The 40,523-nt window shown below is 48.2% G+C and carries 44 protein-coding genes and 1 pseudogene; 31 read left to right on the forward strand and 14 right to left on the reverse strand.

Going from position 1 to position 40,523, the window contains the following annotated elements; genetic code table 11:
• The first annotated feature begins 165 nt into the window (after positions 1-165).
• Complete coding sequence (locus RIF25_RS15890) at positions 166-390, forward strand: hypothetical protein (protein WP_322879500.1); 225 nt, start codon at positions 166-168, stop codon at positions 388-390.
• 361 nt (positions 391-751) lie between these two features.
• Here the strand turns inward: RIF25_RS15890 and radA are convergent, their stop codons facing one another.
• A complete protein-coding gene (radA, locus tag RIF25_RS15895; RefSeq protein WP_322879501.1) occupies positions 752-2,128 on the reverse strand; it encodes a DNA repair protein RadA in 1,377 nt (458 codons plus the stop codon).
• 152 nt (positions 2,129-2,280) lie between these two features.
• Here radA and rpaB point away from each other — a divergent pair, with 152 nt between their 5' ends.
• The 14 genes from rpaB to RIF25_RS15965 all read left to right on the forward strand — a co-directional run bounded on the left by rpaB (position 2,281) and on the right by RIF25_RS15965 (position 12,254).
• On the forward strand, positions 2,281-3,024 hold the full coding sequence (gene rpaB / locus RIF25_RS15900) for a response regulator transcription factor RpaB (RefSeq protein ID WP_322879502.1): 744 nt from the start codon (positions 2,281-2,283) through the stop codon (positions 3,022-3,024).
• 100 nt (positions 3,025-3,124) lie between these two features.
• A complete protein-coding gene (locus tag RIF25_RS15905) occupies positions 3,125-3,361 on the forward strand; it encodes a DUF4160 domain-containing protein (RefSeq protein WP_322879503.1) in 237 nt (78 codons plus the stop codon).
• Complete coding sequence (locus RIF25_RS15910; protein WP_407682459.1) at positions 3,342-3,650, forward strand: DUF2442 domain-containing protein; 309 nt, start codon at positions 3,342-3,344, stop codon at positions 3,648-3,650. Before RIF25_RS15905 ends, RIF25_RS15910 begins: the two co-directional genes overlap by 20 nt.
• 80 nt (positions 3,651-3,730) lie before the next feature.
• Complete coding sequence (gene cutA / locus RIF25_RS15915; protein ID WP_322879505.1) at positions 3,731-4,057, forward strand: divalent-cation tolerance protein CutA; 327 nt, start codon at positions 3,731-3,733, stop codon at positions 4,055-4,057.
• A 15-nt stretch (positions 4,058-4,072) separates the two neighbouring features.
• Entirely contained in the window at positions 4,073-4,405 is a 333-nt protein-coding gene (locus tag RIF25_RS15920) for a DUF565 domain-containing protein (RefSeq protein WP_322879506.1), read from the forward strand.
• Positions 4,406-4,517: 112 nt separating this feature from the next.
• Positions 4,518-4,973, forward strand: a complete 456-nt coding sequence (locus tag RIF25_RS15925) for an ATP synthase subunit I (protein WP_322879507.1) — start codon at positions 4,518-4,520, stop codon at positions 4,971-4,973.
• Between the two features lie 41 nt (positions 4,974-5,014).
• On the forward strand, positions 5,015-5,776 hold the full coding sequence (gene atpB, locus RIF25_RS15930; protein ID WP_322879508.1) for a F0F1 ATP synthase subunit A: 762 nt from the start codon (positions 5,015-5,017) through the stop codon (positions 5,774-5,776).
• A 120-nt stretch (positions 5,777-5,896) separates the two neighbouring features.
• Complete coding sequence (atpE, locus tag RIF25_RS15935; RefSeq protein ID WP_015124952.1) at positions 5,897-6,145, forward strand: ATP synthase F0 subunit C; 249 nt, start codon at positions 5,897-5,899, stop codon at positions 6,143-6,145.
• Between the two features lie 92 nt (positions 6,146-6,237).
• Positions 6,238-6,669, forward strand: a complete 432-nt coding sequence (locus tag RIF25_RS15940) for a F0F1 ATP synthase subunit B' (RefSeq protein ID WP_322879509.1) — start codon at positions 6,238-6,240, stop codon at positions 6,667-6,669.
• A gap of 13 nt (positions 6,670-6,682) precedes the next feature.
• The gene (locus RIF25_RS15945; RefSeq protein ID WP_322879510.1) at positions 6,683-7,213 is read left to right on the forward strand and encodes a F0F1 ATP synthase subunit B; all 531 of its coding nucleotides are present in this window, start codon (positions 6,683-6,685) and stop codon (positions 7,211-7,213) included.
• Positions 7,214-7,768 (forward strand): ATP synthase F1 subunit delta, encoded by a 555-nt coding sequence (atpH, locus tag RIF25_RS15950; RefSeq protein ID WP_322879511.1) that lies wholly within the window; start codon positions 7,214-7,216, stop codon positions 7,766-7,768.
• A 60-nt stretch (positions 7,769-7,828) separates the two neighbouring features.
• Positions 7,829-9,346, forward strand: a complete 1,518-nt coding sequence (gene atpA / locus RIF25_RS15955; protein WP_322879512.1) for a F0F1 ATP synthase subunit alpha — start codon at positions 7,829-7,831, stop codon at positions 9,344-9,346.
• A gap of 162 nt (positions 9,347-9,508) precedes the next feature.
• Positions 9,509-10,783 carry a D-alanyl-D-alanine carboxypeptidase/D-alanyl-D-alanine-endopeptidase gene (locus tag RIF25_RS15960; protein WP_322879513.1) on the forward strand — a complete coding sequence of 425 codons (1,275 nt, stop codon included), beginning with the start codon at positions 9,509-9,511 and terminating at the stop codon, positions 10,781-10,783.
• Between the two features lie 16 nt (positions 10,784-10,799).
• Positions 10,800-12,254, forward strand: coding sequence for a cobyric acid synthase (locus RIF25_RS15965; RefSeq protein ID WP_407682460.1), 1,455 nt, complete (start codon positions 10,800-10,802; stop codon positions 12,252-12,254).
• A 209-nt stretch (positions 12,255-12,463) separates the two neighbouring features.
• Here RIF25_RS15965 and RIF25_RS15970 read toward each other — a convergent pair whose 3' ends face one another.
• Positions 12,464-13,873 carry a phospholipid carrier-dependent glycosyltransferase gene (locus RIF25_RS15970; RefSeq protein ID WP_322879515.1) on the reverse strand — a complete coding sequence of 470 codons (1,410 nt, stop codon included), beginning with the start codon at positions 13,871-13,873 and terminating at the stop codon, positions 12,464-12,466.
• A 337-nt stretch (positions 13,874-14,210) separates the two neighbouring features.
• On the opposite strand from RIF25_RS15970, the gene RIF25_RS15975 reads away from it, so the two are divergent.
• Positions 14,211-15,008: a class I SAM-dependent methyltransferase gene (locus tag RIF25_RS15975; protein WP_322879516.1), complete on the forward strand. Its 798-nt coding sequence runs from the start codon at positions 14,211-14,213 to the stop codon at positions 15,006-15,008.
• A gap of 316 nt (positions 15,009-15,324) precedes the next feature.
• Here the strand turns inward: RIF25_RS15975 and RIF25_RS15980 are convergent.
• From RIF25_RS15980 to RIF25_RS15990, 3 genes and pseudogenes are all read right to left on the reverse strand, one after another.
• Positions 15,325-15,570 (reverse strand): annotated as a pseudogene (locus RIF25_RS15980) (type II toxin-antitoxin system RelN family antitoxin); the annotation flags it as partial.
• 22 nt (positions 15,571-15,592) lie between these two features.
• A complete protein-coding gene (lpdA, locus tag RIF25_RS15985; RefSeq protein WP_322879518.1) occupies positions 15,593-17,020 on the reverse strand; it encodes a dihydrolipoyl dehydrogenase in 1,428 nt (475 codons plus the stop codon).
• 208 nt (positions 17,021-17,228) lie between these two features.
• Entirely contained in the window at positions 17,229-17,984 is a 756-nt protein-coding gene (locus RIF25_RS15990) for an SDR family oxidoreductase (RefSeq protein WP_322879519.1), read from the reverse strand.
• A gap of 84 nt (positions 17,985-18,068) precedes the next feature.
• Between RIF25_RS15990 and RIF25_RS15995 the strand changes: the two genes are divergently transcribed.
• The 4 genes from RIF25_RS15995 to RIF25_RS16010 all read left to right on the forward strand — a co-directional run bounded on the left by RIF25_RS15995 (position 18,069) and on the right by RIF25_RS16010 (position 21,412).
• A complete protein-coding gene (locus RIF25_RS15995) occupies positions 18,069-18,995 on the forward strand; it encodes a LysR family transcriptional regulator (RefSeq protein ID WP_322879520.1) in 927 nt (308 codons plus the stop codon).
• 443 nt (positions 18,996-19,438) lie between these two features.
• Entirely contained in the window at positions 19,439-20,131 is a 693-nt protein-coding gene (locus tag RIF25_RS16000; RefSeq protein ID WP_322879521.1) for an aldehyde oxygenase (deformylating), read from the forward strand.
• A gap of 129 nt (positions 20,132-20,260) precedes the next feature.
• Positions 20,261-20,815 (forward strand): Uma2 family endonuclease, encoded by a 555-nt coding sequence (locus tag RIF25_RS16005; RefSeq protein ID WP_322879522.1) that lies wholly within the window; start codon positions 20,261-20,263, stop codon positions 20,813-20,815.
• 30 nt (positions 20,816-20,845) lie between these two features.
• Positions 20,846-21,412, forward strand: a complete 567-nt coding sequence (locus tag RIF25_RS16010; protein ID WP_322879523.1) for a Uma2 family endonuclease — start codon at positions 20,846-20,848, stop codon at positions 21,410-21,412.
• Positions 21,413-21,441: 29 nt separating this feature from the next.
• Here RIF25_RS16010 and RIF25_RS16015 read toward each other — a convergent pair whose 3' ends face one another.
• The 6 genes from RIF25_RS16015 to RIF25_RS16040 all read right to left on the reverse strand — a co-directional run bounded on the left by RIF25_RS16015 (position 21,442) and on the right by RIF25_RS16040 (position 26,015).
• Positions 21,442-22,110: a ParB N-terminal domain-containing protein gene (locus RIF25_RS16015; protein WP_322879524.1), complete on the reverse strand. Its 669-nt coding sequence runs from the start codon at positions 22,108-22,110 to the stop codon at positions 21,442-21,444.
• A complete protein-coding gene (locus RIF25_RS16020; protein ID WP_322879525.1) occupies positions 22,103-23,524 on the reverse strand; it encodes an AAA family ATPase in 1,422 nt (473 codons plus the stop codon). Before RIF25_RS16020 ends, RIF25_RS16015 begins: the two co-directional genes overlap by 8 nt.
• 3 nt (positions 23,525-23,527) lie before the next feature.
• A complete protein-coding gene (gene aguB, locus RIF25_RS16025; RefSeq protein WP_322879526.1) occupies positions 23,528-24,391 on the reverse strand; it encodes an N-carbamoylputrescine amidase in 864 nt (287 codons plus the stop codon).
• A gap of 27 nt (positions 24,392-24,418) precedes the next feature.
• Positions 24,419-25,459: an agmatine deiminase family protein gene (locus RIF25_RS16030; RefSeq protein WP_407682462.1), complete on the reverse strand. Its 1,041-nt coding sequence runs from the start codon at positions 25,457-25,459 to the stop codon at positions 24,419-24,421.
• Positions 25,459-25,668: a hypothetical protein gene (locus RIF25_RS16035; RefSeq protein WP_322879528.1), complete on the reverse strand. Its 210-nt coding sequence runs from the start codon at positions 25,666-25,668 to the stop codon at positions 25,459-25,461. The genes RIF25_RS16030 and RIF25_RS16035 overlap by 1 nt, the downstream gene beginning before the upstream one ends.
• Positions 25,669-25,841: 173 nt before the next feature.
• Positions 25,842-26,015, reverse strand: coding sequence for a hypothetical protein (locus tag RIF25_RS16040; protein ID WP_322879529.1), 174 nt, complete (start codon positions 26,013-26,015; stop codon positions 25,842-25,844).
• Positions 26,016-26,091: 76 nt separating this feature from the next.
• Here RIF25_RS16040 and RIF25_RS16045 point away from each other — a divergent pair, with 76 nt between their 5' ends.
• The 3 genes from RIF25_RS16045 to RIF25_RS16055 are packed head-to-tail and all read left to right on the forward strand — an operon-like array spanning position 26,092 to position 28,357.
• Positions 26,092-27,093 carry a succinate dehydrogenase/fumarate reductase iron-sulfur subunit gene (locus RIF25_RS16045; protein WP_322879543.1) on the forward strand — a complete coding sequence of 334 codons (1,002 nt, stop codon included), beginning with the start codon at positions 26,092-26,094 and terminating at the stop codon, positions 27,091-27,093.
• Positions 27,086-27,250: a chlorophyll a/b-binding protein gene (locus RIF25_RS16050; protein WP_322879530.1), complete on the forward strand. Its 165-nt coding sequence runs from the start codon at positions 27,086-27,088 to the stop codon at positions 27,248-27,250. Before RIF25_RS16045 ends, RIF25_RS16050 begins: the two co-directional genes overlap by 8 nt.
• A gap of 6 nt (positions 27,251-27,256) precedes the next feature.
• Positions 27,257-28,357, forward strand: a complete 1,101-nt coding sequence (locus RIF25_RS16055; RefSeq protein WP_322879531.1) for an ABC transporter ATP-binding protein — start codon at positions 27,257-27,259, stop codon at positions 28,355-28,357.
• Here RIF25_RS16055 and leuD read toward each other — a convergent pair.
• Entirely contained in the window at positions 28,352-28,987 is a 636-nt protein-coding gene (leuD, locus tag RIF25_RS16060; RefSeq protein WP_322879532.1) for a 3-isopropylmalate dehydratase small subunit, read from the reverse strand. The genes RIF25_RS16055 and leuD overlap by 6 nt on opposite strands.
• 228 nt (positions 28,988-29,215) lie before the next feature.
• Between leuD and RIF25_RS16065 the strand changes: the two genes are divergently transcribed.
• The 5 genes from RIF25_RS16065 to xseA all read left to right on the forward strand — a co-directional run bounded on the left by RIF25_RS16065 (position 29,216) and on the right by xseA (position 33,387).
• Positions 29,216-29,788, forward strand: a complete 573-nt coding sequence (locus tag RIF25_RS16065; RefSeq protein ID WP_322879533.1) for a DUF2808 domain-containing protein — start codon at positions 29,216-29,218, stop codon at positions 29,786-29,788.
• Positions 29,789-29,978: 190 nt separating this feature from the next.
• Entirely contained in the window at positions 29,979-30,659 is a 681-nt protein-coding gene (locus tag RIF25_RS16070; protein WP_322879534.1) for a lysophospholipid acyltransferase family protein, read from the forward strand.
• 84 nt (positions 30,660-30,743) lie between these two features.
• Complete coding sequence (locus tag RIF25_RS16075) at positions 30,744-31,616, forward strand: 6-pyruvoyl trahydropterin synthase family protein (protein ID WP_322879535.1); 873 nt, start codon at positions 30,744-30,746, stop codon at positions 31,614-31,616.
• Positions 31,617-31,664: 48 nt separating this feature from the next.
• Entirely contained in the window at positions 31,665-32,081 is a 417-nt protein-coding gene (locus tag RIF25_RS16080; protein WP_322879536.1) for an MAPEG family protein, read from the forward strand.
• 61 nt (positions 32,082-32,142) lie between these two features.
• Positions 32,143-33,387, forward strand: coding sequence for an exodeoxyribonuclease VII large subunit (xseA, locus tag RIF25_RS16085; RefSeq protein ID WP_322879537.1), 1,245 nt, complete (start codon positions 32,143-32,145; stop codon positions 33,385-33,387).
• Here the strand turns inward: xseA and RIF25_RS16090 are convergent.
• Positions 33,377-34,351: a cysteine synthase A gene (locus RIF25_RS16090; RefSeq protein WP_322879538.1), complete on the reverse strand. Its 975-nt coding sequence runs from the start codon at positions 34,349-34,351 to the stop codon at positions 33,377-33,379. The genes xseA and RIF25_RS16090 overlap by 11 nt on opposite strands.
• A gap of 127 nt (positions 34,352-34,478) precedes the next feature.
• Between RIF25_RS16090 and RIF25_RS16095 the strand changes: the two genes are divergently transcribed.
• On the forward strand, positions 34,479-37,574 hold the full coding sequence (locus RIF25_RS16095) for an FHA domain-containing protein (RefSeq protein WP_322879539.1): 3,096 nt from the start codon (positions 34,479-34,481) through the stop codon (positions 37,572-37,574).
• A gap of 56 nt (positions 37,575-37,630) precedes the next feature.
• Here RIF25_RS16095 and thiD read toward each other — a convergent pair whose 3' ends face one another.
• Entirely contained in the window at positions 37,631-38,464 is an 834-nt protein-coding gene (gene thiD / locus RIF25_RS16100; RefSeq protein WP_322879540.1) for a bifunctional hydroxymethylpyrimidine kinase/phosphomethylpyrimidine kinase, read from the reverse strand.
• Positions 38,465-38,539: 75 nt separating this feature from the next.
• On the opposite strand from thiD, the gene RIF25_RS16105 reads away from it, so the two are divergent.
• Both RIF25_RS16105 and RIF25_RS16110 read left to right on the forward strand, forming a co-directional pair.
• Positions 38,540-39,907 carry a hypothetical protein gene (locus RIF25_RS16105; protein ID WP_322879541.1) on the forward strand — a complete coding sequence of 456 codons (1,368 nt, stop codon included), beginning with the start codon at positions 38,540-38,542 and terminating at the stop codon, positions 39,905-39,907.
• 287 nt (positions 39,908-40,194) lie between these two features.
• A complete protein-coding gene (locus RIF25_RS16110; RefSeq protein WP_322879542.1) occupies positions 40,195-40,494 on the forward strand; it encodes a hypothetical protein in 300 nt (99 codons plus the stop codon).
• Positions 40,495-40,523: the final 29 nt, after the last annotated feature.

The raw sequence follows: 40,523 nt of genomic DNA on the forward strand, positions 1-40,523 counted from the left end.
AAGGAATCCCCGTCCTGCTTTACACGCAAGCTACAGGACGGTCGGAGGATGTCAATCTGATACTACTGAACAACAAGCAACAGGTGTATTCCTCTTACAGGTGCTAGATCAAGATCGTCCCATTGAGAGTAAGCTTTTCCCGAAGAAAATTAAGGGAATTACTTGGTGAGTCAGGCTATTATTTTAGATACTGGAGTTATTGGTCTTATTACTAACCCAAAACAATCAACTCAAAGTGAATCTTGTGCTACGTGGCTTCAATATCATTTGATTTCTGGTACTACTGTAATAATTCCTGAAATTGCAGACTATGAACTTCGGCGTGAATTATTGCGGGCAAATAAAGGAGAAGGTTTAAAGCGGCTAGACGAGTTAATTAAACTTGTTTAATATTTACCTATTTGTACCCTTGCCATGCGTCAAGCGGCTCAACTTTGGGCCCAGGCTCGGCAACAAGGATAACCGACTACAAACGATAAAAATATTGATGCCGATATGATTTTGATTGCTCAAGCTAAAACACTCTCAGCTAGAAATGTAGTGATTGCAACAACCAACGTGAGACATCTATCTCGGTTTGTTAATGCTGAAATTTGGCCAAATATACTCCTGCCTGGATGAAATAAACTCCATAGAATATCTCAATTTTTGCTACACTGAATGTGTCTACTGGCAGTTGTAATATGGTGGTCAGTCAATTTGTAATCTAAAGGATTGAGTGAAAACAGCGAAATTGCGACAGTATTACTATCTATTGATCTTCTTGGCTGCTCAGGCCAGCGACTAAGGCATCTGCAACTCTGGCAACAGGAATCACCTCCAGGCCAGGGAACTCTAAGGCTTGAGATTTCGGAATAATTGCCCGTTTGAATCCCAATTTGAGTGCTTCTTTCAACCGAATTTCTAACTGGGAAACAGAGCGTACTTGCCCGCCTAAACCCACTTCCCCAATCAAAACAGTCTGAGCCGTGACTAAGCGATCCCGAAAACTGGCCACCACGGCCACCGCAATGCCTAAATCTGCCGCTGGTTCGGCCACCACCAAGCCCCCCGAAGAGGAGACATAGGCATCTAGCTTAGAAAGAGGAATCCCCAAGCGTTTTTCCAGTACAGCTAAAATTTGTAAAAACCGATTGTATTCGATGCCCGTGGTTGAGCGTCTGGGGGAAGGGTAACTGGTGGGGCTAACCAGGCTTTGTAATTCCACGACTAAGGGACGAGTTCCTTCGCAGGCGACGATGGTTGCAGTTCCCGGTGTGGCATCGGCTTCCCCTAAAAATAAGGCCGAGGGATTACTGACTTCTTCTAAACCCTGCTCCACCATCCGAAACACGCCAATTTCCTGACTGGCCCCAAAGCGATTTTTGACTGCCCGCAAGAGCCGATGACTGGCAAACCGTTCCCCTTCAAAATATAAAACCGTATCTACTAAATGCTCCAAGACTTTCGGCCCAGCAATCGCCCCTTCTTTGGTGACATGACCCACAATAAACAAGCTGATATTTTGCTTTTTGGCCAATCGCATCAATGCCGCCGTACATTCACGCACCTGAGAAATCGAGCCGGGAGCCGCCGTTAAGGATGGCAAATAAATGGCCTGGATACTGTCAATCACCGCCACCGTAGGCTGAATCTGCTCCAACTCGGTCAAAATTACTTCGGCATCATTTTCCGGTAATAGTAAAAGTTGCTGACTAGGGGTTGTTCCCAGGCGTTTGGCCCGTAACTTGACCTGTTGCCCCGACTCTTCCGCACAAACGTATAACACCGGATATTGCTGCTGCCAATGAAACGCGGCCTGGAGGAGAAGAGTGGATTTCCCAATGCCCGGATCACCCCCAACCAGGACTAAGGAACCCGGCACAACCCCACCCCCCAAGACCCGATCCAATTCCGCAAAACCAGAACTAAAGCGAAATTCGGGGGTATCGGTGATTTGGTCTAAGCTCAGGGCCTGGGATGGACTGGCTTTGCGGGACTTACTGCTGGTTCCGGGAGTGCGGGTCACGCTCGGGAGTATTTGCTCGTCTAGGGTATTCCACTGCTCACAACTGCTACAGCGGCCAAAATATTGGGCATACTCGGCTCCACATTCACGGCAAATAAATTGGGTGCGGGGCCTGGGCATTATTAAGAAAAAATGAAAGTTAATAAACCACTCATAATTCAGGAATCCTAGGACAGATAAGGGTTTCCAGGCCTGGGAGAACGTGGTAGCTTAATGATAGGATATAAAGTAATAAACATTTACAACATTATATATCGGGAGTGGTAACGGTCTTGGAGAATCACAAAGAAAAGATCCTTGTGGTTGATGATGAAGCCAGTATTCGGCGCATTTTAGAAACCCGACTCTCAATGATTGGCTATCAGGTCGTTACCGCTGCTGATGGGGAAGAAGCCTTAGTCACCTTTCGGGACGAGTTTCCAGATTTAGTTGTCCTTGATGTGATGATGCCTAAGCTGGATGGCTATGGGGTCTGTCAGGAGCTACGGAAGGAATCCGATGTCCCAATCATTATGCTGACTGCTCTGGGGGATGTGGCCGACCGGATCACTGGCCTGGAATTGGGGGCCGATGATTATGTGGTCAAGCCATTTTCCCCCAAAGAACTCGAAGCCCGGATTCGCTCTGTCCTGCGCCGGGTAGAAAAAACCACCACCTCAGGCATACCCAGTTCTGGTGTGATCCAAATTAACGCCATTCGGGTGGATACCAATCGCCGCCAAGTCTATAAGGGGGATGAGCGGATTCGCTTGACGGGGATGGAATTTAGTCTCTTAGAATTGTTGGTCAGTCGGTCTGGAGAAGCGTTTTCCCGCTCTGAAATTCTTCAGGAAGTTTGGGGCTACACACCGGAGCGTCATGTGGATACCCGCGTTGTGGATGTCCATATTTCTCGACTAAGGGCTAAATTAGAGGAGGATCCCAGCAACCCGGAACTGATTCTAACGGCCCGCGGTACGGGATATTTGTTTCAACGGATCATAGAACCAGGTGAAGTTGCTACAGCTAAAGTCTAGTTAAGGGGAGGTGGACAACTTTCATCTGTTTAGTTAAAGGCTGACAGAGCTTTTACCGATGCATGATGATCAAGAGAAACTATGCCACTAGGATTTCTCAATGCCCACGCTGTTAAGGGTTGGCCCCTATCGTTTTTTCTGCTATGTGGGCGATTATAATGAGCCACCTCATATCCACATCGAGCCTGATGCGGATGAAGCTAAGTTCTGGCTTGACCCGATTCGTTTGCAAAGTAATAGGCGATTTAGTCGCACAGAAATAAGTCGTATTCAAAAACTAATCCAAGAAAACCAAGCGCAACTTTTGGCAGGCTGGAATGACTTCTTTAATGATTGAATCTCTTCTACTCCCGACAATCCAGCAAGTTACCATTAAAGATGATACTTTGTCCGTGGATGTATCTGATGGTCGGACAATATCTGTACCCCTGGCCTGGTATCCGCGCTTGCTGCATGGTTCGGTGGCAGAACGCAATGAGTATCGCCTAATTGTCCAGGGAAGCGGAATTCATTGGAGTCAGCTTGATGAGGACATTAATATCAAAAATTTGATTTTGGGGCAACCGTCAGGAGAAAGTCAAAAGTCATTTCAAGCGTGGTTAAAGCACCGGTCAACAGCAGTCTAACAAGCCCGTTCTCCTGGCTTTCTGCTTCAATTCAGCCTTGTTTTAGTCAATGCCGTTGAGTGGAGTTTTTTCAAGAGCCGATGACTAACTTTGGTGTTGTTTATGTCACTGCCAGTTCCCAGGCCGAAGCGGAAATGATTGCCGATGCCTTAGTCAGGGATGGATTGGCGGCCTGTGTTAGTCTCTTCCCAATTCAGTCTGTCTATATCTGGCAACAGGAAATTTGTCGAGAATCAGAATGGCAATTACTGGTTAAGACACGGCAAGAACAATATCCCGCCATTGAAGCCAAGGTTAAAATCCTCCACTCTTATACCACCCCAGAAATTATTTTTCTACCCATTGTCACCGGTTGCCCGACCTATTTAGAGTGGATGCACACCCAAACTGCTTCATCTCAACCCTAAACACCCGGCCTGGCCATGCAGAACACCCGTCTGACTACCCTACTCAATCGTACTGGGGATAATATCCAGCAACAACTCCGCAATCCCTGGCGGCGGTTAGCCCTGATGATTATTGCCCTCCTCTTTGGCATCTACTTAGGGGCCGCCTTAGCCTCAACCGCTGGACAAGTGGGCTACATTGACATCGTGGCCTCGGCCCTTGTGGCCATTGCCTCGGAAATCCTCAGTGCCATTTTCTATGGAAATCGTTGGAACTTCCAAAAAACAATCTTGGGGGAGACCCTCAATGCCCTCAAAGTCGGAGTTCTCTATGGTCTGTTCCTGATCGCCTTCCTCTTGGGTAGCTAAGGAGGAGAATGGGCCAGGGGGCATTTGGTGGGACGGGTGAAATTCGTAAAGTATTGTTGCCCAAGCGTGATAGGTTTAATAGTGGCCAGTTTGAGACTTTTTAGTCTGCTTTGTGTCTGACCCTACACCTAACCCGGAAGAAAACTCCCCAATTGCGAATTTTGCAGCCTTGGACAGTCCCCGAGAGGATATTTCCGGCTCAGATTCCATGCAAGAGTTTTATCAACTCCGTCAGGAATTGCTGTTGACCAGTGTAGTTCTGATGTTGATTGTCTTTCCCGCGGTCTGGTTCTTTTACTCGTTCAATACGGCACTTAATTATATTGTTGGGGCAATTACAGCGTTAATTTACTTGCGACTGTTAGCAAACAATGTTGAGCAATTGGGACGAGGCAAAACTAAGGTGGGAAAGAGTCAGTTACTTGTCCTTGTTGTAGTGCTTGTCATTGCAACTCGTTGGCAACAACTCCACATTCTGCCTGTATTTCTGGGGTTTCTGACCTATAAAGCAGCCATTTTGGTCTATATGTTTCGGACAGTCATTTTGCCGCCGCAGACAGGCCAATGAAAACTGGTATGATTTTTTCGCACTTCCATGAGGTTCTGGGCATGATGCCTTCTGTGTATTTTCCAGATTGGATGATACTCCCCCTGGCCAAAATTGAGGTCGGGCAACATTTTTACTGGCACATTGGCAATCTCAAAGTGCATGGGCAAGTGTTCATCACCACCTGGATTGTTAGTCTCATCCTGATTGTGGCTGCCGTTTTAGCAACCCGGAATATTCAACGGATTCCCCAAGGTGTGCAAAACCTGATGGAATATGCCTTAGACTTTGTCCGAGATTTAACCAAAGGGCAAATTGGTGAGGCAGATTATCGGGGTTGGGTTCCCTTTATTGGGACGCTCTTTCTATTCATCTTTGTTTCTAACTGGTCTGGGGCCCTCGTACCTTGGAAACTGTTAGAGCTACCGGAAGGAGAACTGGCTGCACCGACTAACGACATTAATACCACTGTGGCCTTGGCCCTGTTGGTCTCTTTAGCCTACTTTTATGCAGGACTGCGGAAACGGGGCCTGGGCTATTTCCGTAGGTATATTGAACCAACCCCAGTGTTATTGCCCATTGCCATTTTGGAGGATTTCACCAAGCCCCTCTCCCTCAGCTTCCGTCTTTTTGGGAATATTCTCGCCGACGAGTTGGTTGTGGGAGTCTTAGTACTGCTTGTGCCCCTGTTTGTTCCCTTGCCGGTGATGCTCCTGGGGTTGTTTACCAGTGCTATCCAGGCCATTGTCTTTGCCACCCTTGCCGCTACCTATATTGGGGAAGCAATGGAAGGTCATGGTGAAGAGCATGAGGAAGCCCACTAGGTTAGCTCCGGGGAATAACTCCGGTGAAAGCCGAAATTGAGTTCAGCGGCCAGGCCCATTGACTGGTATTGTTAACTCTGGAAATTTGATTGATTTCGTATTGTAGTTAGAGGAATAAAAATGGATCCCTTAGTTGCATCTGCATCGGTATTGGCGGCGGCTTTAGCAATTGGCCTGGCTGCAATCGGGCCTGGTATTGGCCAAGGTAATGCATCGGGTTCGGCCGTAGAAGGGATTGCCCGCCAACCAGAAGCAGAAGGCAAAATTCGCGGCACTTTGTTGTTAACCCTCGCCTTCATGGAATCTTTGACCATCTATGGCCTGGTTATTGCCCTTGTGCTGTTGTTTGCCAACCCTTTTGTGTCCTAAGCAATCTGAAGCGATCTCACGGGATTAGTCGTTATTCAACTTAAGTTTGATTTATCGCTAATCCCCAGGATCTCCACAACTAGGAGAGATTGATGTTTGATTTTGATGCAACCTTGCCCCTGATGGCAGCGCAGTTCTTACTATTAACGGTGATCCTCAACTTTGTTTTCTACAAGCCCCTGACCCAGGCCCTGGATGAGCGCAACGACTATGTGCGTACCAACCTCACGGAGGCTAAACAACGGGCTGAAAAAGCCAATCAACTGGCCGCCCAATATGAACAAGAATTGGCTGAAACTCGCCGTCAATCCCAGGCCCTGATTGCTGAAGCCCAAGCGGAAGCAACCAAAATAGCCGCCCAGGAAATTGCCGCTGCTCAACAGGAGGTGCAAGCTCAACTGCTCCAAACTCAACAGGAACTGGATCAGCAAAAGCAAGCAGCCTTGAATACCTTAGAAGCGCAAGTATCAGGTCTCAGTCGGCAGCTCCTCACCAAGCTGTTGGGTGCAGAATTAGTCGGCTAATGGAGGAATATTGGTGGACGCAGTGTGGATTTTGGCAACGGAAGAAGCGGGTCACTTTGGCTTGAACTTCAACCTGTTTGAAACAAACATTATTAACCTAGCCATTGTCATTGGCATTCTGGTTTACTTTGGCAAAGGGGTCTTGGGCAAAATCCTTGGAGATCGCCAGGCCGCCATTGCCACTGAGGTGAAAGAAGCTGAGGAGCGAAAACAAACCGCCGCCGCCCGCTTGGCCGATGAACAACAAAAATTAGCCCAGGCCCAAGAAGAAGCCAAACGGATCATCAGTGAAGCGGAAGTCCGAGCCAAACAGGCCAGAGAGCAAATTTTGGCCCAGGCCCAGGTTGAAATTGAACGACTGAAAGCCACCGCCGGACAAGACACACTGGCCCAAGAAGAACGGGTGAGTTTAGAAGTTCGTCAGCGGATTGCCGAGTTAGCCCTTGAACAGGTGGAAGCGGAACTGGCCCACCGCATTGCCCCGAATCAGTCGGCCCAACAGCAATTGATTGATCGGAGCTTGGCTCTACTAGGAGGTAACTAAATGGCATCCCCTGTCAGTGCAGCAATCACAGAACCCTACGCCGAGGCCCTTCTTTCCCTCGCTCAAACCCAGGGACTTGTTTCCCGCTTTAGTGAAGACACGAGTTTATTTCTAGAATTATTAGCCAGTTCCCTAGAGTTACGCAGCTTCATCAGCAATCCCCTCACAAAGGGCGAGGCCAAGAAAGCCGTGATTCGCCAGCTCTTGAACGATAAAGTCCACAGCTATTTCCTTAACTTTCTCCTCTTGCTTGTGGATCGACGACGTATCTTTGTGGCCCAAGAGATCGCTGAACAATACCAAGCCCTCGTGCGGAAGCTGCAAAATATTGTTCTTGCTGAAGTCACAACCACTGTCGAACTCACTGAAGCTCAGCGGGAGGCCGTGGTTCATAAAGTCAAAGCCATCTCCGGAGCTAGCCAAGTGGAATTAGCCTGTCACCTTGATCCGAGCCTGATTGGAGGGGTGATTGTCAAAGTGGGTTCCCAAGTCTTAGACGCGAGCTTACGAGGTCAACTGCGCCGCTTAAGTAACTCCCTTTTAGCTGCCAGCTAAAGTTTTCTGGTTTCATTTTTCCTACTTTTTCCCTTGTCCAATTTTTAGAGAGTAACTCCTATGGTAAGTATCCGACCCGATGAAATTAGTAGCATTATTCGTCAGCAAATCGAACAGTACGACCAGGCCATCAAGGTAGATAATGTCGGGACTGTCCTGCAAGTCGGTGACGGGATTGCCCGGGTCTATGGGTTAGACAAAGCCATGTCCTCGGAACTCCTGGAATTTGAAGATGGGACTGTCGGTATCGCCCTCAACCTCGAAGAAGATAATGTCGGCGTGGTGCTCATGGGTGAGGGCCTGGATATTGAAGAAGGTAGTACCGTTCGCTCCACCGGGAAAATTGCCGCTGTGCCCGTGGGAGAAGCTGTGATTGGTCGGGTTGTGGATGCCCTTGTGCGCCCCATTGACGGCAAAGGCGATATTGTCAGCAGCGAAACCCGTTTATTGGAATCAGCCGCGCCGGGGATTATTCAACGGAAGTCTGTCTATGAGCCGATGCAAACCGGGATTACTGCGATTGATGCCATGATCCCGGTCGGTCGCGGCCAACGGGAGTTAATTATTGGTGACCGTCAAACCGGTAAAACTGCCGTTGCCATTGACACCATCCTGAATCAAAAAGGCCAGGATGTCATTTGTGTTTATGTCGCCATTGGGCAAAAAGCCTCTACGGTAGCCCAAGTTGTCGAAGTTTTCCGGGAACGGGGTGCGCTCGATTACACGATCATCGTTGCCGCTAACGCGAGTGATCCCGCCGCCTTGCAGTATCTTGCGCCTTATACCGGGGCGACCTTGGCTGAGTACTTCATGTACAAGGGCAAACACACCTTAGTCGTCTATGATGACCTCTCTAAGCAAGCCCAGGCCTATCGGCAAATGTCCCTACTCTTGCGGCGGCCACCGGGGCGGGAAGCCTATCCAGGGGATGTATTCTACCTCCACTCGCGCTTATTAGAGCGGGCCGCCAAGCTCAGTCCGGAATTGGGTGAAGGGAGCATGACCGCCTTGCCGATTGTGGAAACCCAGGCCGGGGACGTATCCGCTTACATTCCCACCAACGTGATTTCGATTACGGACGGGCAAATCTTCTTGTCAACGGACTTATTCAACGCTGGTTTACGGCCTGCGATTAACGCCGGGATTTCTGTGTCTCGGGTCGGTTCAGCGGCGCAAATCAAAGCGATGAAACAGGTGGCTGGGAAACTCAAACTTGACTTGGCTCAGTTTGACGAACTCCAGGCCTTTGCCCAGTTTGCCTCTGACTTGGATAAAGCGACCCAAAATCAACTGGCTCGGGGGCAACGCTTACGGGAACTCCTCAAACAACCCCAATACTCACCCATTCCAGTGGAAGAGCAGGTGGCGATCATCTATGCCGGAAGCAATGGCTACTTGGATGAGATTGCCGTAGAGCAAGTGGTGAAATTTGTCGCTGGCTTCCGGGAATACCTCAGCAGCAGCAAGCCCCAATACGGCGAAGCAGTTCGCAGCAGCAAAAAACTGGATGAAACAGCCGAGTCTCTCCTCAAAGAAGCCCTGATTGAGTACCAGAAAACCTTTGCTGCGGTTGCCTAAGCTCAACCCTTAACGTTATTTCCATCACGATAGTCCCTAGAGTCCACAGCTTTAGGGATTTTTATTACTCACAGCATTGGAGAATTCAAACCATCTTTCTAAAAGAGGCTATAACTAATTAACGGTCACAATAGGTGAAGGGAGGGGAGCGACGTAGATTTTATGTGGGAACTTTTAGCAGCAACTAATCTACTCTGGGAAATGCAAACTGGGCAACCCCCTCTGACTCTTCCCCAACCCCAGGCCCTGGTGACGCAATCCGATCCCCAACTCCAAGCCCAAACCCAGGCCTATCTGAAAAATTTGGCATCCTTAGGTTTTTCGCCCCAGACTCAGGGGATTTGGCTCCAGGCCGGGCGGGAATTATTGGTCAATCACAATGGTGAAAAACCCCTGTCGGCCGCATCCGTGACTAAGGTGGCCACCAGTTTAGTTGTCTTGGAGCAATTAGGGACAGATTATCGGTTTACAACCCAACTGGCAGCAACGGGGCCAATTCAGAATGGGGTTTTGCGCGGCGACTTGGTGGTGATCGGCGGAGGTGATCCGCTGCTGGTCTGGGAAGAGGGGGCGGCCATTGGGCATCAGTTGAATCAGTTGGGTATTCGAGAGGTGCAGGGAAATCTGGTGGTGGTTGGCCCCTTGATGATGAATTTTGAGACGGATCCCCTCACCGCTGGGGTTTATCTCCGCCAAGCAATGGACACCCGCCAACTGCCCGACTATGTGCGCCAACAGGCCCAGGCCGAGAAATTAACCATCCCCGCGGCGCAAGTTCGTATTCAAGGCACCGTCATCCCTCAGACCCAGGCCTCACCGACAGCGAAACGCCTGTTTGCCCATCAATCTCTCCCCTTGATTGAAATTGTCCGACAGATGAATATTTACAGCAATAACGACATTGCCGAGGCTCTCGCTGGGGTTGTGGGGGGTGGGCCCAGGGTGGCCAAACGGGCCATTGAGTTAGCTAATTTAACCCCGACCGATATTCAACTCATTAACGGCTCTGGCCTGGGGGATGAAAATCGGGTTTCACCGCGGGCGGCCTGTGGAATGTTAGACCGGCTCCAGGCCTGGTTAGTCCCCCAAAACTATAACCTGGCGGATGTATTACCGATGGCAGGCCGGGATAAAGGCACGGTGGAATATCGGCAACTCCCCAAAGCAACCTTGATCAAAACTGGAACTCTCTGGAATGTCAGTGCATTAGTTGGGGTTGTTCCCACTCGTAAATTTGGCCCCGTTTGTTTTGCAATTGTTAATAACTCAACCGTGGATCATGTTTGGAGCTTTCGGGAGCAACAGGATCAGTTTGTCCAGGCCTTGAGTCGTACCTTGGGAACGCCAACCCCCTTACCCCCGCCCTTTCTTAGTAAATCTACTTATCCCAAAATTGGAGACTTAAATCGGAACCTTGACCCTGCCCCCCGCTCCTAAGTTCAACCCGGCCGTGATGGTGGTCGGAACAACGTCCCATGCCGGAAAATCCCTCTTAACGGCGGTGATCTGTCGGCTTTTGGCCCGGCGCGGCTATCGAGTTACCCCATTCAAAGGGCAAAACATGGCTCTGAATGCCTATGTCACCACTGAAGGGGGAGAGATTGGTTACGCGCAAGCCGTCCAGGCCTGGGCCGCCGGAGTTGAACCCCAAGTGGCGATGAATCCGATTTTGCTCAAACCCCAAGGGGACATGACCTCCCAGGTGATTTTGCGGGGCCAGGCTGGGGGAAAAACCGGGGCCGCCGACTACTATCGCGATTATTTTGACCGGGGCTGGGCCGCTATTTGTCAGTCATTGACCGAGTTATCCCAACAGTTTGAGGCGATTGTCTGTGAAGGGGCCGGCAGTCCCGCGGAAATCAATCTCAAGCATCGGGATTTAACCAATATGCGGATCGCGACCCATCTCCAGGCCCGGACAGTGTTAGTTGCCGATATTGATCGAGGAGGGGTCTTTGCCCATATTGTCGGGACGTTGGAACTATTGGAACCAGAGGAGCGGGCCTTAATTAACGGGTTTGTGATCAACAAGTTTCGGGGGCAGCGATCACTCTTACAGTCGGGCTTGGATTGGTTAGAAGCGCGGACTGGGATTCCCGTCTTGGGGGTGATTCCCTATCTTGACACCCAATTACCAGCGGAAGATTCCTTAGATTTATTTGAGCGGCGCACCTCTACAAGCCAGACCGACCTAGAAATTGCCGTGATCCAGTTCCCCCGGATTGCCAACTTTACGGATTTTGACCCCTTCTTAAGTGAACCCACCGTGAAATTGCGCTATATCAAACCAGGAGAACCCTTAGGACAGCCGGATGGGGTGATTTTGCCCGGAAGTAAGACAACGATTTCAGATCTACAAACCCTGATTAAAACCGGGATGGCCACTCAGCTTAAAAACTATGCCGCAGCCGGGGGGACAATTTTCGGAATCTGTGGCGGGATGCAGATCCTAGGGCAAGAAATCTCTGATCCGGAGGGACTAGAGGGAATTACCGGAACCTGGCCAGGCCTGGGCTTATTACCCTTAACTACCATAATTACGCCGGATAAAGTCACCCAACAACGTCAAGCCACGATTCAGTACCCGATCACCTCCCCAATTACGGGCTATGAAATTCACCAAGGGGAAACCGACTTTGATCAGCGGGGGGATAATCAAGACTTGTTCGCCGAACCTGGCCTGGGGATGGTCAACGTTAGCCAAACCCTCTGGGGGACTTACTTACACGGACTGTTTGACAATGGCCAATGGCGGCGGGCCTGGCTCAATCAACTCCGGGCGAAAAAATCCCTGCCCCCCTTAGCCACTGCGATTAGTAATTACGATCAACAACGGGACTTACACCTGAGCCAGATTACGGATTTAATTGCCCCCCACCTTAACTTAGACTTGCTGTTGGCATCGTAAAGAAACCGCCCTAACATTACTCAATCACAAAGAAAGAGTGGCGAGATTGAGGATAGAGTGACCTGCAATCAGAGCCAGAACATCATCGGGGCAGGAGTCAGGGAAATCGGCCTGGGGCAGTCGGGTTTTAAACCCAGTCGGCATACTCTGTTTCATAGAGTGGTTTGATTGTTGCCATGACCATATTCCGGCACGATCCCATTGCCTGCCTAAATCCAGGAGCGAAACCACATCCGCCAACTAAATTCTAGGGGAGTGAGGGGCAAGCCCAAAAAGATCGGCAGCCAAAAGATAAACCCACCGATAACGAGGGCAATGGCCAAAACCGCGACTCCCCGCCAACGAATATCCGATTGGATCCCTGCCTGGGTCAGTAATGCGGCTAGGCCGAGAAAACTAAAAATCGCTGCGGGCAAATAGTGATAAATAAATAAACAGCGACCCACCTGCACCCAAGGTAATAAATTAGCCCCGTAGTTCATCACCACAAACAGAGCCACCGCCGGAGTCAATTGCCGCGTTACCTGATGTTGGGCCGAGCCAGAAAATTGTATGGGCCGAGTTTGATCCCATTGCCATCGCTCCCAGATCCAGACCCCCAGGCCAAGCAGCAAAATTAACACGCTAAGGGTACTGAGCCAAAGCAGGACTGGATTAAATTGGGCATGGACATCATAAACCCAAGCCGTGGCATTCCGGGGGGACATGGGGCCGAATAAGGGCGGATTCCCTAAGTTGGGGGTAAGCTGATCAACTGTTAAGTAAAAATAGCTCATTGGACGCAGACCCAAGGGCCAAGTAAACCAAGCTGAACAATAGGGATGGGCTGTGCTGCTAATACTCTTGTGATAGTTGTAAAGCTGCTGCTGAATTTGGAAAAAGCCAACCCCCGGATTTAAGCGCAAATGGGGCCACCAGAGCAGACTATAGATACCAGCCATGGAGATCGGGAACACCAGGCCCATCTGCCAGAAAGACCAATTACCCCAGGCCTGGAGATGCTGCCCCCAACGTTGACCATAGCCCCAAACCCAGCCGCATATTTTGGCAATGCCCCAGACCCCATAAAGCCCCAAAACATAGCCCAGACCACTCCACTTCACTGCCACACAACAGCCCAAGGCCAACCCCGCCCCCACTAACCCAATCCAGCGTTGCCGCCCCCGTTGCCCACAGGCCCAGAGCCAGAGGATCTGCCCCACCAGGCCAAAAAAGAGCAAATACATATTGATGAGGGCATAGCGAGATTCAACCAACAGCAACCCATCTAAACTGGTCAAGAATGCCGCCAAGAAAATAAATAATGGTTTTCGCCACAAACACGCGGCCAGTCCTGCCACCAATAGGGGAATTAAAGCACCTGTAAAGGCATTCAGCCAGCGATAGCCCCAGGGATCAAAATGGCCCGACAAGTAAATTCCCAAGGCAATCAAATATTTTCCCAAGGGCGGATGGGCATCAAAAAAAGGCAGTCCGGCTAAATAATTCCGGCCAAAGCGGGCAAAGTAAATTTCATCAAAAACCAGCGTATTAAACCGCGTCAGGCCCCAAAAGCGCGTTACTAGGGCAAATAGCCACACCCCCACCAGGCCAAGACCAAGGGGAGATCGTAAAAACATCAGGGGCCTGGGCATAGGGCAGTGCCTTTGAATACTTGACCTGAAAGATTGTACTGTTCAACCTGGTCTTTATACTTCCGAAGTGGATCGTTGAGGTTCTGAACTCTGCGAACGAGCTTTGCTCTACGAATTTTGGACTTCTGAACTGGATCGTTGAAGTTCTAAGCTCAAATGATGAACCTCAAAGCTTGGGAATTTTCCCCCAGAGCTTGAACATTGCATCTCTGACCCTAGACGATTGCTGGCAATGCCCTAAATTTGGAAAAATATTGTCAAATAACTTTGTGACAGTCTTGGCAGTGAATTTAATTGAATATGCAGAATTAGGTTACGAAAAATGGGTAAACGTGTTTACTACAGCAACATTGCTCATATTTATGACCAAACCCGCTGGCTGCCAGAACCCATTGCCGAGGACGTTGCGGATTTTATTCTGACTTTAGTGAACGCAACCCCCGAAACTACCTTTCTTGAGCCGGGTGTAGGTACTGGCTTAAATGTCCTTCCCTTCGTTAAACGTGGCTATTCTGTAACTGGCATTGATGTTTCCCCGGAAATGCTGAACCAGTTTCGTCAAAAGCTGGATCAAATTCCTCCAAATCTGAAACTAATTCTTGGGGATGCTTCACAACTACCCTTTCCAGATCGCAGCTTTGACGTTGTCCTAACTGTTCATATGCTTCACGCTTTCTCCAACTTGGGACTATTTTTAGATGAGATTGATCGTGTCCTGAAACCAAACGGTTTTTATCTTAATGCTCAATGGATTACGCCACCGGCGCGGCTGGAATTTGAACAACATTTGCAAACTATCTTGGCCAAGTATCAAGAACCACAACCCTCGCGACAGCCACCAAGAATCATCAACGAAATTAACGTAGAGGAGTATTTAAGTCTTAAAGGTTATCAGTGTAATTACTTGATCGCCAAGGAATGGAAAGTCCGCAACCAGATTCAGGAATTACTCAGTTTCTACAGGTTACGGGCATACGGATTATGCTGGCTTGTTCCAGAAGAAGCATTTTGGCAAGCAATGGATGAGTTTGAACTATTTTGTCATGACCATTACGGCTCTTTAGAAGTGGATTTATCCTCCCAAGCAAAATTTGAAATCTGGGCATACACTGCAAGCTAAAATTTCACAGCGACAGACAGTTGGTTGGGCTACATTCCTTCTTATCAGCCGCGCCTGCATTTGCTCATCTATTTAAAGCTTGGCAATTTCACCGTTCAGCTTGAACGATATACATCAGATCCGGGGGATTGCACTTCTGAACTTTACGAACGAGCCTGGATTTCGGAATGATGCACCCCAAAGCTATTTGTGAAGTATGGTACAAGACTTATGCATAATGCGCTACTGAAATAGTCCCAAACTCTTGTTCAAGAGTTCTTAAAATAATATCTATGAGATAAGGCTCAGGTTAGAAGCTGCCTTAAAAAGGTATCAATCATTCCGCGTCAATTCCTTCCCACATCTGAGAAAGAGGGATTCTTTGCCCGGTGGTTGCCTGTTGCAAGGCTCGGCGTAAACTGGCTTTGATCGCTTCTACTGATGTATCGTCTGCATCTTGCTCAAGATCTTCTGTCTGCTCAGGATACAAAATAATCACCCGCACAGCCCCTTGAGTCATTACAGGCACAGGTTCATGGAGGGACAAATTCCCTTGCTCATCGACAATACCTGTGACTTCTAAGCCAGTGACTGGGGCTTTGGGGTTACTCTACTTCTGCCGCTCGCTTAAAGGCTTCGTCTAAGACTTCTGAAAGGGTCGGGTGAGTATGGACCATAAAGGCCAATTCCTTAACATTGGTATTTTTCGCAATCGCATTGGCGGCTTCTTGAATCAAATCTGAAGCGTGCAGGCCAAAGATATGGGTGCCTAAAATCTCGCCCGTGTCGGGCCGGAAAATCACCTTAGCAATTCCATCGGTTTCTCCCTCGGCCAGGGCTTTGGAGTTGCCTTTGAAATAGGTGCGAACACTGGAAACTGGAAACCCTTCTGCCTCACCGAGTTTTTTTGCATCCGGTTCAGTTAAGCCGACAAAGCTAATTTCGGGATGGGTAAACGCCGCCGCCGGAATACTGCGATAGTTAACGGTGCGCGACCGGCCGGCAATGTTTTCCACAACGGTAATCCCTTGGGCAGAAGCGGCATGGGCCAACATCATTTTGCCAGTGGCATCCCCAATCGCCCAAAGATTTTTCACAGGTTTGCCATTTTTGAGGACGGCCATCTGATCATTGACTGGGATAAAGCCCCGCTGATCGGTTTCCACTCCCACTGTTTCCAGGCCCAGGTCTTTGGTTGCCGGAATCCGCCCCGTAGCCACTAAACAGGCATCCACTTCTAAAATTTCGGTGACTTCCTTGGTTTTGGGATCCGCTAATTCGATGACAACAGGCGATCCAGGAGTGATTTTCTTGGCAATTTTGCCCGTGTGGGTTTCAATATCGCGGGGAGTAATCAAGACCCGTTGGGCGATTTTGGCAATGTCCGGGTCAAACGTGGGCATCAGTTGATCGAGAGCTTCAATCATCGTCACTTCACAGCCGAGAGCCGTATAAATATCGGAAAACTCCAGGCCAATGTAGCCACTGCCAATAATCGCAATCCAATCGGGGAGCCAATCCAACTGCACGGCCTGGTCACTGGTAAAGACAGTTTTGCCATCCACCTCAATCCCCGGCGGCACCCAGGGAATCGAACCACTGGCAATGATGATGTTTTCAGCGGTGACGGTCTTTTCCCCAGTTGGGGTAGTCACTGTGACCTTTTGATTTCCGGCCACCTTGCCCCGGCCGACGAGAATATCCACCCCCAAGCGTTTGATGCTGTTGGTTAAGTCCCCCCGAATTTTCTGCACCAGATTTTTTGCATGATTCGCAATACCGCCCCGCTCAAAACTCACCTGACCCAGCTGAATCCCCAAAGTTTGCAGGTGATGAGCCTGTTTCAGTTCCCGCACCCGGCCTGAGGCTGCCAACAAGGCCTTTGAGGGAATACAGCCGCGATTGACACAGGTGCCGCCCATATCCGCTGCTTCGATAATGGCCGTCTTTAAGCCACAACTGACCGCATGGAGAGCCGCCCCATGGCCACCGACCCCGGCCCCAATAATGACCAAATCGTAGTCAAAACTCACGCTGCGGACTCCTTCTTCGACAATGACACGATGAAAATTAGGTAATTATCTGGATGGACTTGGGTTGTGGCCACCAGAGCCATTCAAGCTACCAATGTTTCATCCTATCGGATTGCGGGTATTCTGGGCCTGGGTGATGTTGCCAAACAACGGACTCTTCCTCAGCCTGTGCCTCAGATCAACAAAGCGGGGTTCAGCGCAATTCAACCTACAGGCCAGCTAAAGACAAACCCGGCAAGAAATTCCCCAAATATTTCTCCACACCCTTCGGATCTGTGAGGAGCTGATTAGAAATTTGCTGGGCCTGTTCACCGGGGTAGACATCTTCTTGTCCATCAATCACGGCCTGGAGGGTATCTTTAACGACTTCTGTGGGTTCAACCTTGGGATCGGGCCAATCTTTGGCGAGTTCCGTGTTAACAGTTCCCGGCATCACTCCAATCACTAAAGTCCCCTGGGCCATCAATTCTGCCCTAATCCCCTGAGTTAGAGAGAATGCCGCCGCCTTAGATGCACTGTAGGAGCCACTAAAGGGCAAGTTGATTTTCCCAAGCAAGGACAGAATGTTGACAATTGCACCACCCCCTTGTTGTTTCAGGCCTGGGGCAAAGGCCCGACACATGGACAACAGCCCAAAATAGTTGAGTTCCATTTCCTGCCGGGCTGCATCTAAATTAACAGCAGCGATTAAGCCTTGATTCAGGGATGTTCCAGCATTATTAATCAAGATAGTCACATCAGAACATTGTCGGGCAGCAGCGGCGACAGACTCAGGATTGACAATATTTAACTCAACCGGAATGACTCGATGCGGTTCTAAGGAAACTAACGAATTTAGCTTAGAAACATCTCTGGCACAGGCATAAACTTTACCAGCTTCTGACTCCAGTAATTGTTGAACAAAAATCGAACCAATTCCCCCGTTTGCCCCCGTAACGAGTGCTACTGAACCTTTAATATTCATACTTTTCCCGGTTGTTATTGACCAGATTCAGCATAGTGATAAAGTTATAATTAGTCAAATCAATATTAAAAATACTAATTATCAATGAAATCAATAAAACTGGCAAACATTGACTTAAATTTACTGATTGCCTTTGAAGCCTTGTATCACGAGCAAAGTGTGACTCTGGCAGCGCAACGGCTCAATGTGGGGCAGCCAGCCATGAGTTCTGCGTTAGGGCGACTCCGGTTAATTTTTGAAGATGAATTATTTATACGGATTGGCCGACAGATGCGTCCCACGGCTACAGCCCAGGCCATTGCGCCAAAGTTAATCAATGCCTTGGAGATGATTCGAGAGGCCTTACAGGAACAACAATTATTTGATCCGGCTACAGATCAACGAGCCTTTACGATTGCCGCACCGGACTATCTCTCAAACTTGATTGTGCCCAAAATCCTAGACGTTCTCACCCTGAAAGCCCCAAACATTGACCTACGCCTAATAACGGTACAAAAAGAATCGTGTTTCAATTTGTTGGCGGAGGGAGTTGTGGACTGTGTTCTGGGAACGTTTGAGGATGTACCCAATCATTTTTTTCAGGAATCGTTGTTTTTCGAGGGGTTCATGGGTATTTGCCAGGCCAACCATCCTGCCATTGATTGCATGGACTTAGCGCATTTTGTCCAATTTCCCCATGCGTTATTTACCCTGCGCCGTGATGCCACCGGAGCGATTGACCAGGCCTTGGCTGAATATGGCTTAAGGCGACGAATTTTGTTAACCACTCCCTATTGGTTTATTTTGCCGGCTGTGATTGCGACATCGGATATTTTGACAGCCGTACCCACCTGTTTTAGCCGTCATTTGCTGGATAATTATGCCTTGGCTTCATTTGAAATTCCCCTTGATCTTCCGTCTTGGTCAGTTTCAATGGTTTGGCATCAACTCCAGGATCAAGATGTTGCAAGTCATTGGTTGCGGCAAGTGATCCAACGGGTTTGTCGGGAAAATTTTATCAACATTTCCTAAATTTAAAATGTATAAGTTTTAGATAAAAAAGAATCAAAACAATTATAGTTATTTCTGCTGAAACTGAGATATTCAAAAGTCCTACTTATAAAGGTTTCATACTCCTAAGTGACATGACTACACCTCAGAAAATGATGGATGTTAGTCTCTATAGCCTCATTTTGGATCAGACTTTTGGTGAGAGCAATCTGGGGATATTTAATTAAATATTAATCTATGTTTTGTATTGAGATTAGTGACTAGTTGAAGAACACGGAACTCTATCCACAAATTCAATTCAAAAAGATTAGCAGTAGCAACGTGAGTATCCTGATTTAGGGACTGATGGTTAATCGAGATTGAGGGAGGATGGACGCAATTTATGGCGAAGTTGTAGTATCTTGGAATTAGTTATCTGCCCTAAGTGGCTAAACCTATTCAGGTAATTAGGAGTTCGGTTCACTATGTCCCCCATCCAGGCCCCTACCCTCGACTACACCAGTGAGACCTATAAGGATGCTTACAGCCGGATCAATGGGATTGTGATTGAGGGAGAAAAAGAGGCTCACGAAAACTATATTTCCCTGACTAAGCTGATCCCTGACTATGAAGAGGATTTACTCCGCCTCTCCAAAATGGAAGCCCGCCATAAAAAAGGGTTTGAAGCCTGTGGACGGAATTTAGCCGTTTCCCCGGATTTGGATTTTGCTGAAAGGTTTTTTGCGGATCTCCATAATAATTTTCAAGTCGCGGCGGCTGAGGGAAAAATTGCCACCTGTTTGGTAATCCAGGCCCTGATCATTGAATGTTTTGCGATTGCTGCTTACAACATTTATATTCCGATGGCCGATGATTTTGCTCGGAAAATTACTGAGGGTGTGGTTAAAGACGAATATTCCCACTTGAATTTTGGCGAGGTTTGGCTCCAAGAGAATTTTGAAGCGGTGAAAGCTGAGGTGGAGACGGCCAACAAGGAAAACTTACCCCTCGTCTGGCGGATGTTGAATCAGGTGGAGAAGGATGCCAAGGTTTTAGGGATGGATAAAGATGCCTTGGTTGAAGATTTTATGATTCAGTACAGTGGGGCACTCGAAAATATTGGCTTTACCACTCGAGAAATTATGAAAATGTCTATGCATGGCCTGGTGGCGGCTTAGGGTAGATTGAGTTCTAAGTTACACAACTCATTTTTGTAAGACCTAGGGGTTTGTTAGCGCATCGGGGCCTGGTGAGTATAATCAGGTTATTCAGCCCATGCAGCTAGTTTCAGCCTCTAGGTCAGTTTTATGATTGCCCAATCTAGCTCCACCTATGTCAGTACGGAAGAGTATTTAGAATTAGAGCAAAATAGTCCAGAAAAGCATGAGTACATTGATGGCCTGGTTTATGCAATGGCTGGGACAACGGATACCCATAACATCATTGTTGGTAATCTTTATTTACTAATTCGGAATCACTTGCGTGGAAGCAATTGCCGGGTATATTTCTCGGATTTGAAGGTGCGCCTAGAAAAAAGAAATTGTTTTTACTATCCTGACTTGCTGGTAACCTGCACTGAACAAGATTTAGAAACAAGTACTTATAAACGATTTCCAAAGCTCATCATTGAAGTTTTATCCGACTCAACTGAGGCTTTTGATCGGGGTAATAAGTTCACTGACTATCAAACTTTAGATAGCTTGGAAGAATATGTTTTAATCAATACAACCCGGCCGCGTTTGGACTCCTTTCAGCGTGATCAGCTAGGAAAATGGAGCTATCAATCCTATGGCGATGAGATATTTGATCTGAATAGCATTAATTTTACTTGGGAGATCAAACAACTATATTTAGATACATAAATTCAGTTCTCAGTATTCATAGAAATAACCATGATTGCCCAGTCCAAACCTAATAACTTAAGTCCTGAAGAGTATTTACTGTTTGAAGAGTCCAGTCAAGAAAAACATGAGTACATTAATGGGCAAGTCTATGCAATGGCCGGGGCTAACAGTAACCATGTCACAATCTGTATCAACTTAGTCACGATGCTACGGGATCATGTGCGGGGCCTGGGCTGTCAGATTTTTATGAGTGATATGAAAGTTAGGATTGAAGAGAAAAACTGTTACTACTATCCAGACATATTCGTAACTTGCAATAACCAAGATCGAGACAATAATACTTATAAGCAGTTTCCAAAGCTCATTATTGAAGTTTTATCCGACTCAACTGAAGCTTTTGACCGTGGAAATAAGTTTTATGATTACTCAACCCTAGAAAGTCTAGAAGAATATATATTAATTAATAGCAACAAACAGCAATTAGACTGTTTCCGTAAAGTAAAAGATCATAGGTGGGAAATTTACTTCTACCGTGATAATGACTTTAGAATAGATTCAATTAATTTCACGAGCAACATTATGAAAATCTATGAGGATACAGAATTACTCTTTTAATAACCTGCAATTAGACAACAAAAAATAAGTTAATCAAAAACAATAATTTGTCCACAATTTTTCAATGCATTTACGATGTTTCGACTTTGTTTGTTGGCAAAATCTTGAATATCTGTGTAGGGGCGTTTATCAATTATTTTACGAGCACTTGTATTTTTAATACCTTTGATTTTCATCAGATCTTCAAGTGATACTGAATTGATTTTGATTGTTGTTGAAACAGGATTAATAATTTTCAATATCCTATCAATAGTATCTAACCGCTTTTTTTGCAACAAATATAATTTATTCTCTTGTTCCTGTAGTGTTTTCAATGATTCTTCAAGATTATATAAATCTATTGGAGACATTAACTGACAAATTTCTTGTTTTGCTATTTCTACTTCATCATCTGTTAATTTAAGAACCCAGGCCGATAGCTTCTCAAGTTTGATAGATTTAGCAGCATAGAAAACATCAGCACCATGTAAAATTTCATAAAAAGTATCGTCCTCTTTATGAACACGTCTAACAATCAATGGTGAAATATTTCCATGAAATCTAACTAAACTATTACGAATCAACTCAATCTTTTTATCATCAAGACTCAGTGAAGATTTCGGTTCAATTATAGATTCGGTATAAATTTCACCATGAATCAACTCACGTGGCTTTAAGTGGCGATAAATTTGTTCATTTTGATCAAGATAATCAGACATTTTTAGTATTCTGTATTTTTTGATTTTGTTCAATTATATTAAGAGCTAAATTGTTATAACTCTCTATGACTCTATCTGCGGCTTCTTTGCCTGAGCTAGTTAAGCTATTATAGAAGATTTCCGATTGAATTGGACATTTATTTTCTGTTGCCTTTGAAACTACGAGTAATTGAGGAGTCCATGCTTTTTCTGGGAGTATCTCAACTCTTTGTTGAATCCTATTTAAGAGTTTGAAGATATTAGCTTTCATTTCAAAATTATTATTACTGTTATTTTGAACATAGCGGCTAACAGAAATTCCAAGAACGTGAATTGGACGATCAATAACATCAGCAATAATGAAAGTTCGATTCAACACATACTCTAATGCTCGTACAGGATAAGGGGCTAATTCAGTAGGAATTAATACTGCTGATGATGCGAATAAAGCGATAGTATTTACTTTACTGAATGATGGAGGCGGATCAATTAAGATGAAATCATAGTTATGTTTTTTGAGTTTTTTATATAGAACCTGATCACTATCAAAAAGTTTGATCAAGTCAGGCTCCATATCTGCCAACCGAATATGTGAAGGGACAATATCTAATTTAAGATTTTTCCAGGCCTTCTTATAAATAACCTGATCTAAAGTCGTGTCTTTCTCAAGTAAGAGATGCGTAATATCTTTTCTTCCTTGGTCTTCAACGTCCTTGAGAGGATCAATCCCAAGTCCAATACTTAAATTTGCTTGGGCATCAACATCTATTAACAAAACTTTTTTACCCATTTGAGCTAGAGCAGCACCCAAATTGATGGTCATTGTGGTTTTGCCAACGCCACCTTTGTTATTGAAGACTGTAATAATCATGGGCTTTGTTTGAGGAATTTCAGGAAACTGATCCCTAAATGTAGGATAAACCCTATTCACTACCTTACTAAATTGAGCATAGGTTTGTTGTTGTCTTTGATACAAGTGATGAATAAAGCCAAGGGCTGCTTTGTGGTGAAGGAGGGTTGATAATTTGTTAATTTTTGTAAAATCATCTGACTCTCGTAACTCTTGAACTAATTGAGGGTGTTGGTTTGCAAACGGATTAAAATAAAAAAGATGGAGTTGTTTGCCATTCGTGAGCAGGCCAAAGAGTCCTTTTGTTTGTTGTAAGTAGGTTTTGAGTTGTTGGCTTTTGTGTTTCAAATTCACCTTAGGGGCTTTAACTTCGATGACTAAAAACGGGAAATGAGGAATTTGGGCATCGTGGGGTTTAACAATGAAATCGGGTTTGATTCTCGCGACTGTGGGCTGGGCCTGCCAATCTTTTTCGGTGTAGCCCAATCGGTTCAAAAATGGAATGATTATTTTCTGTTCGACATCTGCTTCCGTTTCACAGGCATCAATTTTAGAAAATATAGCTTCATAGTCTTTCTGTTCCATAACTTATCTTCCTGATGCCCCATCTCCAGATAAGAGAATTTGATATAAATCTGTGCGCCGATCTCGGAAAAAGCCAAAGGCTGCCCTTGTTGTTTGAATTTGCTCTAAATCAAATGTAGCCGTAATAATTCCTGACTGATGGCGATCCAATTCTGCAACTTTATCGCCCCGAATATCGGCAATAAATGAACTGCCATAAAACACCTGGCCACCTTCATTGCCAATTCGATTTGCCGCCACCACCGGGATAATATTTGCTACAGCATGGCCAATCATCACCCGCTGCCAAGGGTCTTTCGTGTCCAGGCCTGGATCGTGGGGTTCACTGCCAATCGCTGTGGGATAGAGCAAGACATCCGCCCCCAATAACGTCATTGCCCGCGCGCATTCAGGAAACCACTGATCCCAACAAATCCCCACCCCAATCACGCCATATTTGGTTTGCCATACCTTAAAGCCTGTATCTCCCGGCCGGAAGTAAAACTTTTCCTCATAGCCCGGCCCGTCAGGAATATGACTTTTACGATAGACTCCCAAAACTTGGCCATCGGCATCAATGATCACGACACTGTTGTAATAGGCGGGGCCTGCTTTTTCAAATAAGGAAACCGGAATGACCACATTAAGTTCTGCGGCAAGGGTCTGGAAATGGCAAACAGTTGGATGGTTATCTAAGGGGCGGGCCTGGGCAAAGAATTCCTCCTTCTCCTCACGACAAAAGTAATGACCTTCTAGGAGTTCTGAGGGTAGGATAATTTGCGCGCCCTTTGCCTTGGCCTGGTGAATATAATCCGTAATGGTTTTTAGGTTTTCATCCCGGCTAGGACTAAAGGCCATCTGAATTGCTGCAACGGTGATGTGTTTCATGGGTCTCGTCTTAATTCAAGGTTTAGATTAAAGCTGTTGTTGAGTAATGCAGTGAAAAGCTCCCCCCCCGAAAAGAATATGTTTGGCACTCAGTCCGATAGTCTGGCGATTGGGAAAGAGTTGGGCAATGGCGTTAACGGCGGGCTGATCAAACTCACTGCCATAGGTGGGGACAATCACGGTTTGATTGGCAATGTAAAAGTTGACATAACTGGCAGGCATCACAGTTCCCTCTGCATCTAAAACCAGGCCGGGAGAAGGAATCTTCACAACCTCTAGGGGACGACCTTGGGCAGTGGTGAATGTGACTAAATCCTCGGCAATTTGTTTTAGCGTTGCAGCATTTACATCTTCCTCCGTCAAACTTTCCATACAGACTACAACCCCAGGCCGAACAAAGCGCACCAAGGTATCAATATGCCCATCGGTATGATCATTTTCCAGGCCTTGATCCAGCCATAGCACCTGTTGATAACCCAAGACTGCCTTCAGAGATGCTGTAATTTCAGATGGGGTCAGGTGAGGATTTCGATTGGGATTGAGTAAACATTGCCGCGTCGTTAAACAAGTACCTTGACCATCGGTTTCAATTGCGCCCCCTTCTAAAACAAAGGGAAAGGAATATTGAGGTAAATCCACGGCCTGGGCGATGTTTTCAGCGACTTGAGCATCTCCAGGTAAGGCATACTTTTCCCCCCAGCCATTAAACCGAAACCGAACGGTAGCTGTTTTTCCATCTGGATTGACTAAGAAAATTGGCCCCGTATCCCGTAACCAAATATCACCGAAAGGAATTTGATAAAACTCTGGCTCTAATCCTGTCAGCAATTCCCGTGCCTTTAGTTCTCCGGCTGCATCTAAGACCAGAATTTTTAAGCGTTCTCCTTGGAGCTTACCGGTGATGGGATCAGGAAATGCGATGGCCTGGCAGAGGGCGGCAAATTCCGCTTGCACCAATGGTAAATTCTGGCCCCATAGCTCCTCATGACTGGGAAAGGCTAACCAACAGGCCTGGTGAAATTGCCACTCTGCCGGATGATAAAAGCCTGGGGCTGGGGGAACCATAATCACTCTCGGGCCTGGGGCGAAAATACGCTTAAATTGTACCGAGTCCGGGCCTGGGGATTCCTATAGTCCACCATATTCTTCCAAAAACGGAGAAGATTGATCAAGGCTCCTCGAGTTTGGGGGGAGGGTTCGAGGGTATACCGTAACTGGACAACAGCAAATTGACTTTGGAGATCAGCTCGATAAGCCGCTCGTCCTCTTGCCTCCACCGCTCGTCTGCGATCCTCATTTGCTCGTCTTCTTTCTGCATCCGCAAGATTTCGTTCTGGATCTGCTCTCTGTCTTTCCTCGTCTGCTCGGCGATCTCTTTAGTCTTTCGCGCGCGCTTGCTTCAATCCCACGATATCGGCTTCAATGTCCAGTGTTCCACTCAAGGCCCAGATTAACTACCAAAGCCAATGTGGCCACCATGAAGGTTGCAAAACTCCACTGGAGGTAGGTAAAGGGGAAGAGTGGGAGGGGGATGGTTCGGAGTTTCCATAAAATCTGAAGAGGCCGCAAGGGCAAAGAGAAATGTCCTTAAGGAGCGGGGTAACCGGCCAAGTAACGTCACCATTTTTGTAGTCTAGCCATAATTTCTAGGGAATTAGGGTGTCATGATCTAGGCTAGAGGTAGTAATAAGTTGGCTGCTATGGAACTCAATGTCCAAATTCTCCGCCAGGCCCCGGATGCGGCTCCCTATTCCCAGACCTTTCGCCTTGATATTTCCCCCGGAGCTACGGTTCTCGACTGTCTGAATCAAATTAAATGGTCACAGGACGGGACTCTAGCCTTTCGCAAAAATTGCCGTAATACGATCTGTGGTAGTTGTGGAATGCGGATCAATGGCCGGGCTGCCTTGGCCTGTCAAAACAGTGTTGCCAATGAACTGAAGCGGTCTCTACAGCCCCAGACGATCACCATTGCCCCCTTGGGAAACTTACCGGTAGTCCGCGACCTCATTGTGGATATGCAACCCTTTTGGCAAAACCTAGATGATGTTAATCCCTACGTCAGTACGGCGGCCCGCAGCTTAGGAGAGGGGGAATTTCGCCAAACCCCAGGCCAACGGGCCAAACTCAATGAGATGGGCAACTGTATTATGTGCGGGGCCTGTTACTCGGACTGCAATGGCAAAGAGGTCAATCCTGAATTTGTCGGCCCCCATGCCTTAGCTAAGGCCTATCGGATGTTGGCGGATAATCGGGATCAGGCTACGGATCAACGCCTAGAGGAATATAACTCGACTGCCGGAGTGTGGGGCTGTACCCGGTGTTTTAATTGCAATACAGTTTGTCCGATGGATGTGGCACCGTTGGATCAAATTAGCAAGATTAAGGGGGAAATTCTGACGCAAGCCCAGGGATTACCGGCCCCGCGTCCGATTCGTCATCGCCAAGTTTTAGTGGATTTAGTCAAACGCGGCGGTTGGGTTGATGAACGTAAATTTGGCCTGGAGGTGGTCGGTAATAAATTTCGGGATCTGCGGGGGTTGCTGAGTTTGCTGCCCTTGGGTTGGCGGATGGTGCAGCGGGGGAAATTCCCGATGAGTTTTGAAAAATCAGCCGGACAGGCCCAGGTGCAAGGGTTAATTGAGTCTGTGCAATCCTTAGAAAAGAGCCAAGCCCATCAAGGAGTTCGTTCCCATGAGTGAGCCAAATTCCCCGGAGACAGCCCCCAAACCCAGTTTTGGTTGGAGCTATTACGCTGAACTGATTAATGGTCGCTTTGCCATGATTGGCTTTGTGGCTCTGTTGGTTTTAGAACTGGTCACTGGTACGGATTTTTTTAGTTGGATCGGCCTTCGCTAAGTCCCTATGGCCAGTATCACCCTCCACAATGTCAGCCGCCGCTTTCAGGATTCCCATTTAGGGCCCGAGGCCAGTGGCGGCATTGAACCCCTGAGCTTAGAAATTCCCGATGGTGAATTTTGGGTATTGGTTGGCCCCTCTGGCTGCGGGAAGTCCACGATTTTGAGATTGATTGCTGGCCTGGAAACCCCAACCACTGGGGAAATTTATATTGGCTCCCGTTTAGTTAATCAACTGCCGGCCCAGGCCCGCGATGTGGCGATGGTCTTCCAAAACTATGCCCTCTATCCCCATTTGACGGTGGCGGAAAATATTGGCTTTGGCTTGAAAATGCGGAAAACAGACCCCAGCAAAATCCAAGCTCAGGTGCAACGGATTGCCCAAATGTTAGCAATTAGCCACCTGCTGGCCCGCAAACCGAAGCAACTTTCTGGGGGACAACAACAACGGGTCGCCCTCGGCCGGGCCATTGCCCGCGAACCCCAAGTCTTTCTGCTGGATGAACCCCTCTCAAATTTAGATGCTCAACTCCGAGACGATACCCGAGCCGAACTCAAACAACTCCATCAAACCATTGGCGTAACCACCCTCTATGTCACCCATGACCAAATTGAGGCGATGACCTTAGCGGATCGGATTGTCGTCCTCAATCGGGGTCAGGTACAGCAAATTGGTACACCAGCAGAAATTTATCAAGCTCCCGCTAATCGGATGGTGGCCAGCTTTATGGGGCAACCGGCCATGAATCTTTGGCCTGGAGTCTATGAGGATGGGCAGGTGCAGTTTGGCGAGCAGGGTATTCCTTGTCCTGGGGCCTTAAAACCGAGATTGCGGGCGGGGATCGGGTTGGAGTTGGGGATTCGCCCAGAACATTTACAGGTAGAACCAACAGCGGCCGAGATGACCCTTAAAGCCCAGGTAATCCTCGTAGAACCGATGGGGCGAGAAGTCTGGTTGCATTGTCAACTCCCCGGCCTGGTGGCTCATCCCCTCTTAGTCATCGCCCCCACAGATCATCAGCCAACCTTAGGGGAATGGTTAAAACTAGGCTTTAGCAGTGAGTATCTCTATCTATTTGAGCAAGCCACGGGTCAGACCTTGCTATAGAGCCTCAGCCCAGGCCAGGTAAGGTAATTTCGCCGCCACTGCTTTGATTTGTTCCCCTTGGGCGACTAACTGACCACAGGCATCCCATTGGCCGGAACGAAACATTTGCCGGATCCCTTCTCCCATGACCACGCTAATTTGGGACTGGCCAAAGGTGACTAGCATTGCTTCTAAATCGAGAGCGAGGGCTAAATTGGGGTCTGTTTCGATTGCAGTTTGAAGTTGGCTAATCGCTCCCGCAGTTGCTGTGACACAGGGAACTCCCAAAGAGACACAATTCCCCAAAAATATCTCGGCAAAGCTTTCCCCCACTACGGCTTGGATGCCCCACTTCAAGAGGGCCTGGGGAGCATGTTCACGGCTGGAGCCACACCCAAAATTGGCATTGGTGACGAGAATATTGGCCCCCTGAAATTGGGGTTGGTCAAAGGGGTGCTGTCCCTGGGCCTGGAGACGATCATCCGCAAAAACCTGGGCTCCCAGGCCATCAAAGGTTACACAGCGCAAAAACCGAGCCGGGATAATCCGGTCTGTGTCAATATCATTGCCCCGTAAGACAATACCCCGCCCTTGAACCCTATTAACTTGCTGCATCGCGCCTTGTATTGAACGAATTTCTGTGTCTATCATAACTTGCCTAATCCTAGGGGGGAAATTTAACTATTTCTTCCAATTCCAGCTAGGATACATTTAGCTTCTTGGTCAATTTGTTAAGCCTGTTTGCTCTTGGGCCGCTTCTATCTGGAATCTGATGGGGAACTTTCTAAGAGGGCTGATTGTCTGAGAGGCCTGGTGTGAACACGTCTTTCCTCACATCTCTAGTCACCTAGGTGTATTTTCGTCTTGAGTAGGTATCTTATGGCCGTACAAACCCGCATTTTTCCGTTAGCTCTAGCCGTAGGATGTTTGGCTACGGTGGCCGTGCCGGTCGTGGTGTATGCCCAATCGAATCCTGGGTTTACCTTTAATTGGGGAGACGGCCCTTCCGGCAAACAACAACTCCGCTACTACTTGGAATATGGTACACCCGGCTTTATGAACGACCGTTATTGGTTGCGATTGGGCAAGCAAAATGTGGCCATTAACCGGATCAATATCACCTATCCCGATTATTTTGATGGCCACTTTAATGCCAAAAGTATTGAGCTACGCACCGGGGGAACTTCCAATAACAGCTTGTTTAGTTTACGTCGGGATCCCGGTGAGGTAATGCCCTTAGCCGAAGCAACCGTGGATCAAGATAATCGAGTTATTGACATTATTCCTGCAGAACCCATTCCGGCTGGTAAAGATGTCCAAGTCGTGATTTCCAATGTGCGTAATCCGCAAGTAGGTGGAATGTACTACTTCAATGCCCGGATTGGCTCCCCTGGAGATATCCCCCTGATGCGCTACATCGGGACTTGGATTTTAAGTATTGCCCGTAACTAGACGGCCCTTTCCCCCCCTTGGGTGGGGTCAGGATTCATAGGGTTCAATTGACAAACTGATCTAGACGATTCTCGCGGCTAATTCATTCTCCATTAAGGTACTAAGGCAGGTTGTCCTTCCTCTGGAAATGTCCTTGTCCTGAAAGTCGGAGCTAAGGTTATTGTTTGATTTACTAAATAATTCCCCAACCATGACCCCCAAAGTTTCCCCTGGGTTCGCCCGTTTTTTGTATTGGGCCGTTGGGGATGGTTTACTTCGTAACTATTTCCGTCAGATTGAGGTGACGGGTCAAGACTATGTTCCCCTCACTGGCCCAGTCATTATTGCCCCGACCCATCGCTCTCGCTGGGATGGGTTGCTGATTCCCTATGTCATGGGTCGGCCGGCAACTGGACGGGATTTATTTTTCATGGTTTCCCATAATGAGATGTTGGGGCTACAGGGATTGATTATTCGCCATTTCGGGGGATTTCCGGTTAACACCACCCGGCCTGGGGTTGTTTCCTTTCGCACCGCCGTCGATCTTCTCCGCCACGGCCAAGCCCTCGTCCTATTCCCAGAAGGTAATATTTTTCGCAACCAAAAGCTGACGGAAATTCGCCCCGGCCTGGCCCGGATTGCTCTCCAAGCTGCCACTATCCGCCCAAAGCCCGATGTTAAAATTCTCCCCGTCGCGATCCAATACGCCCCTGCAATCCCCCAATGGCGCGCCAGCGTTACAATTCGGATTGGCCAACCCCTTTCAGTGGCAACCTATCCTTGGCAAAATTCCAAACAAGCTGCGACTGCCCTCACCCAAGACTTGACCCAGGCCCTTGTTGATCTAGAGTCTCCAGAAAAAGCCCTTTGCTCAACCGCTCCCACTGTTTAGACTCACCAGGCAAAATAGCCAAATCATTAGGATAGAATGTTAAGGAAGATTTAATTCTCTTTCATAAATCTTTATATCTTTTCTATGGATTGTATTATCAATCGCCGGGCTGAGTTTTCCGCCAGCCATCGCTATTGGCTACCAGAACTGTCTGAGGCGGAGAATATTGCTAATTTTGGGGCTTGTGGTAATTTTCCTGGCCATGGCCATAACTATGAGCTTTATGTTTCCATGGCTGGCCCGTTGGATGAGTACGGCATGGTTTTGAATCTCTCTGACGTGAAGCATATTATCCGCCAAGAAGTGATTGAGCCGTTAAATTTTTCCTTTCTCAACCAGGCCTGGCCGGAGTTTGAACAAACCCTACCCACGACAGAATTTATTGCCTACGCCATTTGGCAGCGACTCTCTCCCCATCTCCCCCTTGTGAATATTCAACTGTCCGAACATCCCCGGCTTTGGGCCGATTACCAAGGAAATGCTATGGAAGCCTATTTATCTGTCAGTACCCACTTCAGTGCTGCCCACCGTCTTGCTCTCGATGACCTGAGCTTAGAAGACAATACAAAAATCTACGGCAAATGCGCCCGCCCCCATGGCCATGGCCATAACTATCATCTCGAAGTGACCATCAAAGGGGAAATTAACCCGCGCACGGGGATGATTGTGGATCTGGTGGCCCTGGAATCTTTGATTAAAGACCAGATTATTGAACCCTTTGATCACACCTTCTTAAATAAGGACATTGCCTACTTTGCTCAGGTTGTTCCGACCGCCGAAAATATTGCCATTCACATTCGCGACCTTTTACAAGAACCAGTCCGGGGCCTGGGGGCGCAACTCCACAAAATTAAGCTGATTGAGAGTCCCAACAATTCCTGTGAAGTTTTCTGTAGTTCCACTGCCCCAGCGTTAGAGCGACTTTCGGGAACCACTGCCCAACTTGTAAATGTCTAAGCTGGCTTGAACTCTAGCATCATTGTTGCTTATCTTGACGTTTCCATTATGCCTAATCTGTCTGTGCCTTGGGTCTTAGCGGTATCGCTGTTACTGGCCAGTTTCTTAATTTACTTTCCCTATGCCCTTGTTGCCTATGGTCGCTTCCAGGCCGGGTTTGATATTGCGGCCCCGCGGGCGTTGTTCGATAAATTATCCCCAATGGCTCAACGGGCGGCCTGGGCCCATCAAAACTCTTTTGAAACCTTTAGTCCCTTTGCCGCTGCCGTTCTAGTGGCCTTGGTGGCTGGGGTGACGAGTACCACTGCTGAAATTGCGGCCATAGCCTTTGTTATCAGTCGCTTTTTCTACTCTATTTGCTATATCGCCAATATTCCTCTGGGGCGTTCTCTAATGTTTGGGGTAGGAACCGCGGCGACAATCACGATCTTTCTAGAAGCAATTAACAAATTTTCTCCAGCTTAGATGCAGCCCCCAGAGGTGGGAATTTGCTACCTTACGAGTAGAAAATGTGCCCTCCCTACCCATGCTCACTCATAACCCTGATTTACTAATTCCGCCAACCGTTCAGACTGTCGCTGAGTTAACGGACTATATCCGGGGAATTCTCGAGCAGGATCCAGAACTGATTCAAATCTGTGTGACGGGGGAGGTTTCCAGTGTAAATCCCTACCCTAGCGGCTTGTTCTTTACCCTCAGTGATCCCACAACTCAAGCCACAATCCAATGTGTGGTCTGGCCGTCTTCTCTGCGCAAATTAGTCACAACGCCTTCATCAGGTGAGCAAATTATTATTATTGGTCGGATCCAGGTCTATGGGGCTCGTGGTATCTATCGCCTCACGGCCTGGCAGGTATTACCGGCTGGGGAAGGCTTACAAGCCTTGAGGCTGAAGCAATTGAAAGATCGCCTCGCGGTTGCCGGATGCTTTGATCCAGAACGCAAACGCCCCCTCCCTAACCATCCTCAAGTCATTGCTGTTGTCACCTCTATGCGGGCCGCGGCCTGGGGAGATATTCAACGCACCCTCAAAAATCGTTATCCCGGCCTGAAGGTACTCCTGTCGCCCGCTTTAGTGCAGGGGGAACTCGCTCCAGACTCGATTGTTGCTGCTCTTCAGCGGATACAGGCCGATGGCCGGGCGGAGGTGATTATTTTGTCCCGAGGGGGGGGAGCCAAGGAAGACTTAGGGTGTTTTAATGATGAGCGGGTTGTGCAGGCCATTGCTCAATGCCAAATACCGATTATTGCTGGGATTGGCCACCAACGGGATGAGACCCTCGCAGATTTAGCTGCCGACATTTGCGCCCATACCCCCACTGCTGCGGCCCAATTAGCTGTTCCTAGTTTGGCTGACCTTGATCAAGAGCATCAGCAACGGGTGGCTAGACTCCAGGCTGCGCTCCAGACCCAGTGGCAAACCACCCACAGGATTTGGCAACGGCAACAGCAACGGCTTAAACGGGTTGGCATTCAGCAAACGCTGCACTGGGAACACCAACAACTTCAGCGTCTCAAAACCCAACTTCAGCAGGCAGCCTTTGGTCAATGGCAAAGGGAATCTCATCACCATCAACTCTTAAGGGAACGGTTGCAGGGCCTAGACCCCCAGGCCATTTTGAATCGGGGTTATGCGATTGCCTGTCAAGCATCAGGCCGTGTCATCAGCCAGGCCAGTGACCTCAAATCTGGGGAGCTTTTGACCCTCCACTTAGCTCAAGGACAGGTTAAAGTTCGAGTCGAAAAGATTACACCCCCAGCTATGGCATGACCAACCCTTTAGTGGCTAACCAGTCCGGATTAAATAACCGAGATTGATAACGGGAGCCACTGTCACATAAAACCGTCACAATGGTATGACCGGGACCCAATTTTTCCGCCAACGCCACAGCGGCCCCAACGTTAATCCCCACTGACCCCCCCATAAACAGGCCATCTTGGCGTAACAGTTGATAGACCAGATCCACGGCTACTTGATCCGTGACCCGAATTGCCTCATCAATGGGGACATTTTCCATATTGGCTGTGACGCGACTATTGCCAATCCCCTCGGTGATGGAATTACCCTCCAGTTTGATTGACCCGGTTTTGGCGTAGCTGTAAAGACCGCTGCCATAGGGATCGGCCAAAACCGCTTGAATGGCTGGATTTTTTTCCTTCAAGTACAGAGCTACCCCGGCATAGGTTCCCCCGGTTCCCGTCGCCGCCACCCAGGCATCAATTTTCCCCTCTGTCTGCTGCCAAATTTCTGGGCCAGTGGTGGCATAGTGGGCCTGGCGATTGGCTAAGTTATCAAACTGATTGGCCCAAATGGCATTGTCTAATTCCGCAGCCACTCGGCCTGAGAGCTTAACGTAATTATTGGGGTCTTTATAGGGAACGGCCGGGACGGTGCGAACTTCAGCCCCGAGGGTGCGGAGGGTGTCAATTTTTTCCTGAGATTGGGTATCGGGAATGATGATCAAACATTTATAGCCTTTAGCATTACAAATATGGGCCAGGCCAATCCCCGTATTTCCGGCCGTCCCTTCGACAACCGTTCCCCCCGGTTTCAGTAACCCTTTGGCTTCCGCATCTTCAACAATGAACAAGGCGGCCCGATCCTTAACCGACCCCCCTGGATTGAGAAACTCAGCCTTGCCCAAGATTTCGCAGCCGGTGGCCTCGCTAACACTATTGAGACGAATCAGAGGGGTGTTACCGATGGTTTCGACAAAGCCGCGTTTGATATCCATGGGTTTTCAGGCTAACTACATTACTGCTGTTCCTATTGTTAACGATTAGGGGAAAATTAGGCCCACCCGTCAAAATCCGGTAAACTAGCAGGCAGTTTCTGATCTGGGAAATTAATTAAGGCCGCCCATGAGTCAAAGAGCTTGGCTAGAGTTTGTGAAGTCTGTCAGTAAACAAGGACTCAATATCAGTCCATCCATTCTGACGATTGGGCGGGCGGCGGATAACGACTTAGTCCTCAATGATATTGCGGTCTCTCGCTACCATGCTCGGATTGAACGGGTAGAGGTGGGTTATGTTTTGGTTGATGTTGGCAGTAAGGCAGGGACGCGCCTGAACGATGCCAAGTTACAGTCAAATACACCCCACCCCCTAACTGACGGAGATTTGATTACTTTCGGTAATTCAGCATTGCGTTTTCGTTTGCGTTGGCAACACCAAGATGAGGGACAAACAACCACTCAGTCGGATGAATTATTTCAACGCAATGGTCAAGTGCCAGTCCTAGAGGTGAATACCCGGAAGTGGTCGCAAAATTGGGGGATGATGGATGCCGTTTGCCTTTTGGGATCTCACCCGGCCTGTGATATTGCGGTGGAGGGAGTGGATATTGCTCCTTGTCATTTACGGATCAGAGATTGTGGTCATTACCTCGCGATTACAGATCTAACGGAGCTACTGTCAACCTCTGAAACTCTGCTTCAGATTGGCGATGAATATGAACTTGCAGATAAAACGACTGTCATGTACATGGGTTTAGAGTATCCCCAACACATTGATCGTCAGCCCCGTCAATTAGTCTTTCTACCGCCAACCGAGATTAATCCTGATGTTAAAGCCACCCTCCTCACCCCCAATCCCCAGGCCGTGGCAACTGCAACTGTGCCGATTAAAACCCTGTCATTAGTTGGGAAGGTTGAATTTACAATCGGGCGTGATCCAGCCAATCATTTACAAATCAGTCACCCGACCGTTTCTCGCTTCCAGGCCAAGATTGAACACCGTGGTAGCGAATTTATTCTGACCGATTTGGGTTCGAGTAATGGGACGTATATCAATGGGCGACGAGTGAGTGAACCAACTTTATTACGGGTTGGCGATAGTATCAGGATTGGCTGTGAACGCTTTGTCCTGAATATTGATGAAACCCTGACTCAATACTCCGAATCGGGACATTTACGCTTAGATGCGATCCATCTGAATCGAGTGGTGGGCAAAGGGATCACAATTCTCCATGATTTATCCTTATCAATTTTGCCCAAAGAGTTTGTGGCGGTTTTGGGCGCGAGTGGTAGTGGTAAATCAACCCTGCTGGATGCACTGAATGGTCTGCGGCCTGCCACAACTGGCCTGGTCTTGGTCAATGGCACCAACTTTTATCGCAATTACCAGGCCTATCAAACCCAACTGGGCTATGTTCCCCAACGCAACATTATTCATGAGGAGCTTTCTGTTGCCCAGGCCCTCGATTATGCCGCCCGCCTCCGAATGCCCCCCGATACCACCCCCAATGAGCGGGCCGAACGGGTTCAGTCCGTCTTGAATGAGTTGGGGTTAAGCCATCGCCGCCATGTCCCAATTAGTCGCCTAAGTGGGGGGCAACAACGCCGAGTTTGTATTGGAGCGGAACTGCTGACCCAGCCCAGTTTATTTTTCCTCGATGAAGCCACCTCTGGCCTGGATCCGGGGACTGAAGCGGACATGATGTTTCTGCTGCGGCAACTGGCGGATCAGGGGCGGACGATTTTATTGATTACCCATGCCACCCAAAATATTCGGGAGTGTGACTTAGTCATTTACATGGCTGAGGGGGGACGACTAGCCTACTTCGGACCGCCGGAACAAATGCTGAGCTATTTCCGCAGCACGTTTACCGAGGAATTTGCCGGCCTGAAACTGGATGACTTTTCCGGGATTTATCGGGCCCTAGATCAGGAAAAAAATCCCCAGGCCCCGACTCCCCAGTCCCTAGAGCAAGCCTTTCGAGATTCCCAACTGTATCAAGACTATGTGGTGGCCCGCCAAACTGTCCTGCAAAATATCCCCGAGGAACCTCCCAAACGAACCCAAAACCTACAGCCAGTCTTAAGAAATCGCCTCTCGGCCTGGCAACAGTTTTTGATTTTGACGCGGCGGAATTTAGTCATTCTGGGCCAAGACCGGAGTAATTTAGCTCTGACGTTGTTAATTGCCCCTTTACTGGGAATGTTGGGCTTTGTCTCTTGGCAACGGGATGTGTTTGATCCCCTTAAAGGGAATGCTGGCCTGGCTTTGACGATGATTTTTGTTACGACTCTAATTGCGGTCATGATTGGGGCCATGACGACCATGCGGGATTTGGTCAAGGAGGTGGAAATCTACCGCCGCGAACGAATGATTGGCCTGCAATTAGTTCCCTATGTTGGTTCTAAAGTTGCCATTGCCCTGGTTTTAGCCCTCTACCAGGCCGCGACCTATCTTTTAGTCACGAAGTTGGCCGTGGACATTCCTGGAGATTGGGGCGTGACCATGGAAATGTTTATCACCATAGCGTCAGCAATTTTTGGCGGAATGGCGATGGGGTTATTGGTTTCTGCCTTTGCTCCCAGTCAAAATATTGTTCCGTTGCTGATTTTGATGTTTCTCGTGCCCCAAATTATTTTTAGTGGTGGGATTCAACCTGTGGATTCCTTTGGCTGGCCAGGCCAGGTGATCAACCATTTGACTGTAATTAAATGGCCGTTTGAATCTATGGTGACGTTGACCGGCCTGGGGGAAGGTATTGCTACAGATCCCTGCTGGCAGGAGTTAACTGAGGCTCAACGGGATAACCTCACGGAAGCTCAACAGCGCGCCACTTGTACTTGCTATGGGCCGGGCCTGTTTCAGACATGTAATTTTCCAGGCATTCGAGCTAAATATGTCCCCCAAGTAGATGAACCGGAACCGACCCGCCCGCCCGCCCCTGCTTTTCCCACTAATCCGGCTAATTTTCCGGCCTACCAAGCCCAGATGGAGCAATACCAGGCCGACCTGAAGAAGTGGGAAGACAACTACAGTGAATGGAACCGTCAACGCAGCCGAGCCATCAATGAAGCGGCGGGAACCCTGAATCGGTTTAATCAGGATCAAGGCTATATGTTCAATGTCAATGTCCGGGATCATTGGCGTAACCAAGGCCTGTTAATTTTGGCGATGTTGGTGGCGGTTCCTTTCTGCCAAAAACGGCGGGACTTTACAAAATAATTAATTCATTGACTAACTTGAACCGCTTCCAGGTTAATGAAGCTAACTTTTACAATCTAGGAACTAGGGAATCCGACATAAAAATGTCCCAACGGACCCTGGCCCGCCCCAATTGGATAGCTGTGTTTGAGGGCTTGGGTGACAAAATCCTTGGCCTTTTGAATCGCCGTTAGTGGTGTCTCGCCCCAGGCCAAGTTGGCGGTAATTGCCGCGGCTAAGGTACATCCACTGCCATGGGTATGGGGAGTTTCAATTAGTTCAGTTTGGAGAATTTCTAACTGTTGCCAACTCGCCCACACATCCAGGCCCCGCAATTCGCCCGTCATCGCCCCCCCTTTGACCAAAACAGATTGACACCCTAGTTCCAGAATCTTTTGGGCGGCAGTTTTCATCGTTGCTAAGTTGGTAATTTCTAAATCAGCCAGAATTTGAGCTTCGTAACGGTTGGGGGTGAGGATCAAGGCCTGGGGAATTAAGCTGGATTTCAGGGCTGCAATTGTGGCTGAATCAACAAAAACTGCCCCCGCCCGCGAGACCATAACCGGATCCACAACAATGTTGCTGAGGTTCAAAGTTTTCAGATGCTTGGCAACTGTTTCGACTAATGGGGCATTAACAAGCACACCGGTTTTGAGTGCCTGAATTTTAAGATCACTCACCAACGCATGGAATTGGGCACTTACAGACTCTGGACTCAGGGCATCCACCCGTTCCACCCCGAGGGTATTTTGGGCCGTCACGGCCGTCACCACTACAGTCCCATGAACTCGATAACTGGCAAAGGTCCGCAAATCGGCCTGGATCCCCGCCCCACCGCCACTATCGGAACCCGCAACCGTCAAAACCACCGGCGGGACAGTTTGGGAATTGGAAGCGATGGGCAACTGCATGGCTGGCTATACTGGACATTAGATAAAGAATGGTGCAGATCAATCCTACCTTTCCCGTCTGACCATTCCTGACTTATGTTAACTACCTCTGTTTGGGATACTCAGCCCCATCCCGTTGCTTCAGCCTTAGCTAACCTCTTAAACAGCGTTTTAGTCCCCCGCAATATTCGGGCCACCGTTACACACCAGGCCTGGGGAATCCATATTACGCTGAATGCGATCCAAAGAATTAACCCGGCCCCGGCCACCTCTCTGATTCAAAAAGCCCTAGATAAACTCAACCTCCAAGACTCCTTAACTGTTCATCTCCAAGCCCGCTGTTTAGGGATTCCCGACTGGCAGACCCAGTTTGAATTTACAGGCAGTAACCCGGCCCCAGAAACACCTCCAGCCCAAGCCAAACAAGAGATTCAGCCCTTCAAACCCACAACTGAAAAACGTCCCCTTGCCGCCAAAACCTTTGTCAAGCGTCAGCCCACCCCAAACCCCGGCAAACAACCACCGATTCCCTTAACCTTAGAATCCTTTTTTGCCCCAGGCCGGACATCTCCAGAACCACTAGAGCTTGCTCCCACCCATCATGACAATAACCCAACCTCTGCATCTGAGCCTTTGAACTCAATCGAGGCACTCTCTGCCTTTGACCCAGACCCCCCAGCAATGCCAGCCGCGGCGAGAGAAACACCCTCAGAACCGGCCACCCCAGCCCACCCAGAACTGACTACGGCCGCACTCCTCACCCATATTGAAGCCAAACTGGAGGAAATTGTAGCCGATCAATTTGCTGGCCTCATCCCAGAGAATAATGCTATCCCCCCAGCTAACCAGGAATTACCGACAATTCAGCCCCCCTTAGCCGAGGCATTTCCGGTTTTAGAAGCCATCGCATCGCCTGAAATCCCGGCTTTGGATCCCCATCCACCTGGCCTGGCCACCCCGCCACCGCCAATAGAGCCAAAACCAGGCCTGGACTCACTCACTACCGATCTTTGGGACGCAGAACTATCTCCAGGCCCTAATCCACCCCAGGCCCCGGAATCTCTCGCCCCACAACCGGACGATTCTACTCCTCCCCGTAAAAAAACGCCTGACCAAGCTACCCCTGACTTAGACCCAGCCCAGAATTTCAATATCTTGCCCAAGTACACGATCCCAAAGATTGAACGAGTTCCCCGTGATCAAGAAGCAAAAGTCGTTGGCTTGACGGGGTTGGTGATGGGCGTTGGGTTTTGTGCCACCGGCCTGGGAACGGTGATTGGCTTGCCGATGGTGATTGGTGGGGCCTATATGTTAGGGGATCAGGAAGTGTTGCGGGGGGCTTGTCCTCACTGTGGTCAACCGCTGAAAGTTACCCTCGGCAAAATGTGGCGATTTAGTTGTCCCACCTGTCAGGGTTTAGTCCAGATCAAAAATGGGCGTTTTTATCAAGTTATCCAGCATTAGTGGGCCATGGCCTGTTCAATTATGGAAACTTAAGACAAAGGGAGTTCACTATGTATTTTGAGTTGGCTTTAGAAGAACGAAGCAATCAGGTAGTTCTTAATCACTATCTAACGGTCGATACCTGCTATGGGAAGGATTTATCTATATTCTTGCAGTCAAGTGCCTAGCACGCCATTTATTTATTAGACCAAAATTCTTACTGTTACAACATTTCCAGGTGATATAGAAATGATTGGTATAGTTTATAGTTAAACAATTTTATCAACCCCAATTAGGAAGATTTAAAAATGACACCTCAATATTATTCTCTTTGGGATCAGATGCAACAACCTTTCAGGACGCGATTAGTTTGGCTCTTGTGGTTTGTTACCTGGATTGGCTTGCTTGCAGGTATGTTTGACCGAATGTTCTACGAGTATGTAGTTATCTTTTCTGCTGCCCATACCCTGCTGGTATTATTTCTTGTTCGTTTTCGATTGGCTGTATTTCCGGCGCAAATCAGAATTGCATATTTTTGTTGGGTTGCTATTGGGACTTATGTTCCATATATGGTGATTCTGATGTACATACAGCATATTCCTCGCTAAGTTGGTACACTTTTTCTGAAGCTGTGTCA

This window comes from Pseudocalidococcus azoricus BACA0444 (assembly GCF_031729055.1).
GTDB classification, from domain to species: Bacteria; Cyanobacteriota; Cyanobacteriia; order Thermosynechococcales; family Thermosynechococcaceae; genus Pseudocalidococcus; species Pseudocalidococcus azoricus.

Coding starts and splice junctions, on each gene's coding strand:
- radA (WP_322879501.1), bottom strand. CDS start 2,128: ATGCCCAGGCCCCGCACCCAATTTATTTGCCGTGAATGTGGAGCCGAG.
- RIF25_RS15905 (WP_322879503.1), top strand. CDS start 3,125: ATGCCCACGCTGTTAAGGGTTGGCCCCTATCGTTTTTTCTGCTATGTG.
- RIF25_RS15910 (WP_407682459.1), top strand. CDS start 3,342: ATGACTTCTTTAATGATTGAATCTCTTCTACTCCCGACAATCCAGCAA.
- cutA (WP_322879505.1), top strand. CDS start 3,731: ATGACTAACTTTGGTGTTGTTTATGTCACTGCCAGTTCCCAGGCCGAA.
- RIF25_RS15920 (WP_322879506.1), top strand. CDS start 4,073: ATGCAGAACACCCGTCTGACTACCCTACTCAATCGTACTGGGGATAAT.
- atpB (WP_322879508.1), top strand. CDS start 5,015: ATGATGCCTTCTGTGTATTTTCCAGATTGGATGATACTCCCCCTGGCC.
- atpE (WP_015124952.1), top strand. CDS start 5,897: ATGGATCCCTTAGTTGCATCTGCATCGGTATTGGCGGCGGCTTTAGCA.
- RIF25_RS15940 (WP_322879509.1), top strand. CDS start 6,238: ATGTTTGATTTTGATGCAACCTTGCCCCTGATGGCAGCGCAGTTCTTA.
- atpH (WP_322879511.1), top strand. CDS start 7,214: ATGGCATCCCCTGTCAGTGCAGCAATCACAGAACCCTACGCCGAGGCC.
- atpA (WP_322879512.1), top strand. CDS start 7,829: ATGGTAAGTATCCGACCCGATGAAATTAGTAGCATTATTCGTCAGCAA.
- RIF25_RS15960 (WP_322879513.1), top strand. CDS start 9,509: ATGTGGGAACTTTTAGCAGCAACTAATCTACTCTGGGAAATGCAAACT.
- RIF25_RS15965 (WP_407682460.1), top strand. CDS start 10,800: ATGGTGGTCGGAACAACGTCCCATGCCGGAAAATCCCTCTTAACGGCG.
- RIF25_RS15970 (WP_322879515.1), bottom strand. CDS start 13,873: ATGTTTTTACGATCTCCCCTTGGTCTTGGCCTGGTGGGGGTGTGGCTA.
- RIF25_RS15975 (WP_322879516.1), top strand. CDS start 14,211: ATGGGTAAACGTGTTTACTACAGCAACATTGCTCATATTTATGACCAA.
- RIF25_RS15990 (WP_322879519.1), bottom strand. CDS start 17,984: ATGAATATTAAAGGTTCAGTAGCACTCGTTACGGGGGCAAACGGGGGA.
- RIF25_RS15995 (WP_322879520.1), top strand. CDS start 18,069: ATGAAATCAATAAAACTGGCAAACATTGACTTAAATTTACTGATTGCC.
- RIF25_RS16000 (WP_322879521.1), top strand. CDS start 19,439: ATGTCCCCCATCCAGGCCCCTACCCTCGACTACACCAGTGAGACCTAT.
- RIF25_RS16005 (WP_322879522.1), top strand. CDS start 20,261: ATGATTGCCCAATCTAGCTCCACCTATGTCAGTACGGAAGAGTATTTA.
- RIF25_RS16010 (WP_322879523.1), top strand. CDS start 20,846: ATGATTGCCCAGTCCAAACCTAATAACTTAAGTCCTGAAGAGTATTTA.
- RIF25_RS16015 (WP_322879524.1), bottom strand. CDS start 22,110: ATGTCTGATTATCTTGATCAAAATGAACAAATTTATCGCCACTTAAAG.
- RIF25_RS16020 (WP_322879525.1), bottom strand. CDS start 23,524: ATGGAACAGAAAGACTATGAAGCTATATTTTCTAAAATTGATGCCTGT.
- aguB (WP_322879526.1), bottom strand. CDS start 24,391: ATGAAACACATCACCGTTGCAGCAATTCAGATGGCCTTTAGTCCTAGC.
- RIF25_RS16040 (WP_322879529.1), bottom strand. CDS start 26,015: ATGGTGACGTTACTTGGCCGGTTACCCCGCTCCTTAAGGACATTTCTC.
- RIF25_RS16045 (WP_322879543.1), top strand. CDS start 26,092: ATGGAACTCAATGTCCAAATTCTCCGCCAGGCCCCGGATGCGGCTCCC.
- RIF25_RS16050 (WP_322879530.1), top strand. CDS start 27,086: ATGAGTGAGCCAAATTCCCCGGAGACAGCCCCCAAACCCAGTTTTGGT.
- RIF25_RS16055 (WP_322879531.1), top strand. CDS start 27,257: ATGGCCAGTATCACCCTCCACAATGTCAGCCGCCGCTTTCAGGATTCC.
- leuD (WP_322879532.1), bottom strand. CDS start 28,987: ATGATAGACACAGAAATTCGTTCAATACAAGGCGCGATGCAGCAAGTT.
- RIF25_RS16065 (WP_322879533.1), top strand. CDS start 29,216: ATGGCCGTACAAACCCGCATTTTTCCGTTAGCTCTAGCCGTAGGATGT.
- RIF25_RS16070 (WP_322879534.1), top strand. CDS start 29,979: ATGACCCCCAAAGTTTCCCCTGGGTTCGCCCGTTTTTTGTATTGGGCC.
- RIF25_RS16075 (WP_322879535.1), top strand. CDS start 30,744: ATGGATTGTATTATCAATCGCCGGGCTGAGTTTTCCGCCAGCCATCGC.
- RIF25_RS16080 (WP_322879536.1), top strand. CDS start 31,665: ATGCCTAATCTGTCTGTGCCTTGGGTCTTAGCGGTATCGCTGTTACTG.
- xseA (WP_322879537.1), top strand. CDS start 32,143: ATGCTCACTCATAACCCTGATTTACTAATTCCGCCAACCGTTCAGACT.
- RIF25_RS16090 (WP_322879538.1), bottom strand. CDS start 34,351: ATGGATATCAAACGCGGCTTTGTCGAAACCATCGGTAACACCCCTCTG.
- RIF25_RS16095 (WP_322879539.1), top strand. CDS start 34,479: ATGAGTCAAAGAGCTTGGCTAGAGTTTGTGAAGTCTGTCAGTAAACAA.
- thiD (WP_322879540.1), bottom strand. CDS start 38,464: ATGCAGTTGCCCATCGCTTCCAATTCCCAAACTGTCCCGCCGGTGGTT.
- RIF25_RS16105 (WP_322879541.1), top strand. CDS start 38,540: ATGTTAACTACCTCTGTTTGGGATACTCAGCCCCATCCCGTTGCTTCA.
- RIF25_RS16110 (WP_322879542.1), top strand. CDS start 40,195: ATGACACCTCAATATTATTCTCTTTGGGATCAGATGCAACAACCTTTC.